At 37.1% G+C, this 57,671-nt stretch carries 43 protein-coding genes and 1 pseudogene; 9 read left to right on the top strand and 35 right to left on the bottom strand.

Annotated elements, in window-relative coordinates:
* Positions 1 to 202: 202 nt before the first annotated feature.
* The 6 genes from BW929_RS02995 to gltB form a co-directional block, all read right to left on the bottom strand.
* Positions 203 to 1,912 carry a methyl-accepting chemotaxis protein gene (locus tag BW929_RS02995; RefSeq protein WP_076543901.1) on the bottom strand — a complete coding sequence of 570 codons (1,710 nt, stop codon included), beginning with the start codon at positions 1,910 to 1,912 and terminating at the stop codon, positions 203 to 205.
* 439 nt (positions 1,913 to 2,351) lie between these two features.
* On the bottom strand, positions 2,352 to 3,305 hold the full coding sequence (locus BW929_RS02990) for a chemotaxis protein (protein ID WP_076543900.1): 954 nt from the start codon (positions 3,303 to 3,305) through the stop codon (positions 2,352 to 2,354).
* A 168-nt stretch (positions 3,306 to 3,473) separates the two neighbouring features.
* Positions 3,474 to 3,815, bottom strand: coding sequence for a nucleotidyltransferase family protein (locus BW929_RS02985; protein WP_076543899.1), 342 nt, complete (start codon positions 3,813 to 3,815; stop codon positions 3,474 to 3,476).
* 90 nt (positions 3,816 to 3,905) lie between these two features.
* Positions 3,906 to 4,403, bottom strand: a complete 498-nt coding sequence (locus tag BW929_RS02980) for a hypothetical protein (protein WP_076543898.1) — start codon at positions 4,401 to 4,403, stop codon at positions 3,906 to 3,908.
* Between the two features lie 206 nt (positions 4,404 to 4,609).
* Entirely contained in the window at positions 4,610 to 6,082 is a 1,473-nt protein-coding gene (locus tag BW929_RS02975; protein ID WP_076543897.1) for a glutamate synthase subunit beta, read from the bottom strand.
* A gap of 19 nt (positions 6,083 to 6,101) precedes the next feature.
* Complete coding sequence (gene gltB / locus BW929_RS02970; RefSeq protein ID WP_076543896.1) at positions 6,102 to 10,721, bottom strand: glutamate synthase large subunit; 4,620 nt, start codon at positions 10,719 to 10,721, stop codon at positions 6,102 to 6,104.
* Positions 10,722 to 11,011: 290 nt separating this feature from the next.
* Between gltB and BW929_RS02965 the strand changes: the two genes are divergently transcribed.
* Entirely contained in the window at positions 11,012 to 13,354 is a 2,343-nt protein-coding gene (locus BW929_RS02965) for an EAL domain-containing protein (protein ID WP_076543895.1), read from the top strand.
* Positions 13,355 to 13,534: 180 nt separating this feature from the next.
* Here BW929_RS02965 and BW929_RS02960 read toward each other — a convergent pair whose 3' ends face one another.
* From BW929_RS02960 to BW929_RS02920, 9 genes are all read right to left on the bottom strand, one after another.
* Complete coding sequence (locus tag BW929_RS02960; RefSeq protein WP_076543894.1) at positions 13,535 to 14,239, bottom strand: protease inhibitor I42 family protein; 705 nt, start codon at positions 14,237 to 14,239, stop codon at positions 13,535 to 13,537.
* Between the two features lie 23 nt (positions 14,240 to 14,262).
* Positions 14,263 to 15,981 carry an InlB B-repeat-containing protein gene (locus BW929_RS02955; protein WP_076543893.1) on the bottom strand — a complete coding sequence of 573 codons (1,719 nt, stop codon included), beginning with the start codon at positions 15,979 to 15,981 and terminating at the stop codon, positions 14,263 to 14,265.
* Between the two features lie 114 nt (positions 15,982 to 16,095).
* Positions 16,096 to 16,782 (bottom strand): GntR family transcriptional regulator, encoded by a 687-nt coding sequence (locus tag BW929_RS02950; protein ID WP_076543892.1) that lies wholly within the window; start codon positions 16,780 to 16,782, stop codon positions 16,096 to 16,098.
* A 20-nt stretch (positions 16,783 to 16,802) separates the two neighbouring features.
* Entirely contained in the window at positions 16,803 to 18,365 is a 1,563-nt protein-coding gene (locus BW929_RS02945; protein WP_076543891.1) for a UDP-glucose--hexose-1-phosphate uridylyltransferase, read from the bottom strand.
* 142 nt (positions 18,366 to 18,507) lie between these two features.
* On the bottom strand, positions 18,508 to 19,500 hold the full coding sequence (locus BW929_RS02940; RefSeq protein WP_076543890.1) for a Gfo/Idh/MocA family protein: 993 nt from the start codon (positions 19,498 to 19,500) through the stop codon (positions 18,508 to 18,510).
* 315 nt (positions 19,501 to 19,815) lie between these two features.
* Positions 19,816 to 20,643 carry a carbohydrate ABC transporter permease gene (locus BW929_RS02935; protein WP_076543889.1) on the bottom strand — a complete coding sequence of 276 codons (828 nt, stop codon included), beginning with the start codon at positions 20,641 to 20,643 and terminating at the stop codon, positions 19,816 to 19,818.
* Positions 20,644 to 20,646: 3 nt separating this feature from the next.
* The gene (locus tag BW929_RS02930) at positions 20,647 to 21,567 is read right to left on the bottom strand and encodes a carbohydrate ABC transporter permease (protein ID WP_076543888.1); all 921 of its coding nucleotides are present in this window, start codon (positions 21,565 to 21,567) and stop codon (positions 20,647 to 20,649) included.
* 131 nt (positions 21,568 to 21,698) lie between these two features.
* Positions 21,699 to 22,958: an ABC transporter substrate-binding protein gene (locus tag BW929_RS02925; RefSeq protein WP_199505790.1), complete on the bottom strand. Its 1,260-nt coding sequence runs from the start codon at positions 22,956 to 22,958 to the stop codon at positions 21,699 to 21,701.
* 328 nt (positions 22,959 to 23,286) lie between these two features.
* On the bottom strand, positions 23,287 to 23,691 hold the full coding sequence (locus BW929_RS02920) for a flagellar protein (protein WP_076543887.1): 405 nt from the start codon (positions 23,689 to 23,691) through the stop codon (positions 23,287 to 23,289).
* A gap of 236 nt (positions 23,692 to 23,927) precedes the next feature.
* Here BW929_RS02920 and BW929_RS02915 point away from each other — a divergent pair, with 236 nt between their 5' ends.
* Both BW929_RS02915 and BW929_RS02910 read left to right on the top strand, forming a co-directional pair.
* Positions 23,928 to 24,938: a protein-glutamate methylesterase/protein-glutamine glutaminase gene (locus BW929_RS02915; RefSeq protein WP_076543886.1), complete on the top strand. Its 1,011-nt coding sequence runs from the start codon at positions 23,928 to 23,930 to the stop codon at positions 24,936 to 24,938.
* 5 nt (positions 24,939 to 24,943) lie between these two features.
* Positions 24,944 to 25,735 carry a CheR family methyltransferase gene (locus BW929_RS02910; protein ID WP_076543885.1) on the top strand — a complete coding sequence of 264 codons (792 nt, stop codon included), beginning with the start codon at positions 24,944 to 24,946 and terminating at the stop codon, positions 25,733 to 25,735.
* A 104-nt stretch (positions 25,736 to 25,839) separates the two neighbouring features.
* On the opposite strand, the gene BW929_RS02905 is transcribed toward BW929_RS02910, so the two are convergent.
* The 19 genes from BW929_RS02905 to BW929_RS02815 form a co-directional block, all read right to left on the bottom strand.
* Complete coding sequence (locus BW929_RS02905; protein ID WP_076543884.1) at positions 25,840 to 26,949, bottom strand: iron-containing alcohol dehydrogenase family protein; 1,110 nt, start codon at positions 26,947 to 26,949, stop codon at positions 25,840 to 25,842.
* 60 nt (positions 26,950 to 27,009) lie between these two features.
* Positions 27,010 to 28,728, bottom strand: coding sequence for a dihydroxy-acid dehydratase (gene ilvD / locus BW929_RS02900; protein ID WP_076543883.1), 1,719 nt, complete (start codon positions 28,726 to 28,728; stop codon positions 27,010 to 27,012).
* A gap of 108 nt (positions 28,729 to 28,836) precedes the next feature.
* Complete coding sequence (locus tag BW929_RS02895; protein WP_076543882.1) at positions 28,837 to 30,126, bottom strand: TRAP transporter large permease; 1,290 nt, start codon at positions 30,124 to 30,126, stop codon at positions 28,837 to 28,839.
* The gene (locus tag BW929_RS02890; RefSeq protein ID WP_076543881.1) at positions 30,126 to 30,650 is read right to left on the bottom strand and encodes a TRAP transporter small permease; all 525 of its coding nucleotides are present in this window, start codon (positions 30,648 to 30,650) and stop codon (positions 30,126 to 30,128) included. Before BW929_RS02890 ends, BW929_RS02895 begins: the two co-directional genes overlap by 1 nt.
* Before the next feature lie 114 nt (positions 30,651 to 30,764).
* Positions 30,765 to 31,772, bottom strand: coding sequence for a TRAP transporter substrate-binding protein (locus BW929_RS02885; RefSeq protein ID WP_076543880.1), 1,008 nt, complete (start codon positions 31,770 to 31,772; stop codon positions 30,765 to 30,767).
* Positions 31,773 to 31,932: 160 nt separating this feature from the next.
* On the bottom strand, positions 31,933 to 33,222 hold the full coding sequence (locus tag BW929_RS02880) for a nickel-dependent putative hexonate epimerase (protein WP_076543879.1): 1,290 nt from the start codon (positions 33,220 to 33,222) through the stop codon (positions 31,933 to 31,935).
* 51 nt (positions 33,223 to 33,273) lie between these two features.
* A complete protein-coding gene (dgoD, locus tag BW929_RS02875) occupies positions 33,274 to 34,419 on the bottom strand; it encodes a galactonate dehydratase (RefSeq protein ID WP_076543878.1) in 1,146 nt (381 codons plus the stop codon).
* Between the two features lie 231 nt (positions 34,420 to 34,650).
* Positions 34,651 to 35,277: a GntR family transcriptional regulator gene (locus tag BW929_RS02870; protein WP_076543877.1), complete on the bottom strand. Its 627-nt coding sequence runs from the start codon at positions 35,275 to 35,277 to the stop codon at positions 34,651 to 34,653.
* 164 nt (positions 35,278 to 35,441) lie between these two features.
* Positions 35,442 to 35,798 carry a nucleotidyltransferase domain-containing protein gene (locus tag BW929_RS02865; protein WP_076543876.1) on the bottom strand — a complete coding sequence of 119 codons (357 nt, stop codon included), beginning with the start codon at positions 35,796 to 35,798 and terminating at the stop codon, positions 35,442 to 35,444.
* A gap of 26 nt (positions 35,799 to 35,824) precedes the next feature.
* Positions 35,825 to 37,675 carry an excinuclease ABC subunit UvrC gene (uvrC, locus tag BW929_RS02860; RefSeq protein WP_076543875.1) on the bottom strand — a complete coding sequence of 617 codons (1,851 nt, stop codon included), beginning with the start codon at positions 37,673 to 37,675 and terminating at the stop codon, positions 35,825 to 35,827.
* Between the two features lie 80 nt (positions 37,676 to 37,755).
* Positions 37,756 to 39,651, bottom strand: coding sequence for an HD domain-containing phosphohydrolase (locus tag BW929_RS02855; protein WP_084566068.1), 1,896 nt, complete (start codon positions 39,649 to 39,651; stop codon positions 37,756 to 37,758).
* A gap of 83 nt (positions 39,652 to 39,734) precedes the next feature.
* The gene (locus BW929_RS02850; RefSeq protein WP_076543874.1) at positions 39,735 to 40,145 is read right to left on the bottom strand and encodes a PAS domain-containing protein; all 411 of its coding nucleotides are present in this window, start codon (positions 40,143 to 40,145) and stop codon (positions 39,735 to 39,737) included.
* Positions 40,146 to 40,276: 131 nt separating this feature from the next.
* Positions 40,277 to 43,087: an excinuclease ABC subunit UvrA gene (uvrA, locus tag BW929_RS02845; protein WP_076543873.1), complete on the bottom strand. Its 2,811-nt coding sequence runs from the start codon at positions 43,085 to 43,087 to the stop codon at positions 40,277 to 40,279.
* A 94-nt stretch (positions 43,088 to 43,181) separates the two neighbouring features.
* Positions 43,182 to 45,200, bottom strand: coding sequence for an excinuclease ABC subunit UvrB (gene uvrB / locus BW929_RS02840; RefSeq protein ID WP_076543872.1), 2,019 nt, complete (start codon positions 45,198 to 45,200; stop codon positions 43,182 to 43,184).
* Positions 45,201 to 45,611: 411 nt separating this feature from the next.
* Positions 45,612 to 46,394: a PRC-barrel domain containing protein gene (locus BW929_RS02835; RefSeq protein WP_076543871.1), complete on the bottom strand. Its 783-nt coding sequence runs from the start codon at positions 46,392 to 46,394 to the stop codon at positions 45,612 to 45,614.
* A gap of 189 nt (positions 46,395 to 46,583) precedes the next feature.
* The gene (locus tag BW929_RS02830; RefSeq protein WP_159437145.1) at positions 46,584 to 47,318 is read right to left on the bottom strand and encodes a glycerophosphodiester phosphodiesterase; all 735 of its coding nucleotides are present in this window, start codon (positions 47,316 to 47,318) and stop codon (positions 46,584 to 46,586) included.
* Positions 47,319 to 47,391: 73 nt separating this feature from the next.
* Entirely contained in the window at positions 47,392 to 48,228 is an 837-nt protein-coding gene (locus BW929_RS02825) for a carbohydrate ABC transporter permease (RefSeq protein WP_076543870.1), read from the bottom strand.
* Between the two features lie 92 nt (positions 48,229 to 48,320).
* A complete protein-coding gene (locus tag BW929_RS02820; protein WP_114489488.1) occupies positions 48,321 to 49,208 on the bottom strand; it encodes a carbohydrate ABC transporter permease in 888 nt (295 codons plus the stop codon).
* A 128-nt stretch (positions 49,209 to 49,336) separates the two neighbouring features.
* On the bottom strand, positions 49,337 to 50,671 hold the full coding sequence (locus BW929_RS02815) for an ABC transporter substrate-binding protein (protein WP_076543869.1): 1,335 nt from the start codon (positions 50,669 to 50,671) through the stop codon (positions 49,337 to 49,339).
* Between the two features lie 281 nt (positions 50,672 to 50,952).
* Between BW929_RS02815 and BW929_RS02810 the strand changes: the two genes are divergently transcribed.
* The 5 genes from BW929_RS02810 (at position 50,953) to BW929_RS02790 (ending at position 56,465) form a co-directional block, all read left to right on the top strand.
* Positions 50,953 to 52,089, top strand: a complete 1,137-nt coding sequence (locus BW929_RS02810; protein ID WP_084566066.1) for an MFS transporter — start codon at positions 50,953 to 50,955, stop codon at positions 52,087 to 52,089.
* A gap of 126 nt (positions 52,090 to 52,215) precedes the next feature.
* The gene (locus tag BW929_RS02805) at positions 52,216 to 53,103 is read left to right on the top strand and encodes a carbohydrate ABC transporter permease (protein ID WP_076543867.1); all 888 of its coding nucleotides are present in this window, start codon (positions 52,216 to 52,218) and stop codon (positions 53,101 to 53,103) included.
* A 16-nt stretch (positions 53,104 to 53,119) separates the two neighbouring features.
* Positions 53,120 to 53,947, top strand: coding sequence for a carbohydrate ABC transporter permease (locus BW929_RS02800; protein ID WP_076543866.1), 828 nt, complete (start codon positions 53,120 to 53,122; stop codon positions 53,945 to 53,947).
* A gap of 201 nt (positions 53,948 to 54,148) precedes the next feature.
* Entirely contained in the window at positions 54,149 to 55,444 is a 1,296-nt protein-coding gene (locus BW929_RS02795) for an ABC transporter substrate-binding protein (protein ID WP_076543865.1), read from the top strand.
* 196 nt (positions 55,445 to 55,640) lie between these two features.
* The gene (locus BW929_RS02790) at positions 55,641 to 56,465 is read left to right on the top strand and encodes an HAD-IIA family hydrolase (RefSeq protein WP_076543864.1); all 825 of its coding nucleotides are present in this window, start codon (positions 55,641 to 55,643) and stop codon (positions 56,463 to 56,465) included.
* An 87-nt stretch (positions 56,466 to 56,552) separates the two neighbouring features.
* On the opposite strand, the gene BW929_RS02785 is transcribed toward BW929_RS02790, so the two are convergent.
* On the bottom strand, positions 56,553 to 57,194 hold the full coding sequence (locus BW929_RS02785) for a helix-turn-helix transcriptional regulator (RefSeq protein WP_143413997.1): 642 nt from the start codon (positions 57,192 to 57,194) through the stop codon (positions 56,553 to 56,555).
* Between the two features lie 284 nt (positions 57,195 to 57,478).
* Between BW929_RS02785 and BW929_RS02780 the strand changes: the two are divergent.
* Positions 57,479 to 57,671, top strand: a pseudogene (locus tag BW929_RS02780) (transposase); the annotation flags it as partial.

Genomic DNA, 57,671 nt, shown 5'->3' with positions numbered 1-57,671 from the left:
CTAAAAAGCTTTTTTCTGAACTGCTTAAGGACTGGTTTCCACTCTTTATATTTTCCATTACTTTATCTGATTGAATTGCCATCTGATTAGTATTATTAACACCATTATTGATTTGAATTATAAAATATTTTTTATAACGATAATAAAAAAAGTACCAAAAATCTAAATAAATTAGATCTCTGATACTTTTAGTTATTTTTAATTATTTAACTTTAAATCTTTTAATTAATGTTGCAAGATTTTTTGCCAGTTCAGTTAAATCTTCCGAGGCTTCGGCAATAATTTTTGTCGACTTTGACTGCTCCTCACTGGCAGCGGCTACACCTTCAGCATTATAGGCTGCTTCCTCACTAACCACAGCGATTTCTTTAACAGAATTTCTGGCTCCTTTACTATCATTATTCATCTCCCTGGTCATCCGGTCAATCTCATGGACCAGTTGATCCAGATTCTTAGAAGCTGCAGTAATCTGATTGAATAACTCAGAAGTATTGTTGATATTATCTACACTCGCTTCGACTTTAAGCTCATTTTCTTTCATCTTACTGACAGTCTGATTAATCCCCTTTTGAATAGAAGCAATTAAATCTGCAATATTTTTAGTTGAAGCTGCAGACTGTTCTGCCAGTTCTCTAATCTCATCTGCTACAACAGAGAATCCTCTTCCTGCCTCTCCTGCTCTAGCCGCCTCGATAGCAGCGTTTAAAGCCAAAAGATTTGTTTGAGCAGCAATATTATCAATAAGACTAATAATTTCACCTATTTTTTCTGAAGACTCACCCAGAGAATTAATCAACTCTGAGGTCTCTCTAATGTTATCATTAACTTCTTTAAAGCTCTTTTCAGAACTTTTTAAAGAATTATCTCCTTCTTTGATATTTTCCATTACCTCTTTCGACTGACCGGCCATTAAATCAGAATTATGGCTGACCTGATCAATATTTTCCACCAGTCTTTCAAAAATCGAATAGACTTCCTCTACCTGGGCCGACTGTTCTTCAGCACCAGAAGCAATCTGCTGAATTGAATTTCCTACTTCTTCTGCCGAGGCTGTTAATTCCTCTCCTGTAGCAGTTAGCTCCTGACTGGATTCGCTTAGTTCATCTACACTGTCATCAATATTTCCAATTAGATTCTTTAAGTTATTTCTCATTTTTTCAAAAGACTTAGCAAGAGTTCCTATTTCGTCTTCTTTTTTAAGATAACTATCATTAACTTCAAAAGTTAAATTACCATCAGCAATTTCTTCAGCATAGGAACTTAATTCTGTTAAGGGCTCTGTCATTTTAAGTACAAAAATGAAGATAGCTATTAGAAATATTACTCCCACTATCAAAGCAAAGATGGCTGTTGAGAAAGTAATTCCTGATTTCATCGCTTTTACAAACTCTGTTGAAGTCCCCAGCGACCAGATTCCAATTATTTCGTTATTATCATTTCTGAGCGGCATATATGCAGTCTGATAACTTTTTCCCAGTACACTGGCTGCTCCTGTAAAACGCTTTCCATTAACTAAAACTCTCTCTTTTACTGCCGCTGAAACTGGAGTTCCAACTGCCCTGCTGCCATTTTCTCTAACATTGGTTGCCACCCTTATTTCGTCTGCAAAAATTGTTACTATATTTCCCTGAGATAATTTTCCAATCATATCAACAATCCGATTATTATCATTGAGTAGGGTTTGACCTTTATACAGCTGATCTCCTTCTAATCTCCATTCCCCGGGAAATTTGGAATTGATTATTTCATAGCCAAGTTCCAGATCAGAAACTGCTTTAACAACGGCTGCGTTATTTGCTTCTTTAGAAGCAATCTCATAAACACTGAAAATTATTCCTCCAGTTAAAATTACGATTCCGGTAAACACCAGCAGTAAAATCTTATACTTAATTGATATTTTTTTAATGTTCATTTTATTTTCTCCTTAGACTTACAAATTATATTAATATTCTCTTATTAATAATGATTATTATATAAAAAGGAGAAAAAGTAAAGAGCTTCCAGGGGTCAAATTATGCCAAAAATGACTTCTACAATAACTGGGCTTCTATTTTCATTTAAAATCGATAACTTTTCTCAGGATTGATTTTCTTAACAAATATTTATGCAGGCAAAAAAGACTATAAAGTTAAGCGACTTATTACCTTTAGTTAACCATTGTATAATAAGTTGTGTAAATTAATTTTAATGATTTTTTTTAAATAAAAAAGACTTAAAGCAAGCTGAAGAGCACGAGGCTCTGACTAACCGTGGCACAGGATGTACCAATCGGGAAGACAGCTTAATTTAAGTCTTGGGTGAATTCTAGTTGTTTCTAAATTTAATTTGGAGCGCAATTCTATCTTCTTTTATTAATAGTCTGCTACCGGTTTTTTTGCCTTAACCAGCTGATCAATAACACCAACCATTTTATCAAGTTCCGGTTTTGTTATCTGTGCGTCTGCTCCCACTTCTTTTCCTTTATGCAGCAGATCCTCGCTAATTAATGAGGAAAAGATAACCGTAGGTAATTTCCTTAAGTAGCGATCCTCATGAATTTTTCTGATTAGAGTATGTCCATCCATATTGGGCATTTCAATATCAGTAATAATCCCCTGCACATGATCTAAAATGTCATCTTCTGGATAATTTTCTTTAATCTCCATTAGGTGATCATAGAGCTTTTGCCCATCACTGAAAATTTTAAAGTCCTGATAACCTGCCTCAACCAGAGTATCCTTGATCATATTTCTGGTCGTAGGTGAGTCATCAGCCAGGGCCAGAGTTTTGCCTTTTCGACGTGCTCTTACCTCAGCCGGTGCTTCTGGCTGAACATCGACTTCATTCCCTAATTCAGGCTGTAAATCTTTTAAAATCTTTTCGAAGTTTAAAAAGTTAATTAAATCTTTATTTTCATCTGACTTAATAACACCATTAACAAGTTCTCCCATCATCCTGTCAGGTGGCTGAATATCGTTCCAGCCAATACGATCAATACCAACCACATTGTCGACTGCAAATAAAATTTTGGTATTATTAAACTCCGCCAGAATTGACATTATTACCCCATCATTTTCGACTAACTCCGAATTAAGGTAAGAACTTAAATTAACAATCATGATAACTTCCCCGCGAATATTGGTCATCCCTAAAATAACATCCGATTTTTCCGGCAACTTTTTAATATCAGCTTTATTAATTCTTAAAATTTCTCTAACCTTAAGTACATTTATCGCATATGAACTATCATCAACTATAAATTTTAGTATCTCCAGTTCTCCAGTTCCACTTTCCAGTAATATGTCCTGTTTTTTTGCTTTAGCCATAATTTACCCCCTTAAATCCGTTCTTTTTAGTTATTGTTACTAATTATATAACATTTTAACTATTTTTAACAGCTAATCTAAAAAAATAATCTATTTTTTGATTATTATTTTAAATCAGTTTATATCAGATTCTAAAAACCTCAAAAATTGAAGAATTTCTTCTTTCAGTCATAATTCTACACCTCTCTCTTTTATTTCTTTTTTGAAAGATTCACGACATTCTTTATAGTCAAGGAGATCAACTTCAAATCCACTTAAAATATTCATCACTTCTGCATAAGCTTTAAAGAAAAGTTCATCTTTAAGCCCAAACACAGCCAGATCAACATCTGAATGCAGATGAAATTTATCTTCATTCAAAACAGATCCAAAGAGAACAACCTTTTCGACATTATACTTTTCTTTTAACATCAAAGCTGCCTGTTCAGCTTTGTTTAAAGCTTCCTGTCTCCGCTCTGCTTTTTCCGTTTTTTTGCTGTCTTTAAATAAAAGTGGATATTTCTTGCTCATGATCTCACCTGCTTTCTTAAATTCATTATATCATACAGCTAACAAAAAACCACTACCCGCAGTGGATAGTGGCTCAAGAAATCTTGATTTTTAACTTGCTTTGAATTCTGGTTCTCCTGTTTCAATAATAATTTTATGTCTGTGATGATAAAGCTCATCTTCAAGTTTATTCTGCCTTTTTTCGCTACCCTGTAAATGAGCAACTTTATTATCTAACTGATCAATTTTGGCACCATTAGCTTCAGTTCTTGCAAGCAGAGTCTTAATCATTTGAGTATTTTCTTCGAGCTGCGGCTTCATTGCTGCAACATCAGATTTAAGTCCTGCAACATCAGATTTAAGTCCTGCTACATCAATTTTAAGTCCTGATACATCATCCTTTAGTAAAGATACGTCAGTTTTTAATGAAGACACATCACTTTTTAAGGTTGATACATCGTCCATTAGTGAAGAAACATCAGTTTTTAGTGAAGTTACATCGCTTTTTAGGGTTGATACATCGTCCTTTAATGAAGAGATATCTTCTTTAACACCAGATATTTCCTCTCTGATTATCTGTCGGATGCCATCTAAAAGTTCTTGATCCAAAGTTAACACCACCTATCTTTTAATCTTTTCCATGAGCGGTATTTATTTTTTCAATTAATTAATTTTATCATTTAGCTTTATTTGATTTCTGTTATTATTTAAATTATACCATAACAGGTGGTGATAATAAAGATATTTTAACTTTGTGAATTAATATTCCATAACCCGGTACAAAACAATCGTTTTGTACCAGGTACCAATAAAATTTAACTTAAATATTGATCTATTTCTGCTGCAGCTTTTCGACCTTCATCTATTGCATTTACAATCAGACTCTGGCCTCTGCGCATATCTCCAGCTGCAAAAACACCATCAATATTAGTTTTGAAATCTCCGTACTCTGCATCAATATTGGAACGCTGATCCTGTTCAAGTCCAGCTTTTTCTATTATAGTCTCTTCAGGTCCTAAAAAGCCCATCGCTATCAAAATTAAATCAGCAGACCAGATTTTTTCTGTTCCTGGCTGTTCTATAGGTACAAAACGATTTTCATCATTTCTTTCCCAGTTGATTTTAACAGTTTTAACTCCACTGACAATCTTTTGACCTTCAGCTTCTTCAGTTAAAATTTCTTCTGTCATTATCAGAAATTCTCGAGGGTCAGAGCCAAAAAGCTCAATTGCTTCTTCCTGGCCATAATCCACCTTCAGAGTTTTTGACCATTCCGGCCAGGGGTTATCTGGCTGGCGTTCAGATGGTGATTTAGGCATAATTTCAAACTGGTTTACACTTTTGGCTCCCTGTCTAATAGCAGTTGCTACACAGTCAGTTCCAGTATCACCACCACCAATTACAATTACATCTTTATCCTGGGCGGAAATATAGTCCTCATTTTGATCGCCTAAAATATGCTTTGTATTTGCTTTTAAGTAATCGACGGCAAAATGGACCCCATCTGCCTCACGGCCCGGCACTTCCAGGTCGCGAGCCTTGGTTGCTCCTCCGGTGAGGACCACCGCGTCGAACCCACCTTGAAGCTCTGCTAAGCTCAAATCTTTTCCAATTTCTGTTTCTGTAATGAACTCAATTCCTTCAGCTTCCATAATCTTCAGCCGACGCTTTAGTACTTTTTTCTTGTCGAGCTTCATATTAGGAATACCGTAGACTAAAAGCCCACCAATTCGATCCTGACGTTCATACACTGTTACTTTATGTCCCAGCTTATTTAACTGATCAGCTGCAGCCAGACCGGCCGGGCCAGAACCAACCACTGCTGCTGATTTACCTGTCCTTTTTTCCGGTGGTTCCGGCTGAATCCAGCCTTCTGCAAAAGCCTTTTCTATAATCTGATATTCATTAGCCTTAATTGTAACTGCTGGATCATTGAGTCCTACAGTACAGGAACCCTCACAGGGAGCCGGACAGACTCTGCCTGTAAATTCAGGGAAGTTATTGGTTTTAAGCAGTCTTTTTACTGCCTCTTCCCACTTACCTTTATAGATTAGATCATTCCACTCCGGAATTAAATTGTTTACCGGGCAGCCGGAAACCATGCCTCCGATATCAAGGCCACTGTGACAGAAGGGGATACCACATTCCATACAGCGGGCTCCCTGAATTTTAGCAGCTTTTTCGCTAAATTTATTTTTAAATTCAAGCCAGTCATTTATACGTTCTTTAGGCGGGCGCTCTTTTGGAACTTCCCGCTTATATTCCATAAATCCAGTTGCTTTACCCATATTATTCTCCTCCTCTGTCTTAATTTCCGCTTACTCGGGCTTCGTCATGAGCATTTTCCTCGAAAGCCTTCATTAAAGCATCTTTTCTGCTTAATCCCTGATCCTTAAAACTATTGATAGCTGTAATCATCCGCTGATAATCTCGCGGCATAACCCGCAAAAACTTCTCGCGCAGGTGCTGCCAATTATTTAAAATTTCAGCTGCCCGATCACTACCGGTATATTTTAAATGGTCTTCTATCATTTTCTTTACAACTGTTTCATCTTCTGTTTCAGTTAAATAATCAAGTTCAACCATTTCTTGATTCACTTTATCTTTAAAATCAGACTCTAAATCAAATACATAAGCAGTTCCACCGGTCATACCAGCAGCAAAATTACGGCCGACCTGACCGAGAACTACAACTCTACCACCTGTCATGTATTCACAGCCATGATCTCCCAGTCCTTCAACAACAGCATTAACACCACTGTTGCGGACACAGAAACGTTCGCCTGCCTTCCCTTCTATATAGGCTTCTCCAGCTGTAGCACCAAAGAAAGCAACATTACCAATGATAATATTTTCTTCTGCCTTAAATTTTGAGCTCTCCGATTTCTCAACAATTATTTTTGCTCCTGAGAGTCCCTTACCGAGATAATCATTGCTGTCTCCTTTGAGACGGAAGCTGACCCCCTTTGGCAGATAAGCTGCAAAACTCTGACCGGCTGATCCTTCAAAATTAAGCTGAATAGTATCTTCTTTTAAACCTTCAGCACCATAGCGTTTGGTTATTTCACTGCCCATAATTGTTCCTACAACTCGGTCTGTATTTTTAATTTTTAAATCCTTCTGCAGCTGAACTCCATTTTCCACAGCATTTTTAGTCAGTTTAAGTAATTCTCGCAGATCCAGACTCTTCTCCAGCCCGTGATCCTGTTTTTGCTGACAGTAAATCGACTTTTCTTTTGCTTTTTCCGGCTGATATAAAATGGAAGCATAGTCGAGTCCTTTTGCTTTCCAGTGTTCTTCTTTTTTATCCTGTCTCAACTTATCAACTCTACCTACCAGTTCATTAACCGAACGGAAACCTAAAGCTGCCAGCTCGCGGCGAAAGTCTTCTGCCATAAAGCGCATAAAGTTAACAACATGTTCCGGTTTACCCTGAAACTTCTTCCTCAGTTCAGGGTCCTGAGTGGCTACCCCAACCGGGCAGGTATTTTTACTGCAGACCCGCATCATCACACAGCCTAAAGCAACCAGAGGGGTTGTCGCAAAACCAAATTCCTCCGCTCCCATCATTGCTGCCACCGCTAAATCCTTACCAGTCATTATCTTGCCGTCAGTCTCTAAGGTCACACGGTCCCGCAGATCATTTAAGACAAGGGTCTGATGGGTTTCCGAAAGTCCAAGTTCCCAGGGCAAACCGGCGTGACGAATACTGGTCCGCGGGGAAGCACCTGTTCCTCCATCATAACCGCTGATTAAGATTACATCTGCTTTTCCTTTGGCTACTCCGGCTGCTACAGTTCCGACTCCAACTTCTGAGACCAACTTAACATTAATCCGGGCCTCCCGATTGGCATTTTTGAGATCATGAATCAGCTGGGCCAGATCTTCAATCGAATAAATATCATGGTGAGGAGGAGGGGAAATAAGTCCTACTCCAGGTGTTGTACCTCTGGTCTCAGCTATCCAGGGGTAAACTTTTTTTCCGGGCAGCTGTCCGCCTTCTCCCGGCTTGGCTCCCTGGGCCATCTTAATCTGAATTTCTTTAGCATTAACCAGATAGTTCGAATCAACTCCAAAACGACCGGAAGCAACCTGTTTAATTGCACTGCTCCTTAAATCTCCATTTGCATCGGGAGTAAAGCGCTCTGGATCTTCTCCTCCTTCTCCAGTATTACTTTTACCACCAATTCTATTCATGGCAATCGCTAATGCCTCATGGGCCTCCTGACTGATCGAACCATAGGACATAGCTCCTGTTTTAAATCGCTGCATGATTTTTTCAGCCGGCTCAACTTCCTCTAAAGGTATTGGCTCTGGCTGATATTCTGGTTCTAAAAGGCCTCGCAGAGTCAGCATTTTTGAACTCTGATCATTTATCTTTTCTCTGTATTCTTTAAATAGCTCATAATTATTTTCTCTCACTGCCCGCTGCAGCAGATAAATAGTCTCCGGATCATAAAGATGTTCTTCTCCATCTTTTCGCCAGCTGAATTGACCGCCGGGTTCGAGAGTCTCCTTTTCAACTTTAACACCCTTAAAAGCACTATCATGGCGCATAATACTTTCTTTTTCAATTTCATCCAGACCAATCCCACCGATTCTGGAAGCTGTCCGGCAGAAATATTTATCAATAACTGCTTTTGAAATCCCAATCGCCTCAAATATCTGAGCTCCTCTGTAACTTTGAACAGTAGAAATTCCCATCTTGGCCATAACCTTAACTACACCTTTAACTGCTGCCTTAATATATTTTTGAACAGCTTTTTCTTTAGAAGACTCAAGATGTCCTGTTTCAACCAGATCTTCCAGGGTTGCAAACGCCAGATAGGGATTTACTGCATCGGCTCCATAACCAATTAAAACGGAAAAATGATGCACTTCTTTGGGCTCTCCTGATTCTAAAACCAGACTAACTTCAGTCCGCAATCCTTTTTCAATCAAATAATGATGCAGTCCACTTACTGCCAGAAGAGCTGGCACAGCTACTTTAGTGCCGTTTACTCCCCGGTCAGAGAGAAGCAGAATATTTACTCCCTCAGCTATCAGCTCTTCCGCTTCAGTACATAATTCTTCCATTCTTGCAGCCAGACTGCCGCTCTCCTCTTTTTTATCAAAGATAATATCGAGGGTCGCGGTTTTAAAACCTGGCTGCTCAATTTGCTTAATCAAATCTAACTCTTCATTTGTTAAAATTGGGTGTTCAAGCTCCAGCTGCCGACAGCTCTTAGCTGCAGGCTGCAGCAGATTCCCTTCTGAACCTAAAAAAGTATTGGTAGCTGTAATCAGCTTTTCTCTAATTGAATCAATGGGAGGATTGGTTACCTGAGCAAAACGCTGCTTAAAATAATTATACAAAAGCTGCGGCTGGTCAGATAGAACTGCCAGGGAGGCATCATTGCCCATTGAACCAATTGGATCTACACCATCGCGGGCCATTGGAATTAAAATCTTCTGCAAATCTTCATAACTATAGCCGAAACTTTTCTGCATTTTAACCAGTTCGGCAGAATCCAGGCTCTCTTCTGCAGCAGCTTTAATTTTAGTCTGGTCACTTGCTGACTCAGACTTTAAATCATTTAGTTCAATTAATTCTTCCTGCAGCCACTCGCCATACGGTTCAGCGGCAGCAATTTCTCTCTTAAGTTCCTGATCATTAATTATTCGCCCTTTTTCGGTGTCCAGGAGCAGCATTTTTCCCGGCTCCAGGCGCTGTTTGCTGATAACCCTTTCTTCAGGCAGCTCCAGAACCCCTACTTCAGAGGATAAAATCAATAAATCATCTTCAGTTATATAATATCTGGATGGACGCAGACCATTACGGTCAAGTACGGCTCCAACCTGAGTCCCATCAGTAAAGGCCATTGCAGCCGGACCATCCCAGGCTTCCATTAAGGTGCTGTGATAATGATAAAAGTCCCGCTTCTTTTTTTCCATCTCTTCGTTATGCTCCCAGGGCTCCGGTATCATCATCATAACCGAATGAGCAAGCGAGCGTCCATTTAGAGCTAAAAACTCTAAAACATTATCAAAACGTGCCGAGTCACTACCTTCGGGGGCAATAACAGGCAGCAGCTCTTTTAAATCATCACTGAAGATCTCACTCTCAAAAATCCCTTCCCGGGCCCGCATCCAGTTCTGATTACCAAGCATTGTGTTGATCTCACCATTATGAATCAAATAACGATTTGGATGAGCCCGCTCCCAGCTGGGAAAAGTATTGGTACTAAAACGTGAATGTACCAGAGCAATTGCAGTCTCCATTTCTGCCTTACTTAAATCCGGAAAGAATCCTTCCAGCTGTTCAGGAGTCAGCATCCCCTTATAGACCAGAGTACGGCTGGAGAGAGAGGCAAAATACAGTTCTCCTTTATACTCTGAATTACGAATTTTATTTTCAATTTTTTTGCGAATTAAATATAATACTCTCTCAAAATCTATTCCCTGCTCTACTTCTTTCGACTTCTCAATAAAAATTTGATAAAAATCTGGCATTACTTCTAAAGCTGATTTTCCAATTTCTGCTGTCTCAACCGGTACCTTACGCCAGCCAAGCAGCTTCTGTCCTTCTGCTCTAACAATATTTTCAACTAATTCCTTAATTTCTTCTCGCTTCTTCTCAGCCTGCGGCAGAAAAACCATTCCTGCTCCATAATCTCCGACTTCTGGGAGTGATATTCCCTTTGCCGCCATCTGCTGTCTCAAAAAACTATCAGGAAGCTGAATAAGAATACCGGCACCATCACCAGTATTCTCTTCACTACCACTTGCTCCCCTGTGGCTTAAATTGACCAGCACCTCCAGAGCCTGTTCAACTATCTGATGCGACTTTCTACCTTTAATATGGCTTACAAAACCCATACCACAGGCATCATGTTCAAATTCTGGACTGTACAAACCCTGCTTCTCAGGCATTTTTGTAAAAGTCATAGCAAATCATTCCTTCTCTCTTGTGATTGAAGGTACCGAGCAGCCGGAGAAATTTACCGGATACCGGGTACCAATGTTTTTTCTTTTATAAGGTGTACTATTTAGTATAGAGCCAAAGTTTAAAAGTGTAAATAGCTTCTCAACTTTCTATCCTTGTATACAGGGATTATATTTTAAATTATTTTTATAAAAAATACAGGATATTTTAGTCGGATAAAGAATAATTGTTAATAGTGGTTAATTTTTATGGACTATAAGAACAAGATAGATAAATAAAGCAGGTGTCAGAAATGAAAAATTTTAGCTTTAAAAATAAGATTATGACATTGATTTTAACGATCATTGTCATTTTTGCGTTAGTTGTAATTATTGCAATTACAAATAGTTTTAATTCTATACTTCAGGGAATTATTTTTGAAAACGAAAGAAATAAAACCGCTCAAAAATCCGAACTGACGGCAAACTGGTTTGAAGAGAAAAAAGCAGATTTAGAGATTTATGCCAATACACAAATTATTCAGTCCGACAGCTGGGATAAAAAACTTACCTATCTGCAGTCTGAATTGAACAAGCGAGAAAATAACTATTTTTTCTTCTTTATAGCTGACCAAAAAGGCAATTACAGCACCACAATTGAGAAAAAAGCCGGAAATATCAGTGATCGCAGATATTTCCAGAAGGTTTTAAAGGGAAAAACTGTAGTTTCAGATCCTCTGATTTCAAAATCAACGGGCGAACCAATTATAGTACTTGCCGCCCCAATTAATAATCAGGATCGGCTTTCTCTGCTGGGAGCCACCATTAAAATTAAAGATTTATCTAATTACATAAACCGTTATACAAATACTAAAGAAGGTCTTTATTCTTTCATTATTAATGCAGAAGGAAATATTGTTGCTCATCCCGAGCAGGAAAAAATTAAAAACCAGTATTTTTATAATTACAGCAGCTTTTTTGCTTATGATTACAGTTTTATTGCAGATATTATAGGCCAGAAAAAAGGAGATCTTCATTTTGAAGAAAATGGAGAGGAAAAACATGCCTTTTACCAGACAATACCCGGAACAGATAACTGGAAACTGGTAAGTATACTGCCTCACAGTTATCTTAATCAATCGATTGAAAAAGTAAATAATATAATTATTATAATAACGGTGTTGACCATCATCATTGCTGTTGTTTTAAGTATCTACCTGGCAGAAAATATTGCTAAACCAATTATTCAACTTAAAAATACTTTTAAAAAAGGTGCTTCTGGAAACTTAAATGTCCGCTCTGATATAAAAAGTAATGATGAAATTGGAGAAGCTGCCCAGAGTTTCAATAAAATGATGGCTGTAATTAAAGATTTAAGTTTTAATGATGCTCTTACAGGGCTGCCAAACATTAATTTTTTCAAAAAGAAGCTAAATCAGTATATAAAAGAACATCAAAATGAAAAAATATATGTCTGTGCAGTCGGCATTGATGATTTTAAAACGATAAATGACAGCTTTGGACATAATGTGGGTAACGAGATTTTGAAAAAAATGGCAGAAAGACTATCAGTTCAATTAAAAGAAAAGGAAGTAATCAGCCGGGTTGGAGACGAGTTTTATTTTCATCTAAGCCACAATTCGGATAAAGAAAATATTAAGAAAAAATTGGCCAATATTTTAGAAAACATTAATAGTGATTATTTTATTGAGGACCATATAATTTATATTAGTTCCAGCCTGGGAGTTACAGTTTACCCTGATGATAGTCAGAACCCGGAAAGAATGATTAAAAATGCCAGTCTGGCAATGCATTATGTAAAAAGAAATAGCTCAAACAAAATGGCTTTTTATTCGATAAATATCGATAATAATATCTCCGAAAAAAAGAGGCTGGAAAACCAGCTGCAAAATGCACTGGCTGAAAATCAATTTACTCTTTACTATCAGAGCTTTATTGACAGCAGAAAGGAAAAGATAGTTGGTTTTGAAGCCTTAATCAGGTGGCAGCATCCCGAAAAGGGTCTAATTCCACCGGGAGTTTTTATACCACTGGCAGAAGAAAATGGTCTGATTAAAGAAATTGGCGACTGGGTTTTAGAGGAATCCTGTCGAGAAATAAAAAAATTAAATAATCGTTTTAACAGAAATTATTTTATCTCGGTTAATGTCAGTCCGGAACAGTTTATAAGTCAGGATTTTATAAAAAAAGTAAAATCCACCCTGCAAAAAACAGGTCTAAAAGCTGAAAATCTGGAACTGGAAATTACTGAACGTACTACTGTTGAAAATATTGATTATACAGTTAAAGCTTTAAATCAGCTGCAGGAGCTTGGGGTTAAAACCTCAATTGATGACTTTGGTACCGGTTATTCTTCTTTAAATTATATTAAGGAATTTGCAATCAACACTCTAAAAATTGATAAGTCTTTTATTGATGAGTTCATTACTGATAACAATAACAGAGCGATTGTTAATACAATTATTACCCTGGCTCACAGTCTCAATTTAGAAGTTGTTGCCGAAGGTGTAGAGACAATAAACCAGGCTGAAAAATTAAAAGCTGTGGATTGTGATCTTCTACAGGGTTATTATTACAGCCACCCGGAGCCGATCAAAAATATTATTACAGAACTTGAAAAGCTGAATCAACAGTAAAATCAAACTCGTATTTATCCAAAAAACGCTGTCGGCAAAGACAGCGTTTTTAATTCAATATAATTATTTAATTATTATCTTAAAAATCCTGATAGTTTAAGAATAAAGATCAGCAATTAATCCATTTAGCATAATATCCCTTTTCTGACAAAGATGCAGGGTCCAAATATTACTTAATCTCTATTCTACCAAAACTAGATAATCGACAGTTTTTATTACCTCCCCACCTTTGCGGGCAAGCTCAAAACTTAAGCGCTGATAGCCGGCTGCAGCTCCCCTAAAAGTCCAGCTTTTAATTCCTCCCCGGCCAACCAACAGCCCGGAGCCCTCTATTTTAGATTCTGCTGCCTCAACATCTGATTCTGGGCCAGCAGCATCTCTTTGATAATCAGCTGCAAGCAGCTCCAAAATCTTAGCCTCTGATTCTATTAAACTCCAGCGATAACCTGTACTCGGATTTTCCGCCAGTTTAAGCTCTAAAATTTCATCCACTGCTATTTCCCTGGTCAGTAAATTGATAGCAAAAAGATAAGTTTTTTGGCTAACTAAACTCCCAGCTTCAGCATTTAAAAGGTTAAAATTAACCAGAGCTGCACCTTTCTTTGCAGCCTCAAAATACCAGCTGTGAATTCCTCCTTCACCTGCCAGCTGCTCTCTTTTTTTCAGCGGCTCATAACCTTCAGAAAGCAAAGAGATAAGTTCCGGATTCTTAACTTTTATCTGCCACCGCTGACCGGCGTCAGGATTTTCAAACAATTTTATCTGACTGATTTCTTCCGTATTTAATGCTTTTAAGTTTATTGCTGCAGCAGTTCCATTTAAACAAATCAGGATAATAAACAGCAGAATTATTTTGCTATTTGAGTTTTTAAATAAATTATTCATTGGTTGTCACCTCATAACTATCTTTATTTAATAGAAATTTCTTCAACACTATTTTGATAGGAGTCATCATAACCAACTACTGTATTGGCATGATCTAAATATGGGTTGCTGTAATTATCAACTGTCCAGATACCATTACTATTATACTGGGTACTATCAATAGCTGCTGAAAGTAAATATCCCTGATCCAGAAGATCTTTTACTGCCTTGATATCTGTATAATTATTTATCTGCAGATAATATATTGGATAATCAACTCGATGGCCAGCCGCTGTTCTCCAGGCTTCTTCACTGCCCCAGCTTAGATATTCACTATCATCAGCCGGCATCTCGGCCCAGCTTGCAGCTCCGAGGTTGGCAAGCATCATCAGGTTATCAGTATAATAACTTCCTCCATCCTGGCCGCCGTTAATCAGCTGATAAATAAAATCTGGGCTCATTAATTGGCTCTGATCTACTCCAGTTACTGCAGCTGCACTTAGATCCCAACCCTGATCTCGAGCTTGATAGAAACCGAGCATGTAATAGACAGTACTCCAGGAAGCACAGGAACCTTCACTGCCCTGATTTCCTACCGGAGGAAAATATTCAGAAGCAGAATAATCCAGACTTGCTTCTCCGGCAACTTTAATTTGATCACCTGCAAGAGCACCAGCATCAATTGTTTTTACTATACCACTTTCCAGAGCAGTTTTCATCTCTTCGGCTGATAGCTCTTTTAAACCTCTGCCAAAACTATCATTGTGATAACTCTGAGCCCTTAAATGTTTATTTTCCCTGCTCCTCCAGTCAGCCTCAGTATAATCGCGAACATAACTATCCAAACCGGAACTGCTGTCAGCTTGAGCTGAAACACTGGTTTCAATATTAATATTCATTGTAAAACTCTTTGAGTTACCGGCAGCAATTAGTTCAGAACTAAGATTAGAACTGTAAGTTTGCACCGGAGTACCTGGATAAGCAGAATATTCTTCTAGCTGCCAGTTATTCAAATAGATATCACTACTACCTGAATTAGTAACTGTTAGAGTAATCTCACCATTTATTGGCAGCAGACTTGAAATATCAAGAGCAATATTATTTTCAGGAAAAGCAGAAGCTCCTCCTTTTTGATTGACAGGAATATTATTCATACTGCCATCATAATCATAGGGAGCAGATGCTGGATAGAGCTGTTTACTACCATCGGCAGTCTCAAATTTTATCTCAACGTCTTTACGTGAGGCTGCTTCGATATTGAAAACCGCCAGAGCTTTTGGTTGATACTGATCACGAGGAGCTATTAAATATAAATCGAGATTATTGGCAATCGCAGCCTCATAACTTATATAATAGGACCCATCGTTAAATGCCCCCCAATTTTCTCCCCAGGAATTAATCAGCTTAAAAACTCCATTTGCATCTGTACCATCCGGATTATTCTCTTCCTGACTGAGAAAAACTGCAGTTACCTCTCGGGGAGCAGTATTATCTATATATTCTGGATTATTAGTACCACTCAGATCACCTTCCCAGTGAGAAAAATAATAACTGTCAGCTGCCTGGGCCATCAATTTTGTAGTTGTACTATCCTCCTCTTCTAAAATGACTTCTCCGCCACCCTCTTTACTTACAATCACATTATTACTATCACCTGTATTATCCAATCCTGAGTCACCAGCAATATTGCCACCATTTGAACATCCACTTAACAAAGTTACGAGAAGAGAAAATAGAATCATTAGTTTAAACATTTTTTTCATTTACTAGTTTATACCTCCATAGTTGATTTGATATTCTACATCTATTTATTGTATTTTTTATTATATATATAAAAAGGCTGTAGAGATATCTCTCTACAGCCATAAATTTCTTTGCTACCTATTCTCTTTTTCAAAAACTGTAATAATACTCTGCCAGGCTGCCCTAATATGCTCTTCGGCACATTCTCGAGCCCGCTCAGCATCGCCACTGGCTATTGCCTCGGCCAGCTCCTTATGCTCGGCCAGAAATTCCTGCATCCTTCCCTGGCGGGAAAAACTGCTCCGCCGGAAGCGAGTTGCCTGCTCAAAAAGTGTATCCAGAAATTTCTCCAGCCACTTATTATTAGAGGCTTCTTTAATTATTCGATGAAAAGCAACATCCACCCGGATACAGCCTCGCTGATCATTATGTTCAATACAGTCTTCCAGCTCCTCAGTATATTCCCTTAAGAGCTGTTTCTGTTTTTCATCAATATTCTGGGCGGCCAGATAGGCGGCCAGCCCCTCCAGTTCCGTCCGGAGCTGAAAAATATCGTCAATTTCTTTTTTTGTTTCAATTCCAGCCACAAAAACGCCCTGCTGAGGAATAATATTAATCAATTCCTCCTGTTCCAGCATTCTAAAGGCCTCTCTCACCGGGGTTCTACTGACACTGAGCTCTTCCGCGATCTCCATCTCAGTTATCTTTTCCCCGATCATCAGCTCACCTTTTAAAATGGCTTCCCGCAGAACTTTATAAACCTGTTTTCTTAAAGGTTCATAACTGTAAGAATCAATTGCACTTAAATTAAATTTACTCATACTCAACACTTCCTTCTTTATTATAGTTCTGAGACCTCGATACCTGCACTTTCCAGAAATCGCTCAAAACCCTTATATCCGATTGAATTATTTTTATAAACTCCAGCATCCTCAAGAACCCGGCTGAATTTACCGGCCACTTCAACTTCTACAACTCGCTCGGCTTCTTCCTCACTTAAATTAATACCATATTCATTTTTAAGCTCTGCAACCCAGTCTAAATGTTTTCCCAGACCATCCTTCATTTTTAACTCGTCCAGCTCCAGATCACCACTTAAATAACTAGAAATCCAGTTTAATTCAGTCTTTAACCGTCCCGGCAGAATAGCTCTTCCCATTACCTCAATCAGACCGATATTTTCTTTTTTAATATGATGTAAATCTGCATGCGGATGAAAAATACCATCCGGATATTCCTCGCTTTTACGATTATTTCTCAGCACCAGATCCAATTCATAGAGACCGTTCTTTTTCCGGGCAATTGGGGTTATTGTATTATGAGCTTTCTGTTTGCCATCAACCTGAGAAAAAGCAAGAATATCAAGATCCGGATCAGAATACTGACGCCAGTTATCTAAAATTTTAGCAGCCAGATTAATAATATCTTCTCTGACTTCCGCTTTAAGACGGATTACCGACATTGGCCACTTAACCCGGCTGATCTCAACTTCGGGAAAGGTTGGATGCTGATAAAACTTTTCTGCCTCCGCTTCTTCCATCGGGAAAATATGTCGTCCTCCCTGATAATGATCATGATTTAAAATTGAACCACCAACGAGCGGTAGATCAGCATTAGAACCGATAAAATAATGCGGCAGCTGGTCAATAAAGTCCAGCAGTACGGCAAAAGTGTTTTTATCAATCTGCATTGGAATATGATCTTCATGAAAAACTATACAGTGTTCATTATAGTAAACATAGGGCGAATACTGTAAAAACCAGTCTTCATTCTGCAGTTTTAAAGGTACAACTCTGTGGTTCTGACGGGCAGGATGACTAAAATTGCCTGGATATCCCACATTTTCAAGACAGAGATAACATTTTGGATAATTACTCTGAGGTTCTTCTTTTGCTTTTGCGATCTCATCCGGGTCTTTCTCCGGCTTGGAAAGATTGATAGTAATCTCAATCTGACCATAATCACTTTCGGCCTTCCAATTTAAATCGCGGGCAATTCGGGCCTGGCGGATATAATTACTTGCTTTAGCAAAATGATAGTACTCATTAGTAGCCCTTTTGATTCCTTCTCTTTCGGCGGTCTGATAAAAACGACGCCCAATTTCCGACTGGCGAGGTGTCAGTGCCCCCATAATTTTAGTATCCAGAAGATCTCTTTCTGTTACCCGATCCTTAATCAGTCCCTTTTCAACTGCAAAATCTAAAAGTGGATCCAGTAAAACCTGGGGCTCAGCGGGAATCTCAAAATCTTCTTCCGTTAAAGCAGATGCCGGACTTTCCTTAATATCTAAAATACTTCTGATCTGATTACGAGCCGCAACTCGATCCCAGTCTCCCAGCAGATCGTTGGACTCACCATAAACCAATAATTTTTCTATAATCTGATTAACCTTTTCTATTTCCACAATTCAACCTCCTGTCAGTACTGACTGCAAAAAATCAAATTTCTTATTTTATTAAAAATAGCTGAAATACTCTATTGTTATTATTGTATTTGATTTCAGGCAAAAAATCCAGTAATCTCAAAAAATTAATGTGAAAACTTTACTAAAGCTTAACCACTGTCTCCTCTGCAGCTGATCTGCGCATAGCATCCATAACTTTCAGGTTGGCATATGTTTCTTCTTCTACTTTTAGCGGCACCTCAGTCTGATAAATGATTGCTCTGGCAAAGGCTTCCACTTCAAGCTGATATTGAGCACCGGTTTCCACTTCAAGCTTTTCCACCTCACCATTTTTATCCAGCAGAAAATAATTTTCTTCCAGCCAGGAGAAAAATCCTGGTACTCTAATTATACCTTCTGTCCCTACTACTTCCAGGTCCTGCTCATTATAAGAATTGAGGCTGTAATAAAGACTGGCAAAAGACCCGCCTTCAAAATAGAGAGTACCACTTCCGCTTAAATCAACACCTGCCGCTGTTTCTTTTTGAAAGAAATTAGCAACTTTCGTTGGCATTCCTCCCATTAAATAACGCGAGATATTAACAGTATAACAGCCGATATCATTTAAGGCTCCTCCATCTAATTCAGCACTGAGACGAATGTCATTATCACGGTCACTAATATCAAAAGCAAAATTACTTTTAATCTCTTTAATCTCTCCAATAACTCCGTCAGCAACCATTTCTTTGAGCTTAACCACAAAAGGCTGAAAACGATACATAAAGGCCTCCATCAACTTAACTCCATTTTTTTTGGCAGCAGCAAACATTTCCTCTGCTTCTGCTTTGCTTTTTCCGGAAAGTGGTTTTTCACATAAAATATGTTTTCCAGCTTCTGCTGCCTTTATTGTCCATTCCTTATGCATTCCATTGGGCAGTGGAATATAAACAGCTTCTATCTCTTCGTCAGCCAGCAGTTTATCATAATCATCATAATAGACAGCAGCTCCAAATTGCTCCGCAAAATCAGCCGCTTTTTCCTGACTCCGACTGGCCACAGCATATAATTCTGAATTTTCGGCAGCTATAATGCCTGGTATTACAGCCTTGCGAGCAATATTTGCACAGCCTAAAATTCCCCATTTGATTTTCTCCATTAACAACTCACTCCTCTAATTTAAAAATTTTTAAGTACTTTATTAGTGATAAATTTAGATAAATTAAGTAGAATGCCTTACTATTTTAAATATCAAAAAATATACAGCTAATTAACCACTCTTTATTTATTTCTTGAAAAAAGCTGCAATTCCTCTCTCAGAGTATAATTTTAACCCGGAAAAAGCTCGTTTGAAAAATCTAATTTAAAACCATATTCTGTTAAACACTATTTTTTAGCTTTTAAAAAAGATAAAACCCAGCCATTAGTGACTGAGTATATCTCTGTTTTATTCATTTTTAAGTTTAAGTAAAAATTATCCCTTAACTGAACCGGCCAGCATCCCCTTAATAAAGTAACGACCAAAAATAATATAAACTAAAAGGGTTGGTAGAGCAGTAATTATTGCTCCACTCATCTGCACATTCCACTCCACAACCTGACTTCCGGCCAGATTGGTTAGAGCTACAGTAATTGGCTGACTCTGGGTATCAGTTAAAGAAACAGCAAAGAGAAATTCGTTCCAGATATTTGTAAACTGCCAGATAAAGACTACTACAAAAGACGGAATGGAAATTGGAAAAAAGATATGACGATAAATACTAAAAATATTCGCTCCATCAACTTTTGCCGCCTCTGTTAGAGCCTCCGGAACATCCTGATAATAATTTCTAAACATTAAGGTGGTAATTGGCAGACCATAAACAACATGAACTAAAATAAGACCCGGAATTGAACCATAAAGTCCTATTGTCTGCATAAACTGGACCAGAGGAAAAAGTACACTCTGGTAGGGAATAAACATCCCAAATAAAATTAAAGCAAAGAGTGTATCTGAACCTTTAAATTTCCAGTGTGATAATACATAACCATTCATTGAGCCCATAATGGCAGAAAGCAGAGTGGCCGGAATTACCAGATAAAAACTGTTTAACACATTGGGAGCCAATTTGGTAAAAGCCTCTCTAAATCCTTCAAAAGAAAGCGAGTCGGGCAGCTGCCACATTGTGTTAATTGAAACTTCGGAAAAACTCTTTAAACTGGTAGATAAAAGTACATACATTGGAATCAGAAAAAATATGGCAAAGGCAATTAAAATAGCATATCTAATTATTTTTTCTTGAGTTGTCATTTTTTCGTCCATTGCTTACTCCTCCTTAAAGCTGTTGACCAGATAAGGTATAATCAGCAGTCCAACCATCATTAAAAGTACAATTGCTATTGCCGAACCTGTTGAATAGCGGTTGGATCTAAAGGTGGCCTCAAACATATAGACTGCTGGAATATCAGTTACATTATTTGGTCCACTACCTGTCATCGCATAGATTAAAGCAAAGGCTTTTAGTGATACGTGAGCCAGTACTATAATCGCCGAAAGAGTAATTGGCTTTTGGATTGGAAATAATATTTTGGTAAAAACCTGCCACTTACTGGCACCATCAATCCGGGCTGCTTCTATCAGCTGCTGATCAATTCCCCGCAGACCGGCCAGCCACATGGCCATTGTATAACCTGAGTACTGCCAGACAGCAGCAATTATTACAGCTACCAGCGCAATATTGAAACCCAAAAAGTTACCGGTGCTGGTAAACCAGCCCCACTGAAAAACATCGAGCCCCAGCTGCTCAAAGAGCAGATTAATACCCCGGGGATTATCGGGTAAACGACCAGGAGCAAAAATCCAGCGCCAGACTGTACCTGTTACTACAAAGGAAATTGCCATCGGGAAAAGATAAAGATTCTGAAAGAAATATCCTCCTTTAGGCTTATTATTCAAAATTAAAGACAGTAAAATACCAATTGCCAGACAGCCCAGGATAAAAAAGAGAGTAAAATAAAGGGTGTTCCAGAGATCAGTCTGAAACCTCGCTTCCCGAAAGAGTCCGGCATAATTTTCTAAACCTACATAATCCTTTGCCTTCCGCATAAAACTGGAAAAAGTGTCCCAGTCAAGCAGAGAAATCTGAACACTGCGGCTGATAAAACCATAGACAAATACTGCCAGAGTAATTATTGACGGTGATAAAATTGCAAGTGAAGTAAGTGATTCTTTATGTTTTCTTTTCATAGCTATCACTCCATAAAATAAATCTTCCCCTCCTGAAAATTTACAGGAGGGGAGATATTGCATTCCCTACCGAAATAGTTTACTGCATCAGTACCTCAATTTTAACCAGATCTAAAATAAATCTAGATCAATTACTGAACATATTCCTCATAATTCTGCTGGAAGCTTTTAAATGCCTGATCAACATCTCCAGTTGTAATAAAGGAGTTAATTGTATCATTCATTGCTGTAATAAATCCTTCTGGAGCAGCAGAACCGTGAACAATAGAAGGTGCCAGAGTATCACTTGCAAAATCTTCCATTGCACTTGTTAAATAAGGATCATATTTACTCTTATCAGCATCTAAACGAGCAGGAATTGAACCCTTAATTGGGTTAAATGTATCCTGACCTGCTTTAGAGGAAATAATTTTCAACCATTTCTTAGCGTTTTCTGGATGAGGAGCACCTTTTGGCAGACCAAAGGTATCAGTTACAACTATAAAAGTTCCTTCTGAGCCTGGCACAGGTGTCCAGCCAAATTCTTCACCGGGAGTCCAGCCTAATGTTTTAAGATAACCTTCTGCCCAGTCACCCATAATATTAAATCCTGCTTCTCCCTCATTTACCAGTTGAGTAGCATCCTGCCAGGTAAGAGCAGAGTGATCTTCATTTACATACTGCATAATATCTTTAAAGTGAACTAGTGCTTCTCTGACTGCAGGATCATCTGGTGCTGTAGAGCCATCCCAGAGACCATTATAGCCATCAGGACCTAAAGTAGCTACCAATAATGTTTCAAAAATTTGACCGGCAGGCCACTTATTAGTATCACCAAGTGCCAGTGGAACTACACCAGCTTCATCCAGCTTAGCCAGAGCTTCTTTAAAGCTTGCTAGATCTGTTGGAGGTTCAACATTGTTTTCGGAAAGTACCTGATTGTTATAAAACATAATATTTGAGCGGTGAACATTAACAGGAATAGAATAATATTCGCCTTCATAAGAAGACATTTCTAAAATCTGCTGATTAAATTTGTCTTTTACTCCCCATTCTTCCAGCAGGCCGGTAATTGGTTCCATCATACCGGTTTCAACATAAGTATCAACCAGTTCTGCACCACCATGTACCTGGAATGAGTCTGGAGGATTACCCCCAACCATTCTGGTTTTTAGTACAGCCTTAGCATTAGAACCTGCACCACCTGCAACTGTAGCGTTAATCACTTCAACATCAGGATATTGTTCATTGAAAAGTTCAATTAAAGCATTTAGACCTTCTTCTTCTCCACCACCGGTCCACCAGCTAAAAATTTCAACTTCTCCTTCTTGAGCCAGAGCTGAAAAACTGAAGACAAAAAGCAAAGCCACCATAACCAGAACACTCAACACAGCACTTTTTTTCAATAACATTTTTTGTCCTCCTTATTTTTGTATTCAGACTTTAACAAATGTTGAAAACAGAATCTAATTTATACTATCCAGCTACCACCTCCACTGAACTCATTTTCCTTTTTTAACTTAACTAAATCGAATTAGAATTCAGACAAAAAAATCCGACTTCAACTATTATTATATCATATCCTCACTAAATTAAAAGATTATTTTGAAAATTCTTTCTCAAAAATGTCAGACTGAAAATATCAACTCTGATCATTCAGCCTGGCATTTTTAAACTAATATTTTAATCTTAAATAGAAAGCAGATTATTTGTCCTTTAATTTTTCATTCATTATTTTAACTAATTATTCCTTTTGAAACGTTCCTTTAAAAACATTTCCTGACTGCTTTTTTTCTTTTCTTCCTCTGGCTCAGAACCCTGATTAAAGTCACTAATCATCTTGGAACGACAGCTTGAACAAAAGAGTCCCGACTGAATTTCAGTTCCACAGCGCTTACACTTCAGGCTGTAGTCAACCAGCAGCCCCTCAGCAGCCAGTCTGTCTTCCCGCATAAACTTAATAATTAATTCTTTTTCTACTCCAGTATCCTCTGAGACTTTTTTAACCGTTGAATTAGGATTTTCCCAGAGATATTCCTTGACCAGCTCAAACTTTTCCTCTTCACTCTGACGACAATCAGGACAGACTTTCTGTCCACCTGAAGAAAACAACTTACCACATTCTTTACAATTTATAAGCTCCATGAGTCTCACTCCTGTTAACATTTTTATAAAAATTGATTAAAGAGTTACTTTTAAAGTTTCTTTATCTATATTATAACATAGAGTCATTTGAGGCTCCAGATATTTTGAGACATTTTTTGACAGATTGAGCAAAATTCGATAATTATTAGGATAATAATCAGATATTTAAAGAGGTTTTTTAGGGCAAACAAAGAATATATAAATTAGAGACAGAGATAATAAGGGAGGTTAAAATCATGCTCAAAGTTTTAATCTGTGATGATTCCGCTTTTATGAGAAAAATTTTTTCGGATACTATTGAAAAAGATGCAGAACTCAAAGTTGCGGCCACTGCCTATAACGGTAAAGATGCTCTGCGCAAACTCAAAAAAATTGATATAGATCTTTTGATGCTGGATGTTGAAATGCCTGAACTTAACGGCCTTGAAACCTTAGAAATTGTTAAAGAAAAATATCCCGAAATACCTGTAATTATGGTCAGTGCTCTGGATAATCGCGAAACAGTATTTAGAGCACTGGAGCTGGGTGCTTTTGACTTCATCCCCAAACCTTCAGGCTCTATTTCTTTAAATATTGACTCAATCAAAGAAGAACTGCTGCTTAAATTGAAGGCTGCTGCTGATTCTAAAGGCAGAATAACAAATAAGAAGGCTAAGAAAAAAGTTATCAAAAAAAATCGAGGTTTTCCGATTGTGGCAGTTGGCTCCTCTTCGGGAGGACCGCGAGCTTTAAATAAGCTGTTTGCAGATATCGGAAAAAATTCTCCGGCTGCTTTTGTGATAGTACAGCATATGCCGGCGGGATTTACAGAAACTCTAGCTGAAAGATTGAATAATATTTCTGGCCTTAAAATTAAAGAGGCAGAAGCTGGCGACCAGCTTAAACCCGGTCATGGACTTTTAGCTCCTGGAGATTATCATTTAGAAATTGACGCTCAGGGAAAAGTTAAATTGAATCAGAAAGACAGACTGCACGGTGTTCGACCCTGTGTGGACTATATGATGAAAAGTATTGCTGAAAACTTCAGTGGAGATAGACTCCTGGGAGTTATTTTAACCGGAATGGGTCATGATGGAGCAGAAGGAATGTCTGCCATTGTAAACCAGGGTGGATATGGTATAATAGAATCTAAAGAGACTGCACTTGTTTATGGCATGCCTTCAGCTGCGGCAAAGGCTGGTGCTTATCATGAAATTAAAAGAATAGATGAAATTGGCAGGAGAATTACAGAAATCGTGGAGGGATAAATTTAATGGCTATTACTTTTACAGAATTTAAAGATCAGGCTAAGGAAATTTTAAATATTGATTTAGATGGCTATAAACTAGATCGAGTTGAGCGAAGGACTAAGAGCCTGATGCGCCGATATCAGGTTGATGATTTTGATCAGTGTATTAACTTAATCAAAAATGATGGGGAATTTAAAGATGCATATTTAAACCATTTTACCATTAACACCTCGGAGTTTTTTCGCAATCCGGAAAATTTTGAGTTTTTAAAGTCAGATGTTTTTCCAAAATTATTTGAAACAAATGAAAAAGTTAAAATCTGGAGTGCTCCCTGTTCTAATGGTTCGGAACCATATACTCTGGCCATTATTTTAAAGGAGATGGGGATCAGACCATCTAAATTTGAAATTTATGCTACAGATTTAGATCACACAATTCTGGATACCGCCCGCAGAGCTGAATATAAGGAAAACTCTCTTAAAAATGTTTCCGATAAACTTTTAAAGAGATATTTTAAAGAAAGCAGTGATGGCAAAACTTATGCTCTCAGTTCTGAAATCAAAAGAATGGTAAATTTCGAGCAGAAGGATTTAATCAATGCTCGTTTTAAAAACGACTGGGATTTAATTTTAAGCCGCAATTTCTTTATTTATTTAACCAAAGACATGAAAGACGAGCTGATTAAAAAGTTTACTTCGGTCTTAAATCCAGGCGGTTATTTTTTCCTCGGCAACACCGAATATATATTTTCACCTGAAAAGTATGGTCTGGATAAAATCTTCCAGTCTTTTTATAAATACGAAGGATTATCCTGACTAAAATAATAAGCCAGCCCAAATGGGCTGGCTTTAATGTTAATTCCTCGGAGGGAGAAATTTAAATAATTTATAGCTTTTTCAACTTCGTTTTTTTAATCTTACTAATTTACCTTTTTTTCTACCTTCTGCATAGCCTCAATTATCATCTCTTCGGTTACTTTAATGGGCATCTTGAGCATTACTGTATCATTGACAGATTTAGCTGCTATTTTCGCAAGATTTTCCTCGGTAAACGGAAGTCCCAGACCTTTAAAGGAAGGAACCAAACCAAGCTGATTAAAAAACTCAATCACATCATCTATATAGTCCTGATCCTTTTCCTCCAGATAAAGCTGTACAATAATTCCATAACCTACTTTTAACCCGTGTAGTAATTCGTGGGATTCAGCCAGTGCTGTCATTCCGTTGTGAATACCATGTGCAGCTGCTCCTCGAGAAGTATTCTGGCCCAGACTCTGAATAATTGTAGTTAGATAAATATTTAGATCAATAACTTCCTTTAACTCCGGACCCAAGTCATTATTTTCACACTGTTCGACGGCTGTAATCGCCTCTGCTCGCATTTTATTATATAATATTTCTGCCAGATTCATAGCTACAACAGTTTCCAGACTGGGATTTTCTATTCCACTTTCTACTGCTTTACCCTCATACCATTTTGCTAAAGAATCTAAAATTCCCGACTTTAAATATTTAGCAGGTGCCTCAGCAATAATCTCAGGATCAACCATTACCAGTCTCGGATTCTGAGTCATAAAATAATCTCTTTCAAACTGACCATCTTCTGTATAAACAACAGCAAAGGCTGAACCTGCCGCACAGGTAGCTGCAATTGTCGGCACAGCTGCAACTGGAAGTCTGAGATCTTCGGCAGCTGCTTTGGCAGTATCAATTGCTTTACCACCACCAACTCCAATAATCAAATCAGCCTTCATCTTTTCTGCTTTTTCTTTGATAATCTCCATATTAGACTGAGAAACCTCACCCTTAAAAACATTCTTCTCCCAGTAGATACCATATTCGTCTAAAGAAGCTGTTAAATCTTCCTCGGCAGCTCTAAGTGCCCTCACACCACCAGTAATTAAAACTCTCTCTCCCCATTCACTGACATAGGCGCCAGCTTTTTTCAGAATTCCTTTTTCATTGATATACTGTGCTGGAGCCGCCTGCAGATAAGCCGTCTGGGGATCTAATTTAACTTTTTTAGTCATCTTTTTCACCTCATAGCAAAATGATTTATAGTTAATTTTCTGTCCAAACCAAAATATTTATTAGTCCATACCAATATAGGCACCTTTAGCAGCTGGAACTGCGTGCCGGACATAAAGCCCCAGAGTTCCACTATTAAACTTTAGTTCAGGTTTAACCCACTTCTCTTTTCTCCGGGCCAGTACCTGCTCAATTTCTGCGGCAGATTTTTCCTCACCCGCTATTCCAATAATATTTAAACTCCGTTCTGGAATATTAATTTCTATCAGGTCTCCATCTTCAACCAGAGCAATGGGGCCTCCATCTACTGCCTCGGGAGAAACATGTCCAATTGCTGGCCCCCGGGTAGCTCCCGAGTAACGGCCATCTGTGATTAAGGCCGTAGAAGTATTTAAAACTTCATCAGAAGCTATCGCCTCACTGGTGTAGAACATTTCAGGCATTCCAGTCCCTTTGGGTCCTTCATAACGGATAATTACTGCATCACCTGAGACAATATCACCAGAAAGAACTGCTTCCATAGCATCCTCTTCCGTGTCAAAGGCTTTAATTTTACCTTTAAATTTATGCATTTCCGGTTCAACGGCTGAATGTTTTACAACCGCCCCCATTGGTGCCAGATTACCCTTGAGCACAGCCAGTGAACCTTCGTTATTAATTGGTTCTGCTGCAGGATAAATTACATCATCAGGCAGATTAGCAGGTGCTTCACTTTCCATATATTCTAAATAGCTGAATCTCTCCAGTTCTGCAAGATTCTCTCCCAAAGTCTTTCCAGTAATAGTCATCTGGTCAAGATGTAGGTAATCTTTTAGCTCCTTCATTACTGCAGGCAGACCACCTGCATACCAGAAATAGTGGGTTGGATATTGACCACTGGTCTTGACATTGGCAATAAAGGGAATTTTACGGTGGATCTCATCAAACTCATCCAGTTCAATTTCAATTCCAAATTCGTGCGCAATTGCCGGCAGATGGAGTAAGGCATTAGTAGAACCTCCGATAGCAGCATGAATCATTATTGCATTCTCAAATGATTTACGGCTAATAATATCCGATGGTTTCAGACCTTTTTTGACCAGCTCAACTAAATAATGTCCTGCCTCTTTTGTCATTTCTGACAGTGCCTGGCTTGTTGAAGGTATTAATGCTGCCCCCGGTAAAGCAAGACCTAAAGCTTCCGCCATTAGCTGCATTGTAGAAGCTGTTCCCATAAACTGACAGGCTCCACAGCTGGGACAGGCTGAATACTGATATTCTTTAAATTCCTCTTCTGTAATTTCACCCCGCTGCAGCTCAGCAGAATAAGTTCCGATCATTTCTAAAGTCAAACCATCTGGTCCCGGAGCCATAGAGCCACCCGGTATATGAACCGCAGGTAAATCAAGTCTCATTATCGACATTAAATGTGCAGGCACCGACTTATCACAGCTGGAAAAAAGAGCAATCCCATCATAAGGAGCTGCCATTGCCTGAATCTCAACCATATTAGCGATCATTTCTCTGGAAACCAGGGAATAATTCATCCCATCATGTCCCTGGGCAATTCCATCACAGATATCAGAGGTTGTCATTCTGCTGCCCATCACATCAATCTCTTTTAATTCTTTTTTTAGTAAACTTACATATTTATCAAGATGAAAACTTCCTGGATGACCATTGCCATAAGTATTGGCAATTACAATCTGCATTTTATCTAAATCTTCTGCTTTCCAGTCCATTCCCATACGCAGAGCATCAATTTCCGGACCCTGCTTTCTAATTTCCTGACTTCTAAGCAATAAAATCAACTCCTTATTAAAAACACTTACACTTAATTAACTTTTTCTAACTAATTAAAATCTATTTAACCAATCTTGCTAGTAATATAGCTTATGTTATTTTTAAAATTAACTTACTAAATTAGGAATAAACATTACTAACTGGGGAAAAGCAAGTAGTAATCCCAGTACTGCCAGCAGAGTAAATAAGAAGGGCAGTATTGACCTTACAAGTTCTTCTAATGTTATATTAGCCACCCCGGTTGCAACATAAAGTACTGTTCCCACAGGAGGTGTAATTAAACCAATACCCAGGTTGATCGACATAATAACTCCAAAATAAACAGGATCAACACCAACTGATTCCATAACCGGCAGTAAAATCGGAGCTAAAATCAGCATTGCAGGGGTTAAATCCATTACAAAACCTACTAAAAATAGCAAAACATTGGCAATTAATAAAACTCCGATTGGACTATTAGTAATTGAAGTCAGCAGATTTGATAAGGTAAATGGTACTCGGGCCATTGTTAAAAGCCAGGCAGTTACCATTGCCATTCCACATAAAAATAATACAATTGCAGTTGTTTTAGCAGTAGCCAAAAAGATCTCGGGTAGATCTTTAACTGTAATTTCTTTATAAGCAAAAAGACCAAGTAATAAAGCCACAAAAGCTGCCACAACTCCCGCTTCAGTTGCAGTAAAAATACCACCTAATATTCCACCTACAACAAGTACCGGAATTGTTAAAGCAAGCCAGGCCCGCTTAAATGTCTTCCAGAGTCTACCCAGAGTAAATTCTGCTACCTGTTCGGACTCAACTATATGACCATAACCATGTTTTTTAGTAGTAAAATAAGTTGTGATCATTAAAGCCAGCCCAACAATAATACCGGGAATAATACCGGCCAAAAATAATCTGGCAATAGAAGTACTGGTAATAATTCCATATAAAATAAAGGGAATGCTGGGAGGAATAATAATTCCAATTACAGCTGAGGAAGCAGTAATAGCAGCTGAATAATCAGCTGGATAATCCTGCTTAATCATTGGTGGAATCAGTAATCCACCAATAGCAGCTGTGTCAGCAATCGCAGAACCAGAAATCCCACCAAAAAACATACTGGCCAGAATATTTACATGTCCTAAACCTCCAGTAATATGCCCTACAATTGCATCCGCAAAATCAACCAGTCTTTTTGCAATTCCACCACGGTTCATAACCTCTCCTACAAACATAAAAAATGGAATCGCCAGCAGTGGAAAACTATTCATACCGGAGATCATTTTTGAGGGAAGCACCATAAAAGGCAGGTCCATTGCATTCATAATTGCGATATTTGATAATCCCAGACTAAATACTACAGGTATCCCTGCCAGTACAAAAGTAAATAAAGTTCCTAAAAATAACCAGAGCATTATTCAGCACCTCCATATTCTTCAGCCGAAACAGATATTTCTTTTTCATTTTCTTTAAATAAGTCAATATGTTTTTTGATTTTTGATAAATTAATTATTACCATCATTAGACCACTAACTGGAACTACCGAATAAACATAGCTCATTGGTATATATAAAGCAGGTGATACATTGGTAGCTGAAGTTGCCACTATATAGCCATAATAGGTTATAAATGATACGACCAGTAAAATTAAAATATCAGAAATAAGATTTACTATGTTCTGTACTTTTGCTGATGGAATTCTTGCTATTACAAAATTTAAACCAACATGGTCATCAGTATTATAAGCAAGTACAGCCCCCAGAAATGAAATCCAGATAAAAATAAATCGAGACAGTTCATCTGCCCAGCCAAGTGAATTGTTTAAAACAAAACGGCTGAAAACATTTGCTCCTACAATAATAAACATTACCAGAGTTAATAAAATTAATAAAAATTTATAAATGCTAAAAAATAAATTAGAAAACCCTTTGTCTTCCATAATATTCTCCCCTTTAAACCCATTTGGCTTGAATTTTAAAATGAAGGGGGATTAGCTCCCCCTTCATCAGTTAATTATTCTTCTAAAGATTCTTTGCTTAAAATATCAGACTAATTACTGCTGTGCCTGAAATTCTTTTACCTGAGCCTGTACTTCTTCAACTAAGTCTGCACCAATTTCATCTTTAAACTGATCGTATACTGGCTGAACAGCTTCCTGGAAAGCAGCTTTTTGCTCAGGAGTTAAAATAGTTACATTCATAACATCTTTCAGTTTTTCTAAGTATTCAGCGTTCATTGCTCTGTTTGTTCTTCTGTTGTGATCTTTAGCTTTCTGAGCAGCTTCATAAACTACATCCTGTAAGTCAGAAGGTAATTTGTCATAGAACTGCTTGGAAATCATAAGTACAAATGGAGAATATACGTGTCCTGTGTTTGTTGTGTAGTCCTGTACTTCAAAGAAATTCTGTAGGTAAATTGTACCCCATGGGTTTTCCTGACCATCTACAACACCCTGCTGCATAGCTGAGAATAACTCACCAAATGCCATTGGTGTAGGGTTAGCTCCCATTTCTTTCCAGGCAGCCAGATGCATTGGATTTTCCATAGTTCTAATTTTTAGACCTTTAACATCTTCTGGAGTTTCAACAGGTCTAACACTGTTTGTTAACTGACGGTATCCATTTTCCCAGAATGCCAGACCAACAATACCAACATCTTCTAACTGCTTTAATAGATCCTGACCAACAGGTCCATCAAGAACATAGTCTGCTGCTTCGTGAGTTGGGAATAAGAAAGGTAAATCAAAGACTTTAAATCCATTAACAAAAGGAGCGATAGGAGCTGTAGAAGGACAGGTCATTTCCTGTACACCCATCTGCAGAGCTTCCATCATCTCTCTATCGTCACCAAGCTGACTGGAGTGATAAAGGTTTACTTCAATCTGACCGTCACTATTTTTCTCAACTAATTCTTTAAAGAATTCCAGAGACTTGTACTGAGCGGATTTATCGTTAAGACCGATACCAGCATTAATAGTATATTCTGCCGCCATTGTAGACACTGTGAATGTTAAAACCAATAATAGAGCAAGTGATAAGTTAATAATTAAATTTTTTCTCAAGATAATTTCCTCCTGTAAGATATTTTTTAGTTTAAGTTAATTAATTAAAATAAATTGACCAAACATATTATACTATGAATCTCCCCTCTTTTAAACTACCACCTCCTGCACCAAGATTTTTTAAAGGGCTTATAGGATTATAAACTTGCTCCTGTTTTACTTATTTATCTTGATATACCCACAATCCTGTAGCAGGATTGTTGATATAAAAGATCTCTTCTTCATTTACATTATTAAAACCATTTTCTAACTCATCTATTTTGTATTTTTCAATTGTTTGCTGATAATCTAAATAATTAAAATTTATAGCTTCAATTTCTTGTTGACTTAATTTTGGCGACGCCAGTGAAATTGTAAATCTGCCTTCAGAAGAACCATGAATCAAATGGGCTGCTGCCGAAAGATTTTCCTGTAACTCCGAATTATTATGCAAGTTCTCCAGAGTTTTTTCTGTCCCCCGATAGCCATATTTACGCAGCAGTCTATCTATTTCTTTGTCTTCTCCAAACTTATGGATACCCGGAGCAATGATAATTAAATCTCCCCCATCGGCAACTGCCATTCTGGTTCGATAAATTGCCTTACCACCAATCCAGGTGCTTTTAAATTTATCTTCTTTTAAGTAAACTACAACTTTTTCCAGTGGTTTTTCTACTTTTATTATATTTTGCTGCTGACTCAAAGCAACTGCCTTTTCAAAACTATCTCTCTCACTTCCAGCAAAAATACCTTTAATCTTTGTCAAACCAGTTTTGCTGTCTCCTACTGGCGAGTTAACAGACATTAAATATAAAAGCGGAAGTTGAGCTAAAAATTTCTGCTGACAGTAGTCATAAAGCTTCCTAACCGGAGAATGATCTTTTCCCATTATTTTTTCCATTCCGGCAAGAGCTCCCAGAAAATGTGATTTATTAATTATCTGATCTCCTCCACAGCCAACTACAATATTTTTAGTATAATTTGCCATCCCTACAACCTCATGTGGAATAACCTGGCCAATAGAGATAATAAGATCATATTTATCATCAAATAGGTGCCTGTTAATTTCTAAGGGAATCGCTTCAGTTAATTCTCCCTGAGAAAATTCTTTCATCTTAGCAGCTGGTATTTCGCCAACTTTGATTGTTTCACTTCTCCAGTTATGAGCTAAAAATCTATCTGAGGGTATTTCCCCAAACATAGACTTAAGACTTTTTCTGTCCATTGGATCGTGGGTTCCAGATGCAGGCAAAATTTCAATATTTTTAACCTGTTCAACCAGCTTAAAATATAATTTCTCAGTTATTGGTCCCAGAGCTGATGATTTACGTGTGTAATCAGGTGGAATAAGTAAGAGGTTATTTATTTTTGCATCTATTATATCTCTGGTCAGTTCAGATAAATATTTATCAATTTCTGCTTCATTAAGATATTTACCCTGACTGATAATTTCGGATTTGATTTTATTCATTTTCTTCTCTCCTAATTATGGTTTAGAGAAAACAATAAGCAATTAAAATTTTTACCACTCTGCAATAGTTCCATCCTGGTTGCGCCAGACAGGATTTTTCCAGTTATGGGCTGATTTTGCTTCCGCTCTTACCAGCTCCTCATCAATTTCTATACCAAGTCCAGCCTGGTCAGAAATTTCCGCATATCCATCTTTATATTTAAATACTTCCTTATTTACTAAATAATCCAAAAGGCCATTTCCCTGGTTATAATGAATACCAAGGCTCTGTTCCTGAATGAAAACATTTGGTGTAACAGCATCAATCTGCAAACTGGCAGCTAAATTAATTGGTCCCAGTGGAGAATGAGGAGCTACTGCTGTATCATAGGCTTCAGCCATTGCTGCAATCTTTTTAACCTCCGATATACCACCTGCATGTGATAGATCAGGTTGGATTATATCAACTTTATTGAGCTCAAAAACTTTTTTGTAATCCCAGCGGCTAAATAATCTCTCTCCCAGAGCAATTGGAATTCCAAAAGTATCCATTGTAGCCAGTGCTTCTATATTTTCAGACAGTACTGGTTCTTCAATAAACATTAAACGATAGGGTTCTAATTCTTTAAACAGAATTCGAGCCATTCCTTTATGTACTCTTCCATGAAAATCAACTGCAATTCCAAAATCAGGGCCAAGTTTTTCCCTAATAGCTGCAACTCTGGCAGCTGCCTGATCAATTTTTTTATAACTATCTATGTAATGTAATTCCTCAGTTCCATTCATTTTAACAGCTGTAAATCCGGCATCCTTTTTTTCCTGAGCCGCCTGAGCTACATTATCAGGTCTATCTCCACCAATCCAGGAATAAACTCTAACTTTATCTCTAACCTTTCCTCCCAACAGCTCGTAAACAGGCTGCTGCAGATACTTACCTTTGATATCCCAGAGTGCCTGATCAATACCAGCAATTGCACTCATTAAAACAGGCCCTCCCCGGTAAAAAGCACCTCTGTATAAAGTCTGCCAGATATCTTCTATCTGCATTGGGTTTTTATCAATTAAGTAGCTTTCCATTTCTTTTACTGCTGCTCTTACTGTATCAGCTTTCCCTTCTACAATTGCTTCTCCCCAACCAGATAACCCCTGATCAGTAGTAATTTTAAGGAAAAGCCAGCGGGGTGGAACCTTAAAAAGTTCAATTTTTTTAATTTGCACAAGAATCAACTCCTGCCTGAATAATCTTAATAAAAATTTTATTAATAACTTTTACTGATATCATTTATCTACTATTTGATATGTGATATATCAGAGTTGAGCAAAAAATATTCTTTATTTGTTAAATAAAGATTTTTTAATTATTCTGTTGCCTTTATTTTCTTTCTATTTTTAATATTACAACATTTAGCAACAAAATGCAAATAAAATTTGCATTTTTACCATCAAATTTTAAGCTCTTCTTTTTATTGCTGCATCTTCAGCAATCTCAACTCTATCTAAATGACGGTATAAAATTTCCATTGCTTTTTCTTTTTTATCATTTAAAATACAGTCAATCAAATCAATATGCTCCTGATGAGAAGTCTCCGAACGCTTATAATTTAAATAACTAAACAGCATTGTATAGTGATTTATCATTTTTAGATAGCTGTCAATTAAATAATCGTTATGAGAGGCTAGCACAATTTCTTTGTGCAATTTACTGTCATAACTGGTAAAATACTTTTTATGCCCATTCTCAAATTTATCTTTTAGATCAGAAATAACTTCTCTATTAATATCAGTAAAATAATTTTTAAGACAGTAAATTTCATGCATTTTGCGGACCTCTAAAATTTCATTGACTTCAGCTTCCGAAAAATTCTTAACAAAAAAGCCAACTCGCGGTTTATTTTCAACCAGATCCTCATTTGCCAGACGACGCAGAGCATCACGAACAGGCATCAAAGAAATACCGTGCTCTTCGGCAATCTCTCTGGTATTTAACTGCTCTCCAAGTTCTACCTCTCTATTTAAAATCTTTTCCTTTAACATTGAATAAACCTGATCTGTCAGGCTTTTTTTATTAATTGCCATAGTAACACTTCCTAATTTTTTCTGTGATATATCAGATTCTCTATATTACATATTCAACACTGAAGTTAATTCTCCTGCAAAAAAAATAAAAAATCTATAAATATTTTAAAACCACATCTTTATCTACCATGTATAACACATCCTCTTATCAAAATTCAGTTTACCTAAGTTGATTTAGTTAATCTTTCTCTCATCTTTTGATAATGATATTCCTTATAATATTTAAAATCAAAGTGTTCCCTCAGACTTTTAGAAAAATAACCTGGATAGTCAAAATCATCATTTACATATATTGGTTTTCCATGCTTCAAAACCTGAAATTTCAATAATGGTTTAGCAGAGTTTAATATTATTATATCAGTTTCTATTCCTGTCAGTTTAGAAAAATGGTTAGATAAATCAATTCTTAAATCTATATTGTTAATTTGTTCAAGAAAATATAATCGCTTAAGTTCTTTTCTTATTTCCTCAATTAAACTATCTCTTTTTATTCGTCCCTTTTCATCTCTGCTAAAATCCATAATCTTCACCTCTTTTAAGCCTGAAATCAATAGGCTCTCATATTTTCTCTTAAATAATCATAGATCTTACGCGCTGTTTTGCCGCTGATTCCATCCACCTGTTTAAGCTGCCAGATTTTAGCCTCTCTTATTTTTGCCAGAGAACCAAAGTGCTGGAGCAGGGCATTCCTTCTGGTTTCTCCCACTCCTGGAATCTCATCTAACATCGAATGGGTCAGACGCCTTGATCTAAGTTTGCGGTGATAACTGACTGCAAAGCGGTGGGCTTCATCTCTTACCCGCTGCAGCAGCTGCAGAGTAGGAGTATGGTGAGGTAAAGTGATCGGTTCACTTTCTCCAGGCCTAAAGATCTCTTCTTCTCTTTTAGCCAAACCAATAATCGGCAGGTCTTCTATACCTAAGAGTTCCAAAATCTCATAGGCTGCATTAAGCTGGCCTTTACCACCATCTATTAGAATCAGATCCGGAAGTTTTCTATCTTCACGCAAAAGTCTTGCATAGCGGCGTTCCACCACTTCTTTCATACTGGAAAAATCATCGGGTCCTTCCACAGTTTTAATTTTAAAACGCCGGTAATCCTGCTTGGAAGGTCGTCCATTTTTGAAAACAACCATTGAAGCAACAGAATCTGTACCCTGTATATTTGAGATGTCAAATCCCTCAATATGATAGGGATCATTTTCCATTTCCAGAATTTCTCCCAGCTTCTCTACAGCTCCTGAGGTACGCTGTTTTTCATATTTGCTGCGAATATCTTCCTTCTTTAAATTCTGTTCGGCATTTCGTTCAGCCATCTCCAGCATTTTTTTCTTATCACCTTTTTGCGGGTACTGGATGCTTACTTTCTTACCTTTAATATCTGCCAGTCTTTCGGCAAGTAAACTCTGATAGTTTATTTCCGTATTTAATAAGAGCTCATCAGGGATTCCAGCTGCCTGCTCATAATACTGCTGCAAAAATGAAGCCATGGTTTCTGCTTCACTTTCCTCTTCAGTTCCCTGAAGAATAAAGTATTCCTGTCCAATCAGACGGCCATTGCGGACTAAAAGCAGCTGAGCACAGGCATTATCCTCTTCTCCCTGAACCAGGGCCACCACATCCTGATCAACATTTTTATCTGTCATTACTTTCTGACTTTCACTTAATTTTTCAAATGCCTCCAGAGCATCTCTAAAACGAGCTGCTTTTTCAAAATTTCTTTCAGCAGCCGCTTCTTTCATTTTCTCCTCAACCTGATGTTTAAGCTCCACCTGACGCCCGGAAAGAAAAAGGCAGACCTGGTCAATCAGCTCATGATAATCCTCTTTACTGACAGCTCCAATACAGGGGCCTAGACATTTATCAATATGGTAATTTAAGCAGGGACGATCTTCTGGATCATCTGCCTTCAATTCCTTTTTACAGCTTCTAAGCTTAAAAATATCTTTGATCACATCAAGAGTCTTATAAATTGCATCAACATCAGCAAAGGGTCCAAAATATTTTGCTCCATCATTTTTTACAATTCTGGTTTTAAACACCCTTGGGAAATCAACATTCTTAGTCACTTTAATATAGGGATAAGTTTTATCATCCTTAAGCCTGATATTAAATTTGGGCTGGTGTTTTTTGATTAAATTAGCCTCTAGAATATAGGCTTCAACTTCTGTATCAGTTATAATATAATCAAAATCATCTATATATTTAACCAGCATTCTGGTCTTATAAGTCTGATCATTTTTACGGAAATATGATCTTACCCGACTGCGTAAAGATTTAGCTTTACCAACATAAATAATCATTCCGGTCTCATCTTTCATTAAATAAACACCGGGCTGTCGGGGTAATTCCTTGAGCTGTGCTTCTATGTGTTCTTTTCTATTTTCATTGTCTGTCATAAATATCACCTTAATTTGTGAATAATTACTTCTTCAACTGTTACAAAACAATCTTTTAAAAATAAATGATATAATATTAGCTAATCTAAACTCTCAATAAATTTTTCCACTAATTCTGGATCAAACTGAACTCCGGCAAATCTTTTCAGTTCTGCTAAAGCCTCAGCTCTAGTCAATGCCTTCTTGTAAGGTCGGCCGCTAATCATTACATCATAAGAATCAACTATTGTCAGCATCCGTGAAAGGAGTGGGATATCTTTACCACTGATTCCTTCTGGATAACCTGAACCATCCCAGCACTCATGATGATGCAGTATTTCGGAAGATATATGGGCAAAATCTTCGATGTTAGAAGTTATTCTAAAACCAGTTTCAGTATGTTTTTTGATTATCTCCCATTCTTCATCACTCAACTCTTCTGTTTTGTTTAATATTTCTTCCGGTACTGCAATTTTACCAATATCATGCATTTGAGTTAAAAGATAAAGCCGGTCCTGCTCAGAGCTAGAAAGTCCAATTTTCTGGGCAAAATCAGCCGCGAGACTACTCATCCTCTGTACATGTTCTTCAGTTTCTGAACTTTTTTCTCTTAACGAACTTAAAAAAGCTGCCAATACACTACTGCGTGCACTTTTTCTGCTGGCAATTTTATTTTTATACATTCTATCTTCTGCCCTACCTAAAACAACCATCAAATCCTCTTCAATATCTGTTTTAGCAGCAGTCCCCAGTGAAATAGAAACCTGCAGTTCTCCAGCCTCCTGCTCTAAATAAGCATTAATTCTTTTAATGATATCTTCACTCTCAGCCCTATCTGTCTGAGGTAATAACACAACAAATTCATCCCCACCCCAGCGGGCAACTATATCTTCATCCCGGCATGATTTTCGGAAAATGTCAGCAGCCTCTTTAATCAATCTATCTCCACTGGCATGACCATAAGTATCATTAATCAATTTCAAATTATTTAAATCACCCATAATTATACTAATCGGCAGCTGACGCAATGTGTCTACCCTTTTAATTTCTTCCTCTAAAAAAGCCCGATTATATAACCCGGTAAGTTTATCATGAAAACCGAGATAACGAATTTTCGCTTCACTCTGACGCCGCTCAGTTATATTTCGACAGAATCCATCGATCATAAAACTGCCGTCTTCATCTTTCTGACTGACTCGTGCATTCATTTCCAGCCACAAAATATTCCCTTCCCGATCATAGGCCTGATAAGCGAAATTATCAACCATACCCTCTGTTTTAATCTGGTTTAAAAATTGATCCCGGCGTTCAGAATTTACATAAAGAGAATTTTTGAGATCATTATAATAAGTTATAGTTTCAGATATTGAATCAAAACCTAAAATTTGAGCCATATGAGGGTTAATCATTTTCACCTGACCGGTCGATGTAGTTTTGAAAATCCCCACCGGAGAATTTTCAAATAATCTGCGATAATTCTCCTCACTTTTTTTCAACCGCCTTTCTGACTCCAGTCTTAGCTGCTCATTAATAATCTTTTCAATTCCCAGAGAAATATCTCCTGTCAGTTCAGACAGTAGTTTAATCTCCATTTCATCAAACTCGTCATCCTCAGTTGAGCAAAAAGAAAATATTCCCCAGGGTTGGTCCATAACTTCCAATAGAAAAAAAGCTCTGGAACCACAGTGTTTAGGAAAAGAAAACTCAGAGCCAGAAGAATTCTGACAGCTGTTCTGAATCACTTTATCCTGATTATTATTAATCATTGCATCCTTAAAATCAAAACCTAAATCCTTCGAAAATAAGCTGTAATTATCTCCCTTTCTAATTAAGTCACAATTCTGTTCTGTTGAAGTTAAAATTTTTAATTTTTCCTGATCTTTACTAAATTTACCGATCCAAATATTACTATATTTGCCGTAATCAAAAGTAAGCTGAGCTGCTTCTACCAGCAGATTCTCCAGCGATCTTTCTCTGACTATTAGCTGATTTACCATACTTAAAGTTCGGTAAATTTCGTTTAATTTCTGCAGGTCAGCTTCTGCTTTTTTGCGGCGGCTTATGTCTACAGCAGTACTGATTACCAGTTTGCGCCCCTCTTCATCACGTCCCAGGGGGCTGTTTTAAAATCCCAAATTCTTTTTTCTCCATCCTTGGTGAAAATTTCAAACTCGCCACCAATACTTTTATTAGCTGCAAATGATTTATTTATTTCCTGTTTTATCTCTTTTATATTACCGCGATGAGCTTTCTTTATCCACTGAAAAATTGTCCTGATTTCTTGTTTACTATAACCACTAATTTCAATCCAGGTATTATTTACTATTACAACTTCCCCATCCTCAGCATGAATCATAACTGGAATCGGTGCCTCATTTAAAGCGCTGGCAAACATTTTTTCCCGCTGTTTAATCCGTTCCTTCATCTTTTCTTCACTAATGACCTCTCCAGTTTTGCCCTGCATCGATTCTCTCTTATCTCTCTTCTTCAAATGCTGCACCTCCCCTTTTAGGCCTCAATTATAACTTTCCTCAGGATATTATATAACTATTATACTACATATTTACATTAAAAGGAATAATTTAATTAAAGTCATTGGGAATAATATCCAGACTCCGGTGTCTAGAGCACTTCTTTTAAAAACTTGCCGGTATAAGAATTTTCACTCTGGGCCACCTCTTCCGGAGTACCAGTGACAACAATTTCTCCTCCCTTTTCTCCACCTTCTGGTCCGAGATCAATTAAATAATCAGCTGATTTGATTACATCAAGATTGTGTTCAATTACAATTACAGTATTGCCATCTTCCCGCAAGCGATGCAGTACTTCAAGCAGTTTTTTAATATCAGCAAAATGAAGTCCTGTTGTTGGCTCATCAAGTAGATAGAGAGTCTGCCCGGTACTTCTCTTTCCCAGCTCTTTGGCAATTTTAATTCTTTGAGCTTCTCCACCAGAAAAAGTTGTAGCCGGCTGTCCCAGACGAATATAACTTAAACCTACATCATAAAGAGTCTGCAGACGGCGGCGAATCGGCTCGATATTTTCGAAAAACTCCAGTGCTTCTTCTACTGTCATTTCAAGTACATCTGCAATTGTTTTCCCTTTATATTTAATTTCCAAAGTTTCTCGATTATAACGCTTACCATTACAGACATCACAGGGTACATACACATCAGGTAAAAAGTGCATTTCAATTTCTTCAATTCCCTGTCCCTTACAGGCTTCACAGCGTCCTCCCTTAACATTAAAACTAAAACGTCCGATCTCATAACCGCGCTGTTTGGCTTCCGGAGTGCTGGCAAAGACATCCCGAATATAATTAAAAACTTTAGTATAAGTTACAGCATTTGAGCGGGGAGTTCTGCCAATCGGAGACTGATCAATATTAATCACCTTATCAATATTATCAATCCCTTCAATTGAATCATGTTTTCCTGGATGAAGGGTTGAATCATAGATATCCCGCATCAGCTGTCTTTTTAAAGTGTTATTAATTAATGTACTTTTACCAGAACCCGAGACTCCTGTTACACAGGTAAATGTTCCCAGTGGAAAATCAACATCGATATTTTTTAAATTATGTTGTCTGGCCCCTTTCAATTTAAGCCATTTTTCACCAGTCTGGTATCTATCTTCAGGTACATGGATTTTCTTTTTTCCAGAAAGATACTGCCCGGTCAGTGAACGTTCTTCAGCAATTATATCATCAAGACTACCTTCAGCAACAATTTCACCACCATGTTTTCCGGCACCCGGTCCCATATCAATAATATAGTCTGCCGAGCGAATTGTATCTTCATCATGTTCAACAACTATCACTGTATTACCCAGATCTCTGATATGCTCCAAAGTACTGATGAGACGATTATTATCACGCTGATGAAGACCAATACTTGGTTCATCGAGGATATATAAAACTCCCATTAATCCTGATCCAATCTGAGTAGCAAGCCTGATTCGCTGGGCTTCTCCTCCAGAGAGTGTCCCGGCCGAGCGATCAAGACTCAGATAATCAAGTCCTACATCCAGTAAAAAGCGCAATCTCTCTCGGATTTCTTTTAGAATTTCCTTACCAATTTTTGCTCGTCTATCATCCAGCTCTACTCCCTTTAAAAATTCATGGGCTTCTTTAATAGTAAAAGAACTAAATTTAGCAATTGAAATTCCACCAACTGTAACTGCCAGAACTTCAGGCTTTAGGCGCTGGCCTTCACAGACATGACAGGGAATTTCATTCATATACCTTTCCATTTTTCGGTGGGTTGAAGCACTGTCAGATTTATTCATTCTTTCTTTAAGATAGCCTATTATCCCCTTAAACCTGGTGGTATGATCCCTGGTCCGACCATAACGATTTGTATAGGGGAAAGTAATCTTTTTGTCATCACCATAAACCAACCTGTCAATAATCTCAGAATCCAGATCTTCAATTTTTGTTTCCAGACTAAAATCATACTCAGCGGCCATTGCTTCCAGCAGAGCCGGGTAATAGCGGCTGGATGAGCTGGCCCAGGGGATAATTCCACCATCAGCAATTGATTTATCTTTATCCAGGATTAAATCTGGATCAAATTCTTTTTTTACTCCCAGTCCATCACAATTCTCACAGGCTCCATAAGGAGAATTAAATGAGAACATACGAGGTGACATTTCTTCCAGGCTGATATTATGCTCTGGACAGGCAAATTTTTCACTATAAGTTGTAATTTCTCCTTCTATTTCATCAATCATAACCAGACCCTCTGCATAATCGAGAGCTGTTTCTATTGAATCAGCCAGTCGTTCTCTGATCCCTACCTTAATTACAAGGCGGTCAACTATAATCTCTATATCATGTTTAAAGTTTTTATCCAGTTTTTCTGCATCTTCAAGTAAAAGTGTCTCACCATCAACTCTGGCTCTAACAAATCCATCGCGCTGAGCCTGCAGAAAAGCACGCTCATGCTCACCTTTACGCCCGCGAACAATGGGGGCCAGCACCTGAATTTTTGTTCTTTCTGGCAGTTCAAGCACCTGATCCACGATCTCATCTACCGTCTGCGACTTTATTTCTTTACCACAGATAGGACAGTGAGGAATCCCAACTCTGGCATAAAGCAGGCGCAAATAATCATGAATCTCAGTTACTGTACCAACTGTTGAGCGTGGATTACGGCTTGTTGTTTTCTGATCAATAGAAATAGCTGGCGAAAGCCCTTCAATATATTCCACCTTTGGCTTTTCCATTTGTCCCAAAAACTGGCGGGCATAAGCTGAAAGTGATTCTACATAACGCCTCTGCCCCTCTGCATAAATAGTATCAAAAGCCAGCGAAGATTTACCAGAACCACTGAGTCCAGTAATTACCACCAGTTCATCCCGGGGTATATCTAAATCTACTTTTTTAAGATTATGCTCTTCAGCACCCTTAACTATCAAACGATCTAATCCCATTTATAATAACACCTCTTCTAAGGCAGCAGCTACCTGTAAAATATCTGCATCTAGTTTTTTTATTTAGTAATATTCTACAGATAACCGGTCCCGATTATAATTTATTTTCTAATTCTTCAATTTCATCTCTAATCTGAGCAGCTATTTCAAACTCCAGATTATCAGCTGCTTCTTCCATTTCAGCTTCCAGATCTATAATTAAATGTTGAATTTCTTTACGACTCATCTGATCATAATTCTGACTGTTATCATCCGGATCTTCATTATCCTGACTTTTATCATAATAGCGGCTCTTATCCTCAGAAACTACCATCTCAACCGGTCTCACTACTTCGCGAACAGGTTTAATAATTGTTTCCGGAGTAATATTATTATCTTTGTTATGCTGAATCTGAATCTCCCTTCTTCTCTCTGTTTCATCAATAGCATTCCGCATTGAATCAGTTATTTTATCAGCATACATAATCACCTTACCCGCAACATTACGAGCAGCACGTCCAATAGTCTGAACCAGCGCTCGCTCAGAACGCAGAAAACCCTCTTTATCGGCATCTAAAATTGCCACTCGAGAAACTTCAGGCAGATCAAGCCCTTCACGCAGCAGATTAATTCCTACAAGTACATCAAATTCACCCAGGCGCAGATCACGAATGATCTCTGAACGCTCAATTGTGTCGATATCAGAATGTAGATAGCGGACTCTGATACCTGCTTCAGCCAGATACTCAGTCAGATCCTCTGACATCTTTTTAGTCAGAGTAGTAACCAGGACCCTCTCTTCATCTCCTACAACCTGACGGATCTCTTCTAGCAGATCATCAATCTGGCCCCTGGTTGGTCGAACATCAATTTCGGGATCAACCAGTCCAGTCGGTCGAATAATCTGTTCTACAATCTGCTGACTGTTTTTTTCTTCGTAAGGACCAGGTGTTGCCGAAACATACACCGCCTGGGGTACAACCTCTTCAAACTCCTCAAAGTTTAGCGGTCTATTATCCAGAGCTGACGGTAAACGAAATCCATATTCTACCAGCTTTTCTTTACGAGACCGGTCACCAGCAAACATTCCACCAATCTGAGGAACTGTCATGTGTGACTCATCAATAATTACCATAAAATCATCAGGAAAGTAATCTAAAAGAGCCATCGGTCTGGAACCAGGTTCACGACCAGCAAGATGCCGGGCATAGTTTTCAATCCCTGAGCAAAAACCCATCTGCTCCAGCATTTCCAGATCATATCGGGTTCTCTGTTCAAGCCGTTGAGCCTCAACCAGTCGATTTTCTGCACGCAGTTCTTTAAGTCTCTCTTCCAGCTCCGCTGAAATTGTCTTAATTGCCCTTTCAACCTTATCTTCTGGAGTAACAAAGTGACTGGCCGGATAAATTGTCATCTCATTAATTTCGGCCTCAACCTCACCTGTAACTGTATTAATTCTTGTAATTCTGTCAATTTCATCGCCAAAAAGTTCCACTCTGATTGCAATGTCACGATAAGCAGGAAAAATATCAACAACATCTCCTTTAACCCGAAAGTGGCCGCGTGAGGTATCCATATCATTGCGGCTGTACTGCATAAATGTCAGGCTCCGGGTAATATCCTTGCGATCCATTATCTTGCCCACTTTCAAATCAAGTGAAAGATTTAAATAATCATCCGGCGAACCCAGACCATAAATGCAGGAGACACTGGCCACAATCAGCACATCTCGCCTCTCAAAAAGTGAAGTGGTAGCCGAAAGTCTGAGTTTCTCTATTTCGTCATTAACAGAAGCATCTTTTTCTATATAGGTATCAGTCTGAGGTACATAAGCCTCAGGCTGATAGTAGTCATAATAACTAACAAAATATTCAACAGCATTATCAGGAAAAAACTCTTTAAATTCACTGGTCAGCTGAGCTGCCAGAGTTTTATTATGAGCAATAACCAGGGTTGGTTTGTTTACCTCTTCCACCAGTTTGGCCATAGTAAAAGTTTTTCCGGTACCTGTCGCACCAAGTAGAGTCTGATGACGATATCCTTTTTTTATTCCTTCAGCCAATTTTTCTATCGCCTCAGGCTGATCACCCTTTGGCTCAAAAGGGGCCTTTAATTTAAATTGTCCTTCTTTCACAATAATCCCCCCAAATATAATTTGCAAACTAATTAAACTCTTAACCACTGAATTCAAAATCAATGATTAATTAACTATTATATATTTAAATCAAATAATTTTCAGTAAAATTATTGACATTTTTAATAAATAAGTGAATGTATGTTTAGTCTGCTCTTCTATTATAGCAATAATCATTATTAATTTAAAGACTTAAATTAAATTACTTTCTGGAATAAAAATATCATCATTAAAAATATTATAGTTATAATTTCCTGGCAACAAGGTTATCCATATTCCTGCAAAAGCATAATTTCCTATATAAAAAAAAGAGCCCCTCAAAGGGCTCGTCTTTTAATTTGCTGTTTTTATATCTCACTTTTAAAATCCTAACAGTGTTTATTAGATAATTATTTGAATTCTATTTGAAATTTACTGCTGCCAGTATTTAATCTCATCATAGTGATTATAGAGTTTTTCTTCGTACCTACGATCAACCAGATAATCGCTGCTTTCTTCTCTATACTCCGGAGCATTTTTAATTTCTTCCCTGGTTTTGCTGACATATAATTTTTCTTTATTCCAGCTAATATTCTGCAGCCACTCCGGTGCTATCAGAACATCTTTTCCAGGCAGAATATTTCGAGTATCGATTAACAGATAGCGAATCACCCAGTTTTCTTCGTCAACAAATAGATCTTCTAAATGGCCAAATTCTTTATCCTGAGCCTGAATGTGATAACCACGAATTTCGTTAAAGCTGCGCAGATTGGATTCGATTTCTTTCTCTTTTGCCTGTTTTTCCTCATCAGTTAGATTCTCGAAATTAAATAATTTCTCTCTAATTATGCTGCCTGCCTGAATAGCAGGTCCATCCGCAGGATGAGAACTTGTCCAGTAAATTGGCCAGTCAAAATGTTTAACTACTTTTTCCTCCATCACTCTGGAAACTGGTTTGTTTTTCTGAATACTTGGTCCTGCTTCCAGATCTTCTGCTGTCAGATTGACAATGATTTCCTGATTATCATAATTTATTTCCTCAAATGAATCTGTAGAAATTAAGGTTTTTTCGTGTTTAAGCCAGTTACCTGTATCTATAACAAGATACCTCAATACAAAACGATGTTGATCAAAATAAAAGTCTTTTGTCTTACCCAGCTTTTCATCACGACCCTGAACAGTAAATCCTTCGAGATTTTTGAGCTTTCTTAACATAACTGCTCACCTCTCTTAAATTTTCGCCTCAAAACGGAAGATCAATCTATTTAAGTTTATCTCCTTCTAACTTAATTATAATAAAGATTAACAGCTAATTCAAACTATAGAAATTAAGTTTTGATTAAAAATTTAAGAGGAATATTGAAACTTAAAAAGCTATACTTTAAGACTGGTTCAAAGACTGGTTCAGGACTTGTTCTCAATTTTATCTCTGATTTCAAGAGCCATCTCAATGTCATCAGTCATAATCATATCAACCTTTTTTTCAAGCAGCCCGGCAACTGCATCGGGAAAATTAACTGTGTAAACATTCAGCTGCAGACCCATAAAATGAGCTTTTTCGACCACCTCCTGGTCAGCTGTTAAAAAATGGAGGTGCAAAGCATTAAAGCCTCTTTTAAATGCATAATCAGCAGCATTTATCATTTTTGACATCAAAAGACATCCGGTTTTCATTTCCGGCTGTAATCTCTTTATTTTCTGCAGACTGTAATGATTAAAAGAAGAAATGATTACCTGTTCTCTTAATCCAAACTGGTCAACCAGTTTTAAGACCTTTTCCTCCAGTCGAGGGTAGGGGAGATAATTTTTCAATTCAATATTAATTACTTCCAGCCCCTTAACAACTTTCAGAACTTCTGCCAGGGTTGGAATTTTTTCGGCTTTAAATTCAGGACTAAAAAATTCTCCAGCACTCATTTCACGCAGTTCAGCAAGAGTATAATCTTTAACCAGACCACTTCCGGTCATTGTCCTGTCAATTAATTCATCATGAATTACCACTACTTCTCCATCCCTGGTCAGCTGTACATCAAATTCCACCCCATCAGCTCCAAAATCAACAGCTTTTTTGAAAGCTGCCAGAGTATTTTCGGGATAGCCAGCTGCTCCACCGCGGTGTCCAATAATCTTTGTCCTCAAAACTATCACTTCCTCTATCCATCTTAATTAAAATTTAATATTATAATACAGTTTTTTTAAATAAGCTGCAAGTTTATTCTTTCAGTCCCTGGGTCGCAATACCTTTAACAAAGAACTTTTGAGCCAGCAAAAAAACAATTAAAGTTGGAATAACCACCATGATTGTACCAGCCATAATTAGTCCCCAGTCTCGTTCTGAAGCACTGGTGAATAACATTTTTACCCCCTGTTGGGCAACCTTCATTTCGTCAGAATTCAAAATGATTAAAGGCCAGAGATAAGCATTCCACATAACTAGAAAATTTACTGTTGCCAGACCGGCCAAAGTTGGACCGGAAAGCGGGATCAGAATTTGAAATAAGAACCTAAAAGGGCCACAGCCATCGAGCTGTGCAGACTCCATAAGAGAGGTGGGAATTGTCAAAAAATGCTGCCTCATTAAAAAAGTTGTTGTTGCACTTGCCAGAAAAGGAAGAACCAATCCTGAATATGTATTTGCCAGGCCAAGTTTACTGACAAATTCAAATAGGGGAACTACTCTTACCTGCATCGGCAGCATCAGAGTAAATAAAATAGCAAAAAACAGTGTTTTTTTGTATTTAAATTCAAAGTGAGAAAATGCATAACCACTTAAAACTCCAAGAGCCAGTTTACCAAACATTACAATTGCCGAAGCTAAAAGACTGTTAACTAGCAGCCGATCCATATTGACTAAATTCCAGGCATTAATATAGTTGCCAAAATATAATTTATCCGGAATCAATGACGGTGGATAAGAAAAAATCTGCGCTCTGGGTTGAAAACTTACACTTAATGCCAGTAAAATAGGCATTAAAACTATAAAGCTAATTACCATTAAGAGCAGATGGGTTGAAATTTTATTTATTAAATCTTTTCGAGATTTGCGCATCAGATAACCACTCCTTCTATAATATTTCTCCTTTTATAATTTAGTTGATTTTAAAATTGATTAATTTTATCTCATCAGAATTTTTTTATCTTTTACTGGTAATGAACACCTCTACTGCCAAATCTAAAGTGGAAGAAGGTTACTATTAATACCAGAATAAGCAAAATTACTGATTGTGCTGCCGCCAGTCCCGGACGGAAATTAACAAACATATCCCGGTATAATTTGTAGATTACAATATTAGTAGCATCTGCAGGTCCACCCTGAGTCATAATATCTACAATACCAAAAGACTGAAAAACAGTAAAAATAATGTTCATAATAATTAGATAAAAAGTTGTAGGAGAAAGCAGAGGAATAGTTATTTTTCTAAAAATTTGAAAAGAATTCGCTCCATCAATTCTGGCAGATTCATAAACACTGTCTGGAATTGACTGCAGCCCAGCCAGAAAAAATATAATATTAAACCCCATGTTTTTCCAGATAGTTGCAATTATAATAGCTATAAAAGCAAAAAAACCATTGGTAAGCCAGGGCACCTGAACATTAAATAAAAGATCTAAAAAGTAATTCACATGACCAGCTACCGGGTTTAAAAGGAATACCCAGAGAGAACCGGCTACTGTGGGAGAAATAGCATAAGGTATAAAAAATATAGTCCGGTAAATTTTAATCCCCTTCAATTTCTGATTAACCAGCACAGACAAAATTAAAGATACAGCCAGACCACCAAAAATAGTAATTAAAACAAAAACAGCTGATCTGAGCAGACTTGCTCTGTAAACTGGATCAGTAAATAAATTTATATAATTATCAAAGCCGGAATAGATTCTACGGGCACCAAATGGAGCTGTCCGATATAAACTTAAAATCACAGACTGGATTGTAGGCCAGTATAAAAAAAGAGTTAAAATAATCATTGACGGTAATATTAATAAATATGGAACCGAAAAATGTGAGTCATAATCTTGTTCTTTCAATTTTTTTCTACCTCCCCTGGAATATCTAGTAATTTATAGATTATTAATTTTTAATGGAAAAATCCCCCTCCTCAATAAGCGAGGAAGGGGTTAAGAGGCATAACAAACTTTTCTACTTTCTATGCCTTTTATTCATATAGTGAATTATACTGTTCTAATGATCTGTCAACTCTGGAAGCTGCTTCATCCATTGCTTCCTGAGGAGTCATATCTCCCTGCAGAGTCTTTTCTACTGCCTCTTCCACAATCTGTCTTACTTCAGGGAAAGTACCAATTAATGCACCCTGAGTAGAAGAAGCTCTTTTACTCAATAATAACTGTAGAAATGCAGTTAAATGGTTTGGATTCTGCGCAAAGAATTGACCATTCATTTCATGCTCTACAGCTGCTTTTGTTACCGGGAAATAACCGGTATTTTCAAACCAGTATACCTGCTGCTCCATTTCGGAAAGGAAACTTAAGAATTCCCAGGCAGCTTTAAGTTCTTCTTCAGGATGATCTCTTACAGCCCAGAGGCTTGCTCCACCAATTACAACTCCACCACGATCTACGCCCTGAGGACGAGGTAGGAAAGCTGTTCCCAGTTCATAACCATCGTTTTCAGCATTATTGGTAAAGTTAGTAACCTGTGCGGTTGACTCAATCATCATTGCAGCTCTACCAGAAAGGAAGGCCTGCTTGGCTCCATCCCAGCCGCGACCTGGATTTAACATTATACCTTCATCAACCATTTCTTTCCAGAGTTCAATAAATCTCACTACTGGTTCCCGATCTAAATAAGACTCAGTAGCTCGTCCATCACGACCATTATTATTGTTAACAAGTAAGGCATCCTGGTTAGCTGTCATCTGTTCAACAAACCAGCCAACTATACCTAAGGTAAATCCATAACGCTCTACATCTCCATCTTCATTCCGAATTGTAAGTTTACGAGCATATTCTTTTAACTCTTCAAAAGTCTGTGGAGGATCATTTGGATCCAGACCTGCTTCTTCAAAAGCATCTTTATTATAATATAAAATAGGTGTAGATGAATTAAAAGGCATTGAATTCAGCTGGCCATTTACATTATAATAATTAGAAACAGGAATTAAAAATTTACCCCAATCGAAGCTGTCATCCTGAGCCACTTCTCTTCCTAATTCTTCTACAGGAATTATAATACCACTATCAAGCATAACCTGAGTTCCAATCTCATAAATCTGAACAATATGAGGTGCTGATCCACTCTGGACTGCAGCCTGTGTTTTAGTTAAAGTATCATTATAACTACCTGTATTTTGGGCTTCAACCTGAATATCATCATGACTTTCATTAAATCTCTCCACAATAGTATTTACAATTTCACCATTGTAGCCACCCATAGCATGCCAGAATTCAATAGTTACTGGCTCCTGAGCTGCAGCTGAAAATGTCAGGATAAAAGCAAGTAAAATCACCATTAAAAAAGTCAGTTTTCTCATTAAATAATTCACTCCCCTTGTTAGATTTTGGACAAAAAATTTTACTTTTAGTCCATCCCCCCTTAGATATATTTTGGAATTCTTAATCTCCAACTACAAAGAAACTAAAATATTACAAATTTTGATTCCTCTGCATTTATAATTATATATATTTTTTAATTATTTGTCAATTTTGAATATTCTTTCACAACTTAATTTAAAAGTTAAATCAATTTACTAAATATGCTTGCAAAAAAGATTTAAAATGCTTATACTATGATAAGCACCTATAGAAAGAAGGAATTACTATCTTATTTAAATCATACTATTTTATCTATTATATTTATGTAGCAGCAACTACTTACATTAATATTCATATGGAATCAATTGGCTTCAGCGCAACTCAGATTGGTCTGATGACATCAGTTGCCAAAACACTGGCGATCACTGCTCTACCGGTCTGGGGAATGATGTCTGATTATTTTGAAGCCAATAAAAAAATATTACTTTTTACTATCACCGGGACTCTTCTTTTTTCTCTCAGTTTTCTTTTGAGCCAGAGTTTTTTAATTATTTTTATTCTCTACAGCTTCTTTATGGTTTTCAGCAGCTCAATTGTCCCTCTGTCAGACTCTCTCCTGCTAAATCATCTGGGGGATCGAGCAGAACAGTACGGCCAGTTTAGAGTCTGGGGATCACTTGGCTATATGCTGGGAATTATGCCCTTTGGCTGGATTATAGAACGGACTCAGTCTGAAACTACTTTTTTACTGGCAGCTGCAGGATTATTTTTATCCCTGTTTTTTGCCTACAAATTACCCAAAAGTAATCGAACCATTAAAGTAACCAGTATGGGCAGTTTTAAACTCTTATTTAAAAATAAAGATCTGCTGTACTTTCTAATCTTTACATTTTTTATTCAGGCTCCATTAACTGCAAATTTTGTTTATTTTCCAATTTATTTTAAATCAATCGGTGGAGGAGAAACTCTGCTGGGCCTGGGAATGTTTATTGCAGCAGGAAGTGAACTAATTATTTTTCAAAAAGCAGATATATTTTTGAAAAAATTTAAACTGAAGAAGGTATTATTATTATCGGCAATGGCCTTTGCTTTTCGCTGGTTTTTAATCGCTATCTGGTCTTCACCAATTCTAATTTTACTGACTCAACTTTTTCACGGTCTGACTTATGCTTTATTCCATGTCACAGCTGTTGGATATATTTCAAAACTTGTAGGAGAGAAATTTCGTTCAACCGGTCAAAATCTTTATGCCTCAATTATCAGTGTCAGCACCGTTGTCAGTAGTTTACTGGGCGGTATGATTTATGATGGTGCTGGAGGAGCAGCCATGTATGCTTTTGGGAGTGCAATTTCTCTGATTGCTGGCCTCAGCTATTTTTATTTGCTGCATAGAATTGAATACAGTCAAAAAAATTAAATTTTAAGCCCTGTTTTATAAATTTAAGGCAGGGTTTTTTTCTCTAACAGCGAAATATAGAATTAGCATCTTCTGTTTTTTTATTTTAAATATTCATAATATTATTACTTTTGGGAGGTAATCAGATTGAATAGTAAGTTTGCTAAAAAATATCGTTATTTAGCCTATCTTTTAATTGCACCATCAATCATTATAGTTACAACCTTTTTGATCTATCCTTCGCTCCAGTCACTTTACTTAAGTTTTTTTCGCTCTACCCCCTTTGGCAACAGACAAATCTATGTTGGTCTGGAGAACTTTCAGCGGCTTTTAACCTCTTCCGCCTATTGGAACAGTTTAGTTCGTTCTCTTGTTTTTACAGCAATTACAGTTTTTATTTCTATTGCCTCAGCTTTAATTCTGGCAGTTGTTACCAATAAAAACATCAGAGGTGCTAAAATCTATAAAAGTTTATTAATCTGGCCCTTTGCTTTTTCCTTTGCTTTTGCTGGAATTATCTGGGGAGTTTTAATGCATCCTAATGTGGGAATCATGGCTTATTATATTAAATTACTCACAACTTTAAATTTTGACTGGATTAGTAATGGTACAGCCGCATTTATTCTAATTATTATTGCCTCTAGCTGGCGAATGCTCGGTTATAACTTTATCTTTTTTATTGCTGCTCTGCAAAATGTTTCACCTGAACTATTAGAGGCAGCTGATATTGATGGAGCCAGTCCCTTTACAAAATTCTGGCGAATTACCTTTCCCTTAATTTCGCCTATCACTTTTTTTCTGTTGATTATGAATACCCTGCAGGTTTTCTTTCTAACATTTGGTGTTGTTGATGTTTTAACCCAGGGGGGACCAGCTCGAGCTACAGATATAGTTACCTACAAATTATTTAGAGATGCTTTTTTGAGTATGAGAACCGGCTATGCATCCGCACAGTCAATAATACTTTTTATTTTTGTAGCAATAATAACTATTATTCAGTTTAAATATGCCGGAGAAAAAGTATTTTATCAATAAAGGGGAGATCTGAGCAATGAAGCGTAAAAAAACTACAACAATATTTATTCATCTTTTTTTAATAGTTTCTGTTTTTTTAGTTTCTTTTCCAATAATTTATGCATTTATGGTCAGTACTTTAAATATTAATCAAGTATATTCATCCCCACCCAAATTACAGCTGGGAGATAACTTAATAAATAATTACCGGGAAGCCTGGGAACGTTCAAACATGGGGAAACTTCTTTTTAACAGTTCTTTTATTTCGATAGTTACTGCTGTAGGAAAAATTATTCTATCTGTTTCGGCAGCCTTTGCTTTTGTCTATTTTGGGGATTTCCCAGGCAAAAATCTGCTTTTTATTATGATTTTAATTACCCATATGCTGCCGCTGCCAATTAGAATAGTGCCAACCTACCAGTTAATGGATAATTTGGGCTGGCTCGATACTTATTATGCCTTAACAATTCCGTTTTTTGCCAGTGCCACAGGCGTTCTTTTATTTAAACAGTTCTATATGACAGTACCAGAATCACTTCTGGAAGCCAGTCTAATCGATGGTATTACACCACTTAGATTTCTCTTGTCAATTCTGATACCTCTTTCTAAAAGTAATATAGTCGCCTTATTTACTATAGAATTTATCTGGGTCTGGAATCAATATCTCTGGCCACTGGTTACAACTAACAGTGCCCGAGTACGGGTAGTTCAAATTGGTCTCAAAATGTTAATTCCCTCTGACGCTCAGCCGGAGTGGAATGTAATTATGGCAGCTTTAATAATTGGTGTTATTCCACCACTACTGGTTTATTTGACCCTGCAGAAAAGCCTTGTCGAAGGTTTTGCCATGCAGCAGGACAAATAATATAAAAATATGACTAAAATTCTAAAAGGAGGGATAAGCTGAGGTTAACTTCAGAAAATAATTAATAACTGGGGGTGAGATTTTCAGTATTCAATTTGGGAAGTTGAATGGTGATCTCAAAATAAGTGGTCTAATCTGATTCATTTTTCAACAAAAAAAGGAGGTGTGATCTTCATTTATTTACTTAAATGAAGAAAATCTATGTTAAAAAAATCTATTATCATTTTAACCTTGGTGACTCTCTTTGCTTTTAGCGCAGCAATGGTATCTGCTCAGACAATCGAGCTGGAATTCTGGCATGCCATGAGTGGTGGTCGTACTGCAGCAGTAGAAAAAATTGTTGATGGGTTTAATGCAGAACATGATGACATTCATGTAACAGCTCAGTTTACCGGGAGTTATGCTGAAACTCTAACTCAGGGTATTTCTGCAGTTCGTTCAGGTAATCCGCCCCACATTATTCAAGTTTACGAAGTAGGTACTCAGACCATGTTAGATAGTGAAGCAATTGTACCTGTTTATGAAATCGCAGAAGGAAAAATTGACTTTGGCAGTGTTATTCAACCAATTTTAAATTACTACAGTGTTGACGGTCACCTCTACTCAATGCCCTTTAATTCTTCAACTGCAATGCTTTATTACAATAAAGATGCTTTTGCCAAAGCTGGTATAGAAGATGTTCCGGAAACCTGGGCAGATATTGAAGAAATGGGTTTAAAAATAATTGATAGTGGCGCTGCCAATCATGGACTATCTTTTGGCTGGCCAGCCTGGATTTTAGAACAGATGCATGCCTATCATAATAAACCCTATGCCAACAATGATAATGGCCGCAGCGGCAGAGCAACTGAAGTTTATCTTGATCGTGACTTTGCGAAAATGGTTTTAGGTTACTGGACAGATTTAGTAGAAAAAGATGTTGTAGCTTATGGCGGCCGTGAATATTCTGCCAATCAGGATTTCTTAGCTGGAGAAGTAGCTATGCTGATTCAGTCAACTTCTTCTTTAAGTTCAATTATAGACTCAGCTGATTTTGAAGTTGGTACTACTTTCCTCCCCCGGTTTGAAGGTCAGGGAATTGGTAATTCAGTTATTGGTGGTGCTTCACTCTGGGTAATGAAAGGACACAGCCAGGAAGAATATGACGCAGTTGTAGAATTCTTTAAATATCTAAGTCAAACTGATGTTACTATTCAGTGGCACAAAGATACCGGTTATTTCCCCTCTACAAACGCAGCAGTTAAAACTCTAATGGATAACCGCTGGTTTAGCGAAAATCCTAACTATCTAACTGCTTTCCTGCAGGTATTAAGTGGAGTTCAGTCTCCTGCAGCTAATGGTGTACTCTTAGGTAACTTTGTAGAAATTAGAGATATTGTTGATACAGCAGTTGAAGAAGCTTTTACTGGGGTTTCCACTGCTGAAGAAGCTTTAAACAAAGCTGATGAGGAAGCTGATAAAGTTCTCCAGGATTACACTGAACTATTTGGAGAATAAATAATCTAAAATAGACTGATTACTACCCGGCTGCATTTTCTGCGGCCGGGTTTTAATTTAACACTTGAATTTAGTTGAAAGTATTGATAAATTAGTACTATGAGATTTATTTATAAGACAAAACTTCAGACAAAACTTCAGCAGCTTTACACTGCTAATTAATATTACACAATTAAGATTTCGAAAGGGGCAGCAGATGAATGAACTAAATGAAATTAAATTTTTTATACTGGACATGGATGGAACAATTTATTTAGAAAACGATATACTTAAAGGAAGTCTTGATTTCCTGGCAGAAGTTGAAGCAACAAATAGAGATTACATATTTTTAACCAATAATTCTTCTAAAAACAGAGCGGATTATCAGCAGAAACTGGAACAGATGAATATTAATATTGCTGCAGAAAAAATTATTAATTCCGGTGAGATTACAGCTTCTTATTTAGCTGAACAGGGCACTAAGCAGGGTAAAAGAATTTATTTGTTGGGAACAGATTCTTTAAGAGAAGAAATGGAACGCTTTGGCCATCAGATTGTAAATGAAGAGAAAAATATCAGAGAAAAAGCGGACAGTGTTGACTTTGTAGTTTTAGGTTTTGACAAAACATTAACTTATAAAAAACTCTGGGATGCACACCAGTTAATTCTCTCCGGTGTGGACTATGTAGCCACCCATCCTGATCTGGTATGTCCTCTTAGTGAAGGTAAAACTCAGCCGGATACCGGAGCAATGATCGAACTACTGGCTGCATCAACCGGAAAAAGGCCTTTAATAGTAGGTAAGCCTTCAGGACTTACTATTGATTATATTTTAAAAAGATTTGATCTAGAAAAATCAGAACTGGCAATGGTTGGAGATCGTTTATATACTGATATGCGAATGGCTCACGATGCAGGTATAACAGGAATCTTAGTTTTAAGTGGAGAAACAAAAAGAGAGGATATAAAAAATCTTGCTTCCGGACAAAAATACTTTGATTATGTTTTTGCTGACGTTGCAGAACTAAAAAATAAATTATAATTATTATAAAAGAGGATGAAAACGATAAATTAATCCCGTTTTCATCCTCTTTAATTCAAATTAACTAAAATTTTTGATTCAATTTAATTAATCATTTAAATATCTATAAATTGTTGCATCCGAGGTATGTAATTTTTTGGCAACTTTTGAAACAGAATTTTTTAAGAGAAAAACTCCTCTGTCATCTAATTTTTTAGTTATTTCTTTTTTTTCCTCAGCAGTCATTCTTGCTGGTGGGATTTTAGAGTTACCAATTGAACTTTCGATCATAGAATCAATTAATTCTTCGATCGAGGAAGTGAAATTTTCAGCAAAGTTTTGATTTTCTTCCTTTTCTTCAATGTTTTTTTGATTACCAATAAAAGAATTTATAAGATCTCTTGCTTCAATATAGTCGCTAACATCTATATTTATGCAGAGCATACCGAGAACTTCGCCATCTTCTTTGATAAAATATGTTGAAGATTTAAGCTCTTTACCATCAAAAGTTTTTCCAGTATAATTAGTTAAATAATCACTTTCCAGTTTCTCCTGATCTTTTAAAACATTTAAAGCCAGATCAGTTAGAGAATCGCCAACTTTTCGGCCGCTAATATGGCCATTTTCTATCGCCACAATGGAATTTTCAAAATCATTAACATCATGAAGAACAACTTCACTATTTTCTCCCAGTACCTCTGCTAAAAACTCAACTAATACTTTATATTTATCTAAAACTCTATTCTCCACTATTCTGCCTCCTCTTTAAGTCTTAATAAATATTTATTAATAAAAAAAGTCACTATTATAATAGCAATATTTTATTACAATGTCAATAAATTATTATAAAGTAGTTTCCCCATTTTTTAAAATAGCAAAAACTCAAAGTTATCAACAGTAAAAAATGTGGATAATTAGCTCTTAGAAGTCCTTAAAATAGATTATCCACAGATTACGCAAAAAAGGTGAAACAAGCTCCTTCTTTTGGTATAATTAGTTTGCAGACAAAAAACACCAAAAGGAGTTGTTTCACCGTGACTAATTATACCAGATTAATCTATGAAATTAAACGAAAAGTAAGTAATTTCTCTAAAAAAATATCAAAAGATTTATCAAAACCTAAAACTAAATTCATATCTCAAATGATTTATGGACTTTTAGATAGTCAATCAGTACTTTTAAGTAATATTGGCAGATCTTTAAAAGAAGATAATCTTTTAAAAAAGA

Source organism: Halanaerobium kushneri (assembly GCF_900156285.1).
In the GTDB taxonomy this organism is placed as follows: domain Bacteria; phylum Bacillota; class Halanaerobiia; order Halanaerobiales; family Halanaerobiaceae; genus Halanaerobium; species Halanaerobium kushneri.
This window is presented reverse-complemented; position numbering and strand designations above follow the sequence as displayed.

What these genes read in the sequence shown, in the direction of transcription:
- BW929_RS02995 (WP_076543901.1), bottom strand. Translation starts at nt 1,912, where the DNA reads ATGAACATTAAAAAAATATCAATTAAGTATAAGATTTTACTGCTGGTG.
- BW929_RS02990 (WP_076543900.1), bottom strand. Translation starts at nt 3,305, where the DNA reads ATGGCTAAAGCAAAAAAACAGGACATATTACTGGAAAGTGGAACTGGA.
- BW929_RS02985 (WP_076543899.1), bottom strand. Translation starts at nt 3,815, where the DNA reads ATGAGCAAGAAATATCCACTTTTATTTAAAGACAGCAAAAAAACGGAA.
- BW929_RS02975 (WP_076543897.1), bottom strand. Translation starts at nt 6,082, where the DNA reads ATGGGTAAAGCAACTGGATTTATGGAATATAAGCGGGAAGTTCCAAAA.
- gltB (WP_076543896.1), bottom strand. Translation starts at nt 10,721, where the DNA reads ATGACTTTTACAAAAATGCCTGAGAAGCAGGGTTTGTACAGTCCAGAA.
- BW929_RS02965 (WP_076543895.1), top strand. Translation starts at nt 11,012, where the DNA reads ATGAAAAATTTTAGCTTTAAAAATAAGATTATGACATTGATTTTAACG.
- BW929_RS02960 (WP_076543894.1), bottom strand. Translation starts at nt 14,239, where the DNA reads ATGAATAATTTATTTAAAAACTCAAATAGCAAAATAATTCTGCTGTTT.
- BW929_RS02955 (WP_076543893.1), bottom strand. Translation starts at nt 15,981, where the DNA reads ATGAAAAAAATGTTTAAACTAATGATTCTATTTTCTCTTCTCGTAACT.
- BW929_RS02950 (WP_076543892.1), bottom strand. Translation starts at nt 16,782, where the DNA reads ATGAGTAAATTTAATTTAAGTGCAATTGATTCTTACAGTTATGAACCT.
- BW929_RS02940 (WP_076543890.1), bottom strand. Translation starts at nt 19,500, where the DNA reads ATGGAGAAAATCAAATGGGGAATTTTAGGCTGTGCAAATATTGCTCGC.
- BW929_RS02935 (WP_076543889.1), bottom strand. Translation starts at nt 20,643, where the DNA reads ATGGACGAAAAAATGACAACTCAAGAAAAAATAATTAGATATGCTATT.
- BW929_RS02930 (WP_076543888.1), bottom strand. Translation starts at nt 21,567, where the DNA reads ATGAAAAGAAAACATAAAGAATCACTTACTTCACTTGCAATTTTATCA.
- BW929_RS02925 (WP_199505790.1), bottom strand. Translation starts at nt 22,958, where the DNA reads ATGTTATTGAAAAAAAGTGCTGTGTTGAGTGTTCTGGTTATGGTGGCT.
- BW929_RS02920 (WP_076543887.1), bottom strand. Translation starts at nt 23,691, where the DNA reads ATGGAGCTTATAAATTGTAAAGAATGTGGTAAGTTGTTTTCTTCAGGT.
- BW929_RS02915 (WP_076543886.1), top strand. Translation starts at nt 23,928, where the DNA reads ATGCTCAAAGTTTTAATCTGTGATGATTCCGCTTTTATGAGAAAAATT.
- BW929_RS02910 (WP_076543885.1), top strand. Translation starts at nt 24,944, where the DNA reads ATGGCTATTACTTTTACAGAATTTAAAGATCAGGCTAAGGAAATTTTA.
- BW929_RS02905 (WP_076543884.1), bottom strand. Translation starts at nt 26,949, where the DNA reads ATGACTAAAAAAGTTAAATTAGATCCCCAGACGGCTTATCTGCAGGCG.
- BW929_RS02895 (WP_076543882.1), bottom strand. Translation starts at nt 30,126, where the DNA reads ATGCTCTGGTTATTTTTAGGAACTTTATTTACTTTTGTACTGGCAGGG.
- BW929_RS02890 (WP_076543881.1), bottom strand. Translation starts at nt 30,650, where the DNA reads ATGGAAGACAAAGGGTTTTCTAATTTATTTTTTAGCATTTATAAATTT.
- BW929_RS02880 (WP_076543879.1), bottom strand. Translation starts at nt 33,222, where the DNA reads ATGAATAAAATCAAATCCGAAATTATCAGTCAGGGTAAATATCTTAAT.
- BW929_RS02870 (WP_076543877.1), bottom strand. Translation starts at nt 35,277, where the DNA reads ATGGCAATTAATAAAAAAAGCCTGACAGATCAGGTTTATTCAATGTTA.
- BW929_RS02865 (WP_076543876.1), bottom strand. Translation starts at nt 35,798, where the DNA reads ATGGATTTTAGCAGAGATGAAAAGGGACGAATAAAAAGAGATAGTTTA.
- uvrC (WP_076543875.1), bottom strand. Translation starts at nt 37,675, where the DNA reads ATGACAGACAATGAAAATAGAAAAGAACACATAGAAGCACAGCTCAAG.
- BW929_RS02855 (WP_084566068.1), bottom strand. Translation starts at nt 39,651, where the DNA reads ATGGTAAATCAGCTAATAGTCAGAGAAAGATCGCTGGAGAATCTGCTG.
- uvrA (WP_076543873.1), bottom strand. Translation starts at nt 43,087, where the DNA reads ATGGGATTAGATCGTTTGATAGTTAAGGGTGCTGAAGAGCATAATCTT.
- BW929_RS02835 (WP_076543871.1), bottom strand. Translation starts at nt 46,394, where the DNA reads ATGTTAAGAAAGCTCAAAAATCTCGAAGGATTTACTGTTCAGGGTCGT.
- BW929_RS02825 (WP_076543870.1), bottom strand. Translation starts at nt 48,228, where the DNA reads ATGCGCAAATCTCGAAAAGATTTAATAAATAAAATTTCAACCCATCTG.
- BW929_RS02815 (WP_076543869.1), bottom strand. Translation starts at nt 50,671, where the DNA reads ATGAGAAAACTGACTTTTTTAATGGTGATTTTACTTGCTTTTATCCTG.
- BW929_RS02800 (WP_076543866.1), top strand. Translation starts at nt 53,120, where the DNA reads ATGAAGCGTAAAAAAACTACAACAATATTTATTCATCTTTTTTTAATA.
- BW929_RS02795 (WP_076543865.1), top strand. Translation starts at nt 54,149, where the DNA reads ATGTTAAAAAAATCTATTATCATTTTAACCTTGGTGACTCTCTTTGCT.
- BW929_RS02790 (WP_076543864.1), top strand. Translation starts at nt 55,641, where the DNA reads ATGAATGAACTAAATGAAATTAAATTTTTTATACTGGACATGGATGGA.